Below are 51980 nucleotides of genomic sequence, written 5' to 3' on the forward strand. Positions count from 1 at the left end.
GCTACTAGCGTTGTGGAACCACACCGACTCCATCCCGAACTCGGAGGTGAAACGCAACTGCGGCGAAGATACTCGGTGGGTGACTGCCTGGGAAAATAGCTCAGTGCCAGGTTGATTTTTAGTTAGATTGACTATAATAAAGGGTCGCTCTTCAAGAGCGACCCTTTATTATAGGATTGAGCTAATGTTAGTAAATGCTATTTTGGGGCTACTCTCTCTGAATATTGTCGCTTCCGAGTCTTGAGGTCATGCATCAGTAGCTTTTGCTGCCACTGCGGTTCAAATTTTTGACAAAAGTCATCTATTTGGCAAAACAAAGCATCTCCCCTGAACAATTAACGGGGGGTGCTGAATATTTCTGTAGATTTTTCAGCTTACTTGCCCTCCCTTGCTTGGACGCTTCTCCATCTATTTCTATCCACAATCACCAACTCCTCTCGACTTGCAACTTGTCTTTTCAGCCTACTTCAGGCTTTCTGAGTCAACCTTCCCTCGGAACAGTGAAGTAGGCACTTGTTGTTCTGATACTTAAAAACTTAACTCAGTGGAACCGTTCATTGTAGAAAGTCGAGTCTTAGAGGATTTACTGACTGCCGTTGACTTCACACTTCATGAATTCCTGTTCGTCCAGCAAGACTCGCTACAATGGTTGCTAATTCAGAAGGTTCCACAGGTTTAGGGATGTGCATTTGAAATCCGGCAGCGATCGCTCGCATCCTATCTTCAGCCCTAGCGTATGCTGTTAGAGCAACAGCAGGAGTTCGTCCCCCCTCTTCTACGTTCAATGCCCGTACTCTACGAATCAATGTGTAGCCATCCTCTCCAGGCATCCCGATATCACTCAATAGAACATCTGGTTTAAAAATTTTTATCGCTTCAATCGCTGAATCAGCCGATCCAACGGCACACACAGAAGCTCCGCACTGTTCCAATAGCGTTGTGACAAACACGCGCGAATCAACCTCATCGTCTACGACGAGTATTTGTAAGCCATCTAACGAAGGCGGATTGTTAAATGAAACTCCCCGCCCAACCGTTGGGTGTACCCGCTCTCCCTCACTTGTCTCCATACGGACAGGCATCAGAGGAAGCTTTACGATAAATGTCGCTCCCTGCCCCTCACCTTGACTTTCTGCACGAACTGTGCCACCGTGTAGCTCTACCAAGTGGCGTACAATCGCTAGACCAAGACCAAGCCCGCTGTATGACCGGGTAATAGAACTATCAGCTTGACGAAAGCGGTCGAAGACATAGGGCACAAAGTCAGAGTTAATGCCAAGTCCTGTATCGATTACTGTTATTTCAACATGGGAGTTAATCCGTTCGAGGCGAACCTGAACTCGCCCTTCCTTAGGTGTGAACTTGATTGCATTGGATAATAGATTCCAAATTATCTGCTGTAAGCGGTCTGAGTCACCGGCAACCGGGCCTGCTGCCGGATCGAGTACACTTTGGAGTCGAATAGCCTTAGCATCAGCCGCCGGGCGGACAGTATCAACCGCCGCCTCAACAACCAAAGCAAGCTCAATTGGGCGGACATTTAGGCGTAACTTGCCCTGAATGATGCGGGAAACATCCAGCAAATCCTCCACCAGCTGAGCTTGTGCCCTAGCACTGCGTTCAATGGTCTCCATCGCCCGCGCAGTAGTCGCCTCGTCAAATTTGCGGGTATTGAGTAATTGAACCCACCCTAGCATTGCATTGAGGGGCGATCGCAGTTCGTGAGACAGTGTTGCCAAAAACTCGTCCTTCATCCGGTTTGCTGACTCCGCCGCGGTGCGTGCTTCCTGTTCCGCAACGAGTAGTTGGTTGCGTTCGTCTTCAACTTGCTTCCGTTCAGTGAAGTCACGCATGATTTTAGAAAAGCCTCGTAGCTGCCCAGTCTCATCTCGTAAGGGCGTTACGATGCCACTTGCCCAGAAACGGGTGGCGTCCTTACGCAGGTACCAGCGTTCATTTTCAGCACGACCTTCTATTACTGCCGTTTCCAGTTCTTGCTTGTCTGCACCGAGTTCTAGGTCTTCAGGTATATAGATAATTGAGGCAGATTGACCGAGGATTTCGGCTTCCTGATAACCGAAAATGCGCTCTGCTCCAATGCTCCAACGAATAACACGCCCGTCTGGGTCGATGAAGAAAATCGCGTAGTCCTTTACATTTTCTAATAACAAGCGAAACCGTTCTTCGCTGGTTCGCAGCGCTTCTGATGCCCACTTGCGATCTGTGATGTCAGCTACGATATACACGGCACCCGTAAAAACTCCACTCTCGTCGAACACGGGATCTGTGGTTACAGAAAACCATCGTTCACCACACCGTAGCTCCTCGTTCTCGCGACGACGGGTTTCTTGGACACGAGTTAAGGGAGTGACCTCGACACAGCCCAGGATATCGTGCATTACCTCCTGATAAAAGCAACCCTCGATCTTTCCGAACGGTTTTTTCAGAAGATTCGTCATGGCGCTGTTAGTTCGCAAGATTCTGCCACGGTGATCTAGTAAACAAACACCATCTTTCATGGCATTGAATGTCGTTTGCCACTCTTTCGCCAAAGCCATTGCCGATTCTTCAGCTTCTCGGATGCGGAGCAAAGCTTTCACAGTAGCGAGCAACTCGATTGCCTCCACCGGCTGGGCTAGATAGCCATCTGCACCACTCTCTAACCCTTGTGCCTTGTCTTTACTCTCAACAAAACTAGCAGACAGATGCAGGACAGGAATTGAGGAAGTAGCAGGATTTGCCTTGAGCCGGTGGCAGACCTCAAACCCATTAATATCAGGAAGCTGCACGTCAAGGATAATTAAGTCAGGCGGTTGTTGCGCTACTAATTGTAGACCCGTTTCGCCAGTGGCAGCCTCTTGAACCTTATACCCCTCTTTCCGAAGCATTCGACTGACGACATAGCGGTTCGTTTCATTGTCGTCTACGTGCAAGATCGTGACAAGGGTGCGGTCAGACATGAGCAGCCTCTCCAGGCTCTAGAACTAGCCCAGCTAAAAGAAGTGCTTCTCGGACAAGAGCGATCGCTTCTTCACGGGATGAGTTTTCTTTTGAGAGAATCGCTACTGTGCTTTCAACAAGTATCGAGCGTTCCTCTGGTTCAAGAAGCTTTGAAGTATTAATAATTACCGGAATATTTTTAGTAGCTGGATCGGCTTTCATCTGTTCCAAAACCTCGAACCCGCTCATATCTGGCATAACTAGGTCGAGAAAAATGCAAGAAGGATTTTCTAGGCGGGCGTGACGGATACCTTCGTCCCCTGAAGTTGCCTCAATTATCTTAAAATTAAAACATTTTTCACGAGTGCTGCGACCCGTAAAATCGGCTAAATATTGCTTTAGTAGATAGTGGGATGCTGGGTCATCGTCAATAATCAAAACTTTTTGTAAATGCTCTTGTTTGACTAAAGTATTAAGTTTTTCAAGAAGCGATAATCGTTCTACTGGTTTCACAAAAAAGGCATCTGCACCTAAAGCACGAGCTTTCTTTTCGTTGTCAATAACAGTGATAACAACGATCGGGATATCTCGTGTCGAAGCGTTTCCTTTCATCTCTGAAAGGAAATCCCAAGTATTTTGCTCCTCAAGCAAAATGTCTAATAGCACAGCTCGTGGCTTAAACATTTGAAATGCTTGTTTTACTTGCTTGAGCGATCGCGCTGGGAAAATTTGATAGCTCGACCCCGCAAAATACTTCTCGTAAATGAACAGTGTTTCTGGGTTATCTTCTACAACTAATACTGGATAGCGAGTCGCATCTAACTGCAAAGGAGCATCAGGTTCAGATACCTCCTCTATATCACCCTCACCCCGGTAAATGAGCGGTATGGTGGCGAAAAACGTGGAACCTACCCCTTGTAAGCTTTTGATGGAGACACTCCCTCCCAGTAACTCGGCTAACTTCCGCGAAAGGGGCAGTCCTAGACCTGTTCCTTTAACCCGCTTTTGAAGGTGAGAATTTACCTGAATAAATTCCTCAAAGATCCGTTCAGTATCCTCAGGCGCAATTCCGATACCTGTATCAGCCACCGAGAAGACGACAGTGTTTTTGTCCAGTTCAGCTCTGATGCGAACTTCACCTCTTTCGGTATATTTCAATGCATTAGAAATAAAATTTCTCAAAATTTGGGCAACCTTCCCCTCATCGCTGTAGAGTGGGGGAAAGCCAACAGGTTCTTCAAAAACAAGAGAAATTGAGGAATTATCGCTAAGAAGTGGGCGCAGCATTCCTCGAAGAGTAGCGAATAGCTCGCTAACTTCAAACGCATTTGGATGAACCACAATTTTTCCTGCCTCGACCTTTGCCAAGTCCAAAAGGTCGTTCACTAACTCCGAGAGTCCTTCAGCCGATTGACGGATAAACGTCACTTGCTGTTCTTGATCGGGTGTCAATTCACCATCCATCCGATCTAGCAGCAGTCGAGAGAGAGACATAATCGAGTTGAGCGGCGTGCGAAACTCATGGCTCATATTAGAGAGGAAGCGAGTTTTGAGTTCATTGGCTCGCTGTAAAGAAACTGCTTTTTCGTCTAACTCGGCATATAATGCCACAACACCCCGATTAGTATCCTCTAGCTCGCGATTGACCTGCGCCAATTCGGCTTGACGCTTTTCGAGTTCCGCTAGAGTGCGAAGTAGTTCTTGGTTTTGTTGCTGAATTTCCTCAAAGGGATTTTGAGACCCTCGCATCGCCAACTCATCAGCAATTTGCGCCAAGCGCTTTGCTGTCAAGCTCGGTGCCCGCTTTGGCAAGGTTTTTTCCATCAGCACCTCTGTTCCCTGCCCTGGCGTGGACGCGATATGAAACCGATCCATCAGCCGCTTGGTGCCAATAATGCCTAAACCCATTCCGGTTTTTGATTTATACTGCCCATCCAGAATGCTCTTCAGATTGGCGATGCCCGGCCCTTGGTCACGAATGCATATCACCAAGCTCTGAGGCAATTCGCCTTCCACCCGAAACTCTATTTTTCCCCCACGGGTATATTGGAAGGCGTTGCGGGCAATTTCCGATACAGCAGTGGCAATGCGCGTCTGATCCTGCGAGTCAAACCCCAAAGCTTGAGCAATCTGGCGTGCCTGCTGACGGGTCATCACGACATCTTGCTCAAATCGTATTTCTATCGTAAGAAGATTGGTCATTGGTCAATTGCTAATGGCTAATCGCTTGTTATTTATTGTTCATCGGCCCCTGCTGTACTCCTTTAGCCTTCAGTCTTCTTCGCGAGCAACCAGCACAGTGATGTCATCGCGACCTCGGTAGAAATCCCGGTACAAAACTCCAGCGATCAGGCTAGGATGTCTGGTTATGAGACCAGCATAGCGATCCAATCGCCACTGTGTACTCAACCCATCGGAATGCATCACCAAAAGCCCTCCTTGAGGCCACTGATAGACAAATTCCTGGATTTTACGGACTTCATGCCCCACAGTGCCATTGTGGGAAACCATGCTGTAGCTTCCTGCGGGAGAAAAAACGCTGCCAGCGATATTACCAACTCCAGCAAAACGAACGACAAGAGTTTTAAAGTCTACTTCTGCGATCGCTAAAGCGGCTCCACGAGTACTCCGCAGGGCTACGTGAGCCGCTTCAATAATCTCTGCGGGACTTTTGCGGACATTCTCTCGAAATATCTGAATGGCTTCTAGGGACGCCTGGGCGGCTAGAGGGCCGTGACCCAAACCATCTGCGACTAATAGCAGACTGCGACCGGGCTGTTGGTCGGTTGCCCACCCATCACCCGATACCTCCTCCCCTGCCATCGGGAGGCACACCACGCCAATCTCTAGATTGTTGGTCGATTGGTTTGCCACTTCTGGGCAAGCCCAGAGGTGACTTAATAAAGCTGTACCCACGTTGGGAACAGAATGAATCTCAAAAAAAGCAGAAAGGCGGCTAACTGCCCCCAAACCATTTCCAGGCGTCCCTGCTGTAGAAAAACCGTCGCGCAGACACTCCTGGATATTGCTGATCCCTGGCCCTTTGTCCAAGGCTAGGATTTCTATACCCGTTATCTCGTTTTTGCTTAAAGGCTGTAGCAGCAACAGACCGTCTTTAGCGTGCAGAACCAGGTTATTGGCGATCTCAGTAACGACAATACCAACCTGCCCCCGCTCAGTTTCGTTGAAGCCGAGACGAGTCGCGATCGCGAGGGCTATTCGTCTCGCTTCACCAGCCTGACTAGACTCTAAAATGGGTAAGGCGACCGGAGCATTCATAATTAACTCACTTCCACTTTGTAATAGTGACTTTTGTGCCTTCTCCGACACGGGAAACGATATTGAATTCGTTCACCAGGCGCTTTGACCCACTCAAACCCATCCCCAGCCCGTTTCCGGTTGTGAAGCCATCTTTGAGCGCCAGATCGATATCCGGAATTCCTGGCCCACTGTCTTCAAAAGTTAGCCGCAGACCCCGACGGAGTCCCTCCTCTAGGGCTTCCAGTTGCACCGTCCCGCCGCCGCCATAGTCCAGGGTGTTGCGTGCCAGCTCGCTCGCCGCTGTCACGATTTTAGTCTGGTCTATTAGGCTAAAACCCAGTCCTAGGGCAAACTGACGCACGGCTTGCCGTACTAGCACAACGTCTGCCGAAGACTGGATGCTTATCGTTTCAGACCTCTGCAAGACCATCTATGCTCCCCCTAGGAGAAGCCTCCAACGATTTATGCAGGAGGGACATTCCCTTTTCAACGTTTAAGGCTGTGCGAATGCCGGTTAAGGAGAGTCCTAACTCTACTAAAGTGATGGCGACTGCTGGCTGCATACCTACAACAACCGTTTCAGCATCAAGTACTCGCGACATCTTGGCAATATTTCCCAGTATCCGTCCAATAAAAGAATCAACGATCTCCAGTGCTGAAATATCTATCAGCACACCACGGGCACTTGTTTGGCTAATGCGGTCGGTCAGGTCATCTTGCAAAGCGATCGCTAGGCGATCGTGCATATCGACCTGAATCGTCACTAGCAGGAATTCACCCATTTGTAATATGGGGATACGTTCCATAAAACTCCTTAAGTGCGTGTTTGGGCGCGAGAGATCGTGGCTCCAGTTCGCTTCAGCGCCAAAGCAAATGCGTCGCATAGAGAAGCCTTGGTGATCACATCAGCCAGATCCACGCCCAAGTAGACAATCGTTTGAGCAATCTGGGGCCGAATCCCGCTCAGGATGCAATCAGCGCCCATTAGACGAGCCGCAGTGACTGTCTTAAGTAAGTGCTGAGCGGTGAGAGTATCAACGGTGGGCACTCCCGTAATATCAATGATGGCGACTTCCGAACCCGTCTCTACAATCTTCTGCAAGAGGGACTCCATCATCACTTGGGTGCGGGCGCTATCGAGGGTGCCAATGATGGGTAGGGCTAAAATGCCTTCCCACAGTTTCACGACCGGCGTTGAAAGTTCCATCAGCTCCTCTTGTTGGCGCAGGATCACTTCCTCGCGGGCTTTCTGATAGCTCTCAGTTGTCCAGAGTCCAAGCTTGTCCAACAGAGTCGTAACTGACCAAATCTCTTCCAGAAGGCTTTCGCTATCCTGTGCAAGTTCTAGGCGCAAGCGGCTGAACAAAGGTTGCTTCAAAGAAAAAACAAAAGTTGCGGTTTCTGATGGCGTGAAGCCTTTCTGGCTGCGCGATCGCGAAATCGAGCCAAGCATCTCGCGCACGCTACGCCATTCAGTCGATTTAATGTCGGTGAAGTTACCCTGCTGGACAGATGCCGAGAACAAGTCCAGGAATTCTCTGCATTCTTCACGCAGCTCTATTTCCTTAATTAGGTCTTTGCGGATACCAGCAGTTATTTGCTCTGAGATCCAGTCTGTTAGCAGTTGGGATTGATCGGTTTGGAGAATTTTCGGAATCTTACTTTTGCCGCTCAAGTTCATATTAACGGCCCCTTGTTTTAGCCTGTATTTGGCAAATTATTGTACAAGTCAACGATTTAGGCTTTTCGGCTAACTAGCTCAGTGGAGCCATTGAACAGCTTTCGTTGCGAGAATCCCTAGATGTACTTTTTTATCGTTAAGAAAATCTAGTTGACGAACTAGGCAGTATGAGGTAGTCCCTGAAAGGCTGATTGACCAAGATTAATTATAAGGATAAGGCGGGACAAAATAAGTACGTGTTACCGAAGTTTCACCGTCACGTTCCTACGCTTATGGTTCGCCCTAAAATCTGTAAGCCAGCCTAGAAATCATACCCATCATCTAGGCTAAAGGTTGCTGAGTGCGTCCTGTTGCGTTGCGTAATCAACTGTAATTGAACCAAGGCGATCGCGCGAAGGCACCCTATAAACTGCTCTGTGACAGTTACACAAGTCCTAAGCAAGCATCTTCACGTCTTCGCACTCGCTACAAGCCCTCTATTGAGAACTTTTGTGCTAAAGCAGCAGTGAGAGTCAGGAAGTTTTGAGAATCTCGAATTGCTAATTGCAGAGGATGAGTGGGAAAAATATTAGTAACCCACTTGCTTATCCACTACATTTCGCAGCGGTAAACCAGCTTGATAGCGGCTCAAATTATCCAAAAACAGTTCTAAGGATCGCTGGTAAGTTTGTGGCGAATCTGCCGAACAGTGGGGTGAAATAAAGACGTTAGGCAGAGACCAAAAAGGACTATCTGGCGGTAAGGGTTCTGCGGAAAAAGTGTCTAATGCAGCGCCTGCAATCCAGCCTTCTCGAAGAGCAGTCAGCAATGCAGCTTCATCGACGATTGCACCTCTAGCAATATTAATGAAAAAGGCAGATGGACGCATGGCTTGAAAAACTGCTGCGTCCATCGTGCCTTTCGTCTCCGGTGTCAAAGGTGTGCTAACGACGACATAATCAGCTTCCGGAAGCAGCGATCGCCATTCAGTTGCACTCACGACTTTGTCAAACTCCGGTAGCGGTTCGGGATGGCGACGGCTACCCCAAACTCTCATGCCAAAAGATGACGCACGTTGCGCGATCGCGACGCCAATACTTCCCGCACCAATAATTAGCAAAGTTGCATCTTTCAACTCTTTGAGTTTTATGCCTCTCCCCCAATTACGTTCAGCTTGAAATGCTTGTAGTTGAGGTAAATTTTTCGCATGATAGAGCATAAACATCAGGACAAATTCCGCAATCGGAATTGCATGAACCCCTGCGCCATTCGTGAGCGTAATCCCCCGTCCCAAAAACGTTGGTGTCAGAATGTGATTTACCCCGGCACTAGGGGTGTGCTGCCAACGCAGCGCGGGTGCAGCCGCGAGAACTTTATGCAAAGTAGTTGGTTTTAGCAGAATCCAGTTGAAATAAACTTCAGCATCGCTGGCATCGCCGTCAAGATTGCCCTCACTATCCACACGTACCACCTGTAAATTGGGAGGTAAACGCGGCTCGATATCAGATGCAATTTCGGTAGGGATTATTAGTTTCATATTTGGTCTGATATCGGAATGAATTCGCCATCCATCGCGTGACCGCAGATGGTTTGGTGACTTCTGGACTATGTATGCGGGAAGTGGGGGGAAGTGACGACACGCAAGGGTTTTAGTCTTTAGGCTGTGTTTGATTCAACCGCAGATGGTTTGGTGAGCTTGGGGCGAGAACCGCAAATAGTTTGGTGTAAACTCTCCTCAATATCGGAGGGTTATGTCTTCTGTTGTTGCAGAATTCTGCACGAAATTCGTTCTACTTAGTCTCCAGTAGAGTAGAGTGTGTACGCCAAACCATCTGCGATCGCGATTCAGCAACGCCTAGTTTGAGATGTTAAGCGCTATCTCCAAGAAACTTTGGGCAAAAGTTTCTTAGAATTTCAGGAACTTCCGCGAACATTTGGCAGATTGAATGGACGCACGGGAGGGGCAGCCGCCGCACCATAATTCACTCGGCAGCCAATATTTAATATGTTGGCTCCACACTCAAGTGGTACGACTTCGCCGCCTAGCATGGCGCTACAGCTCACATAACCATCATTGTTCGTGTCCTTAATCATGCACTCAATCGGTGTGGCACGCGCATGGCTAGACCAAGACCTCATACCCATCCCTGCAATCATGTGCTGCCAAAAGAAACCGAGAACAAACAAGCCAAAAACAACAGCAATGACTGCCGTAGCGATAATCCCGACTCTGGTTTTCCAATTGCTGAGAATTCCTCCCGGCTTGAGTTGTGGAGAATTCTGTACGGTGGGAGCAGCATTGGTTTTTTCTGGTACTGGTTGAGTTTCAGACATGGTAATGCTTCTTTACTCAGTAAGCCGCCACTTTGAGTGGCTTACCTAAAGTCTACAAAATGGCGCAAAATAGTGGTGCGATGTATAAAATCGAGTGGCAACAGAAAGAATCAAATTCTCTTGAGGATTTCTAGAGAGCGATCGCATCCCACTCTCACTTCTGCTAAGTGTAGGGAATCTCCATCCGCAGAAGCATCTTTTCTCGTGAGTTCTTTTCCCCGTTAGTCTTGTTGGCAGTCATCACCGGCGAATGCATCGTAACAATGATCATTGGAGCATCCGCCGACAGAAAATTGAAATTTATCAGTTCCACGATGAGCGCTACGTTTTAGTTCAACAGAGCCAATTTTTCCCTAGATTTGGCTTGAATGCCATCTTTAGCGACTGCATTTCTGAGGCAGACTAATTGGGATATAGCGCGATTGATAAATTAAGCGATCGCTATCCTCACCAATGCTGAAATGCGATTGCTGCCTTTGGCGTAGATATTGGACGGAAGTGGGCGTTGGCTTACAAGAGCGTCAACCCAAGCTACGGCGGTAGGCGATCTCACTAAAAGTTTAAGGCAATTGTCATTGCATAGATTTAGGTATTAGTTTTAACTTTACAGCTAGATTTTTGACAGCTGGTTTAGATAAAACTAATTCTTGAATATTTTTTCGATCCCAACGAATAACATGAATATATGAATGAATCTTTTCCCAAGCTGATATTTCATCTCTACAATTATTAGCTAAATGACTTGAAACAGCAATAACAAAAACTGAAGGCTTGAATTTTTCTGCCCAAGTAAATGCATTTGAAAGATGTACCCAGTTTACGCCTTTTTTAAAGTGCTTGGCTTCAATAAAGTAGAGTTCTTCCCTCTCTTCATCCAAGCCACCATTTATTTTGAACTTAGCCTCTATATCTCTGCCCTTACCACCTGTTCCAGTTCTCCAATCGATATAATTTAGATTATAAGACTTGACTAGTTCATACACAATTTCTTCAAATTGCTTGTCATTAATAGCAGTCCAATTAAATCCATTTGCTTTTGATTTTGATTGATTGCTTTGACGAATGTTATGTGTATTAACTTGGTAATCTCTTTTTGCACCGTGTCTATTCCATGCTTGAATTACTTCGGGAGCTTCGTAGCCACATTTCTTGATCCAATTACAGACTGTGCGCTCGCTAACACAACATATAGCAGCAATTTTATAGGTTGACCAGTTCAATTTCTCATCTTCACCCATTGCCTCTAGTAGGGATAGTACCTTCTTAACAGTCCTACCCTTATCGTCATTTTTGCGTGGATAAATATACGGGTTAGAATGAACATCTACTAGGATAGTCTTCTGTCCCGCTAATTCAGCAGCTTTCAAAAGATTAATACCGTAAATAAGTCTGTAATGCTTGCCATCAAAAAAGCATATAACTGATGGATAATCGTCACCATCTCGCATAACTTTGGCAAAATGTTTAATTATACATATATGTTGTTTTTCTTTAGATTCAATATCACTGTCAGTGCGAATCATATCTAATGAGACGGATATTTCTTCTGATTGCGTCATGGTAAGATATTTCTGCAAGGTCAAATCTTGATAGTAATGTGTATGTTAACAAACAGGTAATTTGCCTCTATTTGCTGTTCTACCGTCTTAGTTGTTCTAACTTGAAAGCCTATTTTTACAGCATTTCCTGCCCTAACTCCTCAATAGGGCGTGTTCGACCATGCTCTATACTCTCTATTCCTCGTTTGATGCCTGTACTTGTCTCCATTTGACAGAATGAGGAGCGATCGCACTCTGGTTAATCTTTCTTTTTTTTACCTTTTTCCTTTTCTTTGTCCTTGTGCTTTTTCTTTTTGTCTTTACCTTTACCTTTACCTTCAGTTTGTTCGGCTGCTCGTAAAATCAAATTTCGAGCCACAGTTTGCGTACCCGTATGCTCGTAGTAATTGGTTGACATATCTAGGAATGCAGCTAGATAATCCAACTTACTATCAGCCGTATTCATAAACTGTTGTAAGTGCCCCAAAACATTTTCTTGTGTTAACCCGCGAGATACAACAAAGTTATTCATCCAGCCGTTAACTGAGGCAAAACTCTCACCGATGAAGCCTAATTTTCCAGCCGTAGTACCGCCAGGGATTGCACTGTTGATACTCTGATAGGTCGTATTTCCTTCTAATTGCGAAGGATTGACCTGGCTAAGAATAGATTGAGCTTTGAGGATGAAGTTGGGGCCAAGCGGAATCAATCCATCAACAGCAACTAGCGCAGCCATTCGCATTATGGATTCGTTGTGATAGTTTCCTAAAGAAGTTCTAAATGCTTCAATGCTGGTAGGAATGCCGTGCAACCGACAAAAGGCAATCAACTCGACAACCAGCTTTAGGGACAAATCAATCGCTTGTACGGTATCCGCTTTGGGAGTAAGCTGGTTTAAAAAATTCAGAAAACTGATTTTCTCGCCAACTTTGTTCGCCAGTGCTGCTGCACCGATAGCGCTATCGGCACGATCAATTGTTTGGTAAAGCCATAAGGTTTGTTGATAACTCTGGGTTGGATCGTTGTACAGCGCGATCGCTCTTTCGCCAATCTCCTCAATCAGACCTTTGTCGGTAACACCTGTCACCGCACGGATAGTATTTTCAAATCCCACCAAGTTTTGCCACTCACCGGGAACGACATAATCGAGCGATCGCAGCATATAAACGGTCATGCTGCTACTTGGCAGGTTATCTACTAATCTAGAAATAGATTGATTCATGAATTTAGCTCCTTTTTTCAGTAGATGTCTACTTCTTTTTAGCCTAATTTATAGGAAGAAGTGCTTTTTTTAAGTGACAGAATCAAGGTAAAATCGCTAGTGCTACCGCAACAAAGCCCATAAATTAGGTTGACCATTGAAAACTTAACCGCTGTTTTGTTTAACTGCTGTCTGATTACAAATTACTCGTTGTTACTACTGTTGCTTAATTAATGTTCGGAGTGAAAACCAAGCAATGGCAGCAAGGGGAAGGACAATACCCATACCAATGGCAGCCCCTTTTAAGCGTTGCATCCAGAGTAGAGTCATTTTGATACCAAACACTGTGACCACAGTGTTTGTCCATTCTTCTAGCTGATTAGGAGAACTGGTAGGAACCAGAACCATAATCGAAGTAAACAGTGCCATATAGAAAGCTAATAACGCCGCTCCACCACCAACTAGCCCTAGAATGACTTTTTTGAGTATCTGAAGAACTTCTTCCATAATCTAAATACTCGAAATGAATCGGAAATCCGTCACGTCCCCTACGATAACGAAGATTGTACAAAAGCGATCGCGCTTTCCCAATTAACGGTCTGATGAAGCAGGGAGCGGATAAATAGCTCTTTTATAGTCCGAATTTCTTGTTCTTGGAGGTGCTTCGCCAAATGCGCCGCATAGGAGGGTCTATTCGTTACAGAAGTCGTTGCGAACCAGCGGTCAATTAAGGCTGGTGTAATATGCATAGAGGTTTGCGATCGCTCCTCAGTCACTTCAACCACCAATCCCGCCGACTCGAAAGCTTTTCTCAAATCAAACGCATCCCAGTTAACCATTGGATCTGACGTGTCGCTGTAAATTGCCTCTTCCGCTGCCACTAATCGCTGGTATAAGTCGGCATTGGGTTTCGACTTTTCGAGCAAACGATAAAGCCGTTGCGTGTGGCGTGGCACTGTTTCTGCAAGTACCAAAACGCCCGACTGTTGCAGTAATTGGGCTAACCATTTGGCTGCTGCTGCTTTATCCGGTTCGTGGATAAGTGCATTTCGCCCGATGATGCAGTCAAATCGGATATCAGAGGATTGGGCAGCTAAAACCTTTGGCAATTGGGTTAAGGTAGCACTCAATAGGACGGGACGATTGAGTTCTGGAAGCGCTACCACTTGCTCTTGGAGCGCCTTTGCTTCATCAGCAGTGCGAGTACAGGCATAAACGCCACCTTCTGGCACGCGACGCAAAGCTTCAAAGGTGAGTAAACCACTCCCGGCATTTAAGTCCAAAATGACATGGTGACGCTGAAGTTGTGCAAGGGTGAAAATGCGATCGCGTATCCCTGCAAGTTGCTCGCCAATCTGACTCAACGTGCGCTGCAACCAACGGTCAACTGTGCGGTCAGTCGGGCCTGTTGTTAGCACTTCAACGGGTGAGATAAAAACACCTTCTGCCACTGCTTCCAACTGCGCTTCCCGATGACGCGCCACCTGCGTCTTAATTTCTCCTTCAAATCCCTGTGTTGAAGGTTGATAAAACACCTGTCCCTGCAAACTACTCGGTAAATACTGTTGTGCTACCCAGTGGTCGCGGTAGGCGTGAGGATAAAGATAGCCTGCACCATGTCCCAATCCTTTCTTGTCCCGGTTGGCATCTTTCAGGTGATTGGGTACCTCTGCCTCCCGTTCCTTCTCAACTACCGCTAGCGCATCAAAAAATCCCATCGTGCTGTTAGATTTGGGCGCGTTGGCGAGATAAAGCGTGGCTTGAGCCAAGTGATAGCGTCCTTCTGGCATCCCCACCCACTCAAAAGCACTCGCGCAGGCATTAACGACGACTAAGGCATTGGGGTCAGCGAGTCCCACATCTTCACTAGCCATAATCAACATTCGCCGGAAAATGAAGCGAGGGTCTTCCCCGGCATAAACCATCTTTGCTAGCCAGTATAAAGCTGCATCGGGGTCGGAACCCCGCAAACTTTTGATAAAAGCACTAATCGTATCGAAGTGGGCGTCTCCTTCCTTGTCATACAGCACTGCCCTTTGCTGAATCGATTCCTCCGCGACAGATAGCGTAATGCGAATCGTTCCAGTTTCGTCGGGGGGTGTGGTTTCGACGGCTAATTCCAAGGCATTGAGTAAGGAACGGGCATCACCGTTAGCGACATTGACCAAATGTGCGATCGCATCCGGCTCTAAGATTACAGATAGCTGACCATAACCGCGTTCTAAGTCAGCGAGTGCCTGTTCGAGGACGCGGCGTAAGTCAGCTTCATTGAGGGGCTTCAGCTGAAAGATGCGGGAACGGCTGACAAGAGCTTTGTTAACTTCAAAATAGGGATTTTCTGTGGTTGCACCAATGAGAATCACCGTCCCATTTTCCACCCAAGGAAGCAGGGCGTCCTGTTGAGATTTATTGAAGCGATGAACCTCGTCAACAAAAAGAATTGTGCGCTGAGTGTGTTCTTTTTGGCGTTTTTGAGCGGTAGCGATCGCATCCCGAATTTCTTTTACCCCAGAAAGGACGGCATTAATCGCAATGAAGTGAGCGCGGGTGGTATTGGCGATAATCCGAGCCAGAGTTGTTTTCCCCGTACCCGGTGGACCAAAAAAAATCAGGGAAGAAAGCTGGTCAGCTTGAATCGCACGGCGCAACAAACGCCCGGAGCCAAGGATGTGGTCTTGCCCGATAAACTCATCAAGAGTACGTGGGCGCATCCTCGCAGCCAGGGGTGCATCTTTTTCCACTAATTGTTGGCGATGCTGGTCGAACAAGCCTCTCTTCACCCGCTAGGAATTGCCATCTGTCAGTATAGACTAACCCATTAGACCTCCCCAGAAATTAGATTTCGGCTCAAGTCGCAAAAAGGTTTCTGGCTCTTTGAGAGTCGTCACTTTTCGTCGAAACTGTTGCCGAACACTTGCGTAATTTGCATGAGTTTGGCGCTAAAGGAAGGAACGCTAGCCCGATTCTCGTAGGTATCATCCGCATCCGTATTCCCTCTCTCCAAAGCATCTCTCTTAAGACGGATTCTCCTGACGTAGCGACTCAGATTGAATAGAGAAGACCGTGTATGTATACGGATGGCTGTTCATGAAGCGCGACGGCACAGGCAAGTTTGTTAGCAATTGGAACTCAGAGACGAAACAACGGGTTAGCCTATCTCTCACGGATACAGCATGGCGATCGCTCGATCAAGAGGCTCACAGGCGAGGAATTTCTCGCTCTGAAGTCATTGAACGCTTTGCCCGCACTCTTGAAAGCGAACAGTTGTTCCCTGCCCAAGAAACTGAACACAAGGTTGCAACGATTCTTGAAAGCATTACAGATGCTTTTGTCGCCTTCGATCGCGACTGGCGCTACACCTACGTGAATCGGGCGGCGGCTCAAATCCTGCACAAAACGCCAGAAGAGCTACTGGGCAAGCACGTTTGGAACGAGGTTTTTCCTGAGTTGGTCGATGGAATTGCATATGGGGAACTACATCGGGCAGTGGCACAACAGGTTCCTGTTTCCTGGGAAGAATTTGGGGAACCGATCCAGTGTTGGATAGAGGCGAATGCCTATCCCTCGACGGCAGGGGTAGCCATTTATTTTCGAGATGTTAGCGATCGCAAGCAAGCGGAGGCAGAACGAGAACGGTTGTTGCACGAGCTTGAAATTGAACGCGCCCGATTTGAAGCCGTATTGCGACAAATGCCTGCTGGAGTCATGATTGCTGATGCGGCATCTGGTAAGTTAGCTCTGGCGAACGAACAAACCAAGCAAATTGTTGGGTATGGTTACGAACAGTTGCTTGAGCTTGAGGAATATGCACCCCTGATTCCCTGTGAAATCTTTCGCTTAAATGGTCAGCTCTATGCCCCTCATGAGTATCCATTGGTGCGATCGCTAAAAACAGGTGAGGTCGTCACCAACGAAGGGATAGAAATTCATCGAGATGATGGTAGCCGCGTCTTCATTAACGTCAACTCAGCACCGATTTTAGATAACCAGGGACAGATTATTGCAGCCGTCGTTATCTTCAAAGACGTGACCGATTACAAACAAATTGAACAGGCATTCCGAGAAAGCGATGAACGCCTGCAATTAGCACTGACGGCGGCTCAAACGGTTGTCTGGGATATGGATTTGCAGAGCAATCGAGTGGTGTGTTCTGCTAATGCTCTAGACTTTTGGGGTCTTTATGAAGGGACGGGAGAAGAGTTTGTTGCGCTCATTCATCCAGACGATCGACAACAGGTGATCCAAGCGACGGCAGGGGCAATGGCTGGAGAACAGCCCTACACACCGGAGTATCGAGTAATTTGTCCAGACGGCGTTGTGCGCTGGCTCAACAGTCAGGGGCAAGTCTATCGGGATGAGACGGGACGAGGAGTTCGCATGATTGGCGTTTCGGTTGATATTACAGAACGCAAACAGATCGAAGCAGAACGCGATCGCCTTTTAGATCGAGAACAAACTGCCCGACTCGAAGCAGAAAGCGAACGCCAGCGGTTGCATGAAATCCTGATGCAATTGCCTGCCATGATTGGAATTGTTAAAGGTTCCGATCTTGTGTATGAATTTGCCAATCCAACTTATCTGCAAGTGGCTGGGCGCACTCCAGACATTATCGGTAAATCAATGCGGGACGTTTTCCCGGAGCTAGAGGGGCAAATTTACTTTGAAGCGCTCGATCGTGTTTACCGAACGGGAGAACCGTTCATTGGAAATGAGTCGCTTGCTTACTGGGATCGAAACAGCAATGGTGTGTTGGAAGAAGGATTTTTCAACTGCATCTTTGCGCCTTGGCGGGATGCGGAGGAAACCATTCAGGGCGTGTTGGTTTATAACATGGACGTGACAGCCCAGGTGCGGGCAAGGCAACAGATTGAGTCACTGCTGGCAGAGCTACAGGAAAAAGAACGACAGCAGCAGTTTCTGATTGAACTGAATGATGCGATTCGTGCCATTCAAGACTCGAAGGAAATTATGTGGCGGGTGGTTCGCTCCGCAGGAGAGCACTTCAATGTCACTCGCTGTACCTACGGTGAAATTGATTCCACTCAGGAATACGTCATCGTCGATCGCGACTATTGCAATGGTGTCGTCAGCATCGTCGGTAGCCATCACATGGATTCGTTTGGTCGTGAACTCATTGCTGAATTAAAGCAGGGCAAAACTATCGTCGTAGATGATGTCGATCGCGATCCTCGGACAGCCGGAGTTGGGGCGGCTGCCTTTGATGCAATTCAAACCAAATCTCTCGTGTGTGTTCCCTTAGTGAAAGAAGGGCGATTTGTTGCATTGTTAGTGTTGCACCATGTGGCTCCCCGGCGCTGGACGGAGGAAGATGTGGTGCAGATGGAGCGAATTGCTCAAAAAACCTGGCTAGCCGTAGAGCGATCGCGGGCAGAAGAACAATTGCGAGAAAGTGAAGCTCATCTGCAACTCGCGCTCAAGGTCGGACGCATGGGAACGTGGGACTGGGATATGCAGACCGAGGCATTGCTTTGGTCAGAAGGACACTTCACCGTCCTGGGTCTACAACCGAATGAATGCGAACCCAGCCATGAAGTTTGGGAAAGTCGGGTCCATCCCGATGACCTGGCAGAAGCTAAGGCGAAATTTCAGCAAGCGATAGCCCAAAAGAAAGAGTATCACCATGAATATCGCCTACGTTGGTCAGATGGCTCGGTTCACTGGGTGGAAGCGAGAGGAAAGTTTACTTATGATGTTCAGGGAAATCCCAAGCACTCGATTGGTGTCGTCATAAATATCACAGAACGCAAGCAAGCGGAAGAGGCGTTGCGTCAAGCCCTACAAAAGCTCAACTTCCATGTTGAAAACTCTCCTATGGCAGTCGTTGAATGGAATCGAGACTTTCAAGTCATTCGGTGGTCTGCTGGTGCAGAGCGCATTTTGGGCTGGAAAGCCGAAGAAATGCTGGGTAAATCTTTAACAGAGATACCTTTTGTCTTTGAGGAAGACCTGGAAGCAGTTGCTGAAGTCTGCCAACGGCTGGTCTATGGTGAAGAACCCCATATTTTTTCATACAACCGCAATTACACCGAAGATCGCAACATTGTGCATTGCGAGTGGTATAACTCCAGTCTCAGGGACGAATCGGGACGGATGATTTCGGTGTTATCGCTGGTGCTGGATGTGACGGAGCGCAAGCAAGCAGAACAAGAACGAGAACAACTGTTAGAACGCGAGCGCCTTGCACGCTCTGAAGCAGAAGCCGCACAGCGCCAACTGGAAACCATTTTTGAAACATCACCCATTGGACTTGCTCTGTTAGATGAAAAGCAGCGATTTATTGCCATCAACGAAGCATTAGCAGAAATTAATGGATTAAGCCGCGAGCAACACTTAGGACATTCCATTCCAGAACTTTTTGGGCAATTCGATCCCAAATTAGTTGAAGTCTTTCATCAGATCTACACCACAGGAAATCCCTTTATTTCACCAAACTTTGCGGTGAATGTTCCCGGACGCGGCGATCGCCGTCCCGGTTACTACAACGTTTACTATCTTCCGACTGTTAACTCAAATGGTCAGGTCGAAGGGGTTTTAGTTTATGTGGTAGATGTGACCGAGCGCGTCAGGTTAGAGCTTGCCCAACACTTTCTCTCTGAGGCGAGTGCCGTGCTTGCATCCTCACTCGATTATCAAACGACTCTAGAGCGCGTCGCACAGCTTACGGTGCCGGAATTAGCCGACTGGTGTACGGTTCACATGATAGAAGAGAACGGTGCGATCGCGCAGATTGCGGTTGCTCACATCGACCCTGCCAAGCTGGAATGGGCATATCAGATTAGAGACAAGTATCCGATAAACCCAGATGACCCTCGCGGTGCTGCATACACATTGCGGACTGGACAACCGGATTTAGTGCCCGATATTCCTGATGAAGTGTTGGTGCAGGCAGCGCGTGATTCAGAGCATTTAGAGATTCTACGGCAGGTGGGATTCAAATCGGTAATGACGGTGCCACTACGAACTCAGGCACGAATTCTAGGGGTCATTTCCTTTATCTCCGCCGAATCAGAACGACAGTATACCCCGGCAGATTTGCAACTAGCAGAGGAATTGGCTCGTCGTGCTTCCTTGGCGATTGACAATGCTCAGTTGTACCGGGCGGCTCAAAGCGATCGCGCAAAAGCAGAAACCGCTAACCGGATTAAAGACGAATTTTTAGCGGTGTTGTCCCACGAGTTGCGATCGCCTCTCAACCCGATTCTGGGCTGGACAAAATTGCTCCGAACTGGGCGACTCGATGCCACAAAAACCCAGCAAGCCCTAGAAACGATCGAACGCAACGCCAAGCTGCAAGCCCAATTAATTGAGGACTTATTGGATGTTTCCCGCATTCTGCAAGGAAAAATGACGTTAAACGTCGCTCCCGTAAATCTAGCAGGAACGATTGAAGCCGCCCTAGAAACGGTACGACTAGCAGCCGAAGCCAAACACATTCAAATCCAAACTATATTTAATCCCGTTTCAGGAACGGTTTTAGGCGATACGAATCGCCTGCAACAAGTAGTCTGGAACCTCCTTTCCAATGCCGTGAAGTTCACCCCAAGCGGAGGACGAATCGAAGTGCGACTAGAGCAAGTTGGCACGTATGCTCAGATTCAAGTCAAAGATACTGGAAAAGGCATCAGTCGAGACTTCTTACCCTATGTGTTTGACTACTTCCGTCAAGAAGATGGGACAACGACCCGACAATTCGGCGGATTGGGATTGGGACTAGCGATCGTCCGTCATTTTACCGAACTGCATGGAGGAACCGTTCAAGCAGACAGCTTAGGACAAAACTTAGGGGCTACATTTACCATCCGGCTCCCGTTAAACCTCGTTGAGCCGGAACCCTCTTCCGATCGTAGGCATTCAGAAAGTGCGACAGACTTAGCAGGTGTTCGGGTCTTGGTTGTGGACGACGATGCAGATATGCGGGAGTTGGCAGCATTCACCCTGACGCAATCTGGTGCAGAAGTTACGACAGCCGCTTCGGGTGTACAGGCATTGACCCACCTGAATCAATCTGTCCCCGATCTGCTCTTATGTGACATTGGGATGCCAGAGATGGATGGTTATGCGCTGATTCGGCAAATTAGAAAGTGGTCGCCCCAACAGGGAGGCACGATTCCTGCGATCGCACTTACTGCCTATGCTGGAGAAATCAATCAGCAGCAAGCCTTAGCTGCCGGATTTGGGATGCACATCTCGAAGCCTGTCGAACCGGAAGAATTGGTGCAAGCGATCGCGCGTTTGCTAAGACGCTGAATGATTTGAGGACTAGCCTAATGTTGCTTGGCATTGATTTAGGAACAGGCTCTGCTAAGGCATTGCTCCTAGCGACAGACGGAACCACTATAGGTGAGGCGTCAAGCTCTTATCCTGTTCATGCACCCCACCCTGGATGGGCTGAGTCGGAACCAGAAGATTGGTGGTTAGCTGTTGCCTCGGCTGTGAGGAAGGCTGTAGGAAATCATGCCGATCGAGTACAGGCGATCGCACTTTCAGGGCAAATGCACGGTGTTGTCCTAGCTTCGGAGTCGGGTCAGCCTCTGCGTCCTGCTATCCTCTGGGCAGATACTCGCTCTAGTGCCACGCTTAACACTTATCATTCGCTCGATGCCGCTATTCTAGAGCGCTTGGGCAACCCGATTACGGCTGGAATGGCGGGTCCAACTTTGTTGTGGCTACGAGAACACGAGGCTACTGTCTACACCGAAGCGCGTTGGGCACTCCAGCCAAAAGATTGGCTGCGGTTACGGCTGACTGGAGAAGTCGCAACCGAACCATCTGATGCTAGCGGTACTTTGCTTTACGATGTTGTGTCGGACAACTGGGCTGGGGAAGTAATCGGGGCGCTGAATCTACGTTGCGATTGGTTACCAAAAATTATCCCCTCTAGTGCGATCGCAGGTTATCTAACAACTGTTGCTTCAGAGCATCTTGGCTTACCTGTTGGCTTACCCGTTATCGCTGGTGCTGCGGATACGGCAGCGGCGGCACTTGGTAACGGACTACTACCTGGTTTAGTTCAACTAACCATCGGCACAGGCGCTCAAATCATTACACCTCGATCCCAACCCATTATCGATCCTCATGGTCGTACACATCTCTATCGAGCCGCCGTACCGAACCAGTGGTACACCCTTGCCGCAATGCAAAATGCGGGGTTAGCGCTTGAGTGGGTGCGAGGTATCCTCGGCTTGAGCTGGGAGCAAGTCTATACTCAAGCGTTTTCTGTTCCCCCAGGATGTGAAGGGTTGACATTCTTGCCATATCTCACAGGCGAGCGAACTCCACATCTTGACCCCTATGTACGTGGGGCATGGGTAGGGCTTGGACTTCATCACACACAAGCGCACCTGATGCGGGCGGCTTTAGAGGGAGTTGCTTTTGCCTTGCGACAAGGTTTTGAGGCACTTGAGGCGACAGGTTTTAAAGCGACACAACTGCGTTTAGCAGGCGGTGGAACGGCAGAAATGCTTTGGAAACAATTACTGACCGATGTATTGAGAATACCCCTCTATACAACTACCGTCGCTGCTGCTTCCGCGCGGGGTGCAGCTCTCCTGGCGGGTATCGGAATAGGCGTATATGCGGATGCTAATGACACGCTCAAACTGGCAGCTACACCAACGCTTACTGTAACTCCCCAAGCAGTTAATTCAGCCTTAGAAGAGGCTTGGATGCGATATCAATCCCTTTATCCACGACTTAAAAAAATTTGAGAAAAGTAATGCCTCAAGAAGGTTAATTTAAAATTGGTATAAACTGAAATCTGTCTCTTCAGGTAGCGCCTGACTTCATCCTGAAACCCCTAGAAAAGATGCTGGGGCGACTGCCCAGAAATTGGCTTCTGTCAATGCATAAGTCCTACCATCGGGCAATTTTATGGAACTATACTCTGTAGCTGTTGATACTAACGAAGCCAGCAAATAATGACCAATCGAAACTACGCCAACCGAAACTTGCAAAATTGCTCTTTCAAAGGGCAGGACTTGGCTGGCGCAGACTTCAGTGGCTCTGACTTGCGGGGGTGCAATTTCACTGGGGCGACCCTAATTGGGGCAACGTTTGAGAGGGCCAAAACGGGTCAGAGCCGCCGCCAGGTAAATATTCTAGTTGCTGCCGCTATCGTTGGTCCAGTTGTTTTAGTCGCCTTCAGCGCGATCGCTGCCCAAGTGTCAATGGTATTGTTGGGCGATCGCTCCAATAAGGGACTCAACTTCTTTTTCAGTGCGCTTCCGATATTAGCTCTCGTGTTTGGAAGCTTCATCCGGGATAAGATTGCTTTCCGCTTTCCACAAATCACGAGTTTCTTGAACATTGCAGCCATTGCTGTACTGTTGGCGGTAATGGTGACGCTCACCCTTGGGCTTGTGATTGTTAGCATCCTTGGCTTCGTTGATGGAGCAATCGTTCAAGGATTGTTCCTCCTACTGCTGATGTTCGTTTCCGCGTTCTTGACCTTCCGTATTCTCAAATGGCTAATTCAAGCGATTCAAAGCAATCCCGGAACGTCTTTTAGGAAAGCGAACTTAACCGATGCCAACTTCAGTCATTGTGCGATGCAAAATACAGATTTTTCCTTTGCCGTATTGACGGGAGCTTGTATCTTTGGTTGGGCAATTAAACGCCACACTCAGTTTACGAATATTTATTGTGAATACCTTTATCTGGAACCAGCGCACCAGAATCGGCAACCTGCTGAGGGTAGTTTTCAACCGAATGAGTTGGAACGTGTACTAACTCAATTCATAGACTGAATTTTATTGAAGAATAAATTTTAACTTTTCAATAGCCGCAGGCAAGTAGTATTACAGCTTATAACAATCTTAAATAATGCGTAAATTTCAATAAAAACAAAATACATCGCGTCTCTAAATTAGGAAAAATACCTGTTTACAGCTTTAAAAAGATTGCTATATTACGGCGTTCACACCTATTTTTGAGCTAATTTGCAAGAGATATAATAAACATGACGAACATCATTTTTAGACGAGCATTAGCGGCTGATTATCCTGAAATTCTCGCTTTGCATAGAAAGAATCTCGTGTCTAACTTGTCTGAGCTAGAGAGGCAGAATGGCTTTCTATCAATTGACTTTAAGGATGATTTTCATCTGGCAGCGCTCAACGAAAATTTGGCAGTAATGGTTGCTGAGCAGGAGAACCTAGTGGTTGGATATGTTTGTGCAACAACTCAAGAATCCTCTCAGGAGATTCCTTTGCTCAAATATATAATGAGCTTGTATCCAGAAATAATGTTTAATAGGCAACCTTTAAGCAATTACCGTTCCTTTTGGTATGGTCCGGTTTGTATTGCAACTACTTACCGTGGAAGTGGTATCTTACAAGGTTTATTTCAAGCACTTCTAGCCCAAGTCACCACACGGTTCAATGCTGGCGTTGCTTTCGTAGCCAATGACAATCCGAGAAGTCTTCGGGCGCATACTCAAAAACTTGGTATGGAGATGCTTAGAGAGTTTGAGTTTAACGGCAAATTCTACTTCATACTTGGATTTGCAGTGCCACCTTTGCCACCTTCCTAACCAATTTCTTTAAGAGCGTATCTGTTTGATTAAAGCTGTAAGTTGTGTTTTAGTGCGATCGCCTCGCACACAGTAGCGGCGCGTGTCCAGTGGTTGACAGGTGGGTTAGTTGAGAGCGATCGCGTCCCATCCATAACCTCCCAACTACCCCAGGTATTTACCCGTGGCAAGCTTTATTCTTTAGATAGAAATTTATTTTCTAGTCAACAACTTTATTTTTTGTTTACACTTGTTTTCGATCTTGATAATTAGATTTCCTAGCTATTGCATCTGCCTAATGGCTGTTTGGTTACAGCTCATTTCCTCCTTAACTAGGATTGAGACTGCATAGCTCAAGGTAAAGAGAATGAAAGAAATCACGCGCCGCCAATTTATGGTTACGGCTACCCTGACAACAGGTTTTGCCCTAGCAGTGCAACCCATTTCTGCCAAAACGATTGCGACTGATGCCAAGGGATTAGTCACGGGTGCAGTGAAAATTCCAGTTAAAGATGGCGAAATTCCAGCTTACAGGGCGATGCCAGCAAAAAGTGGAAATTTCCCGATTGTCTTGGTGATTCAGGAAATCTTTGGCGTACACGAGCATATTCAGGATGTTTGCCGTCGCTTTGCCAAATTGGGGTACCTAGCGATCGCACCCCAATTGTTTGTGCGTCAGGGCGATGTTTTAAAGTTAAGCAACGTTGATGAAATTCGCCAAGTAGTCGCCAAAGTACCGGATGCCCAAGTGCTTTCCGATCTGGATGCTACGGTAGACTGGGCGGTAAAGTCAGCCGAGGGGAATGCCGATAAATTGGCGATTACCGGCTTTTGCTGGGGCGGACGCATTACCTGGCTGTACTCAGCGCACAATCCCCAAGTCAAGGCAGGCGTGGCTTGGTACGGGCGTCTGGTGGGCAATGCTACCGAACTGACACCCAAACATCCCGTCGATATAGCCTCGGCGCTGAGTGTCCCGATTCTCGGACTCTATGGTGGCAAGGATACGGGGATTACCCTGGATACAGTAGAGCAGATGCGCGATCGCTTGAAGTCCAGCAGCAGCAAATCTGACATCATTGTCTACCCCAATGCACCCCACGCCTTTTTTGCCGATTATCGCCCCTCTTACCGCGAGAAAGAAGCCAAAGATGGTTGGAAACGCCTTCAGGCATGGTTTAAGCAGCATGGTGTGTAGGAGGAGAAATAATTGAGCGCATGGCAACCACAGCATTGATTATCTTTGAGCTGTCAGTTCGGCGCTGAAAGCGATCGCTAAAACCTAATCTTTGTAATATTCAGGAGACATCATCATGATCGACCTTTACTATTGGACGACGCCAAACGGACACAAAATTACTATGTTTCTAGAGGAAGTTGGGCTACCCTACACCCTCATTCCGATCAACATTGGCACGGGCGATCAGTTTAAACCAGAGTTTCTAAAGATTTCCCCCAACAATCGCATCCCTGCAATCGTGGATCGCGAACCTGCTGAGGGTGGCGAACCGATTTCTGTTTTCGAGTCTGGTGCAATTCTGCTGTATTTAGCAGAAAAAACCGGAAAGTTGATTCCAGCAAATATTCGCGATCGCGCAGAGGTTCTGCAATGGCTATTTTGGCAGATGGGCGGACTCGGACCGATGGCAGGACAAAACCATCATTTCACTCAATACGCCCCTGAAAAAATTCCCTACGCGATTAATCGCTATGTGAATGAAACGGGACGTTTGTATGCAGTGTTGAATAAACGATTAAGCGATCGCGAATTTATTGCCGGTGATTATTCGATCGCCGATATCGCTGCTTATCCCTGGATCGTGCCCTACGAAAAGCAAAACCAAAAGATCGAAGATTTTCCCCACCTGCAACGCTGGTTTGAAGCGATAAAAGCCCGTCCTGCAACCATTCGCGCTTATGAGAAAGCAGAAGCTTTTAAAGATCAAGTAATCAGTCCAGATCAGGCGCGGGATCTGTTGTTCAATCAGTCCGCCGATACGGTCAAGCGCTAAATTTAAGCGGTTCTCACAGAAACAGCCGCTTCGCTATTTGCGTTAGTCTGTTTGGAGACAAGGCATTAGTGCTGCTGCTTTAGGTTGGATTGTTGATACTTTGGTCACGTTCCTTGTTTCATCATCTCTGGTCTTGCAGTGGCACTATTAGCTGTTTGGTTTGCCAGCCAGTTGCAACATCTGAAGCTTTAGGGTTAGCATCGCGTAGCTTGAACTGCTAACGGCACAGTTTAGTGGCAGCAGATTACCTTGCATTAATCCCACCTATTTTAGATATGACTTTGCCCATGCATAACGCTGTGGATCTTTGCTGAGAAGATACTCTACGACTTCTCTGCGTTTATCCTTGTCTTTCGTCATTCTGACAATTCTTTCAATTTCGTCGTCTGTATCATCAGCCCCGCGTTCTGCTGCCATTTCAAACCAGACATCACCCTTTTCGTATTCACGTCTGTCATAGCAAATCGCCCCCCTTAGGGTATAAGGCTGGTGGCTTTCAGGCTGGCATTCTGTTGCCTGTACAGCACAAGTTTCTGCTTCATCCAGTTGCTCAAGGTCGCGGAAGGCAGCACCCCTTGTTACCAACAAAGCGGATTTGAGATCGGCTTCTCGAATTTTAGTCCAATCCACATTTTTTGTAACTTGCAAAGCTTTTTCTGGTTGATCTGCCTTACGCCAATTGCTACTCGCACTGGGTAGGTTCCACTTGTTTCCAGTTCGTTGGTATTCTTTTTCGTAAAATATTGCTTCTAATCTGTAATATGCGATCGCAATTTTACCACGTCTGGCAAGACGACCTTCTTCAATTAATTGAATCACTTGTTTAGGAGCTAGTCGTTCCTCTCGCTCAAGTTTAAGCATAATCTCATAGAACGGCTCGATTGGGAGTTGACCTATGATTTGATATTTAGCTTTCAATGATTTAAAGTAAATTTCTCGGGCAATCTCTGCTGTCTCAGAAAGCCCTTGTTTTGTTAACCAATTAATATCCTCATTACACAGCGATTCTAAATTGTTAGAAAATGTTTCTATGTTCTCACCTAAGTTTGAAAGTTTGATTTGAGCAAATGCAACTTTTATGAGGACTTTAAATAATTGACTTGAAATTTCAAAATCTGGATGCTGAGTAGCCTTATAGTTTGCTTTAAGGTTAATGAAAAGTTTTCTCTCTTTTCGTTCTTCATCAATTTCAATTAGCTTATTTAGCTTTTGCTGTTTCAGCCATTTGCACTCACCAGAGTCTAAATCTTCCTCATTCTCAAGTTTTATTAAGATAGAATATAGTGAACTTGGGACAGAAATGTCTGGATGATAAGCAACCTGATATTTAGACTTTAGTTCTAAGAACTCTAGTTCAGCTTTTTTTTGCTCCTCCTGCTGCCAATAAATTTCTAGCGTTTCCTCAAAATCAAATTCCAAAAGCCAGTCCGCTTCAGAGTCATCTAGCAGCTCTTTTTTGTCAAGCTTCTTCAGTATTGAATAAAGCGGATTTTCAGGAAATTGATTTAGATGCTGAGTAGCTTTGTATTTAACCTTTAGTTTGGAAAAACTTTGTATGTCCTGAAGCAGATTGACGGTCTCTACAAGCCCCTGAGCCTTCAGGAGTTTGAGTTCTGAATCTGCTAGTGTATATCCAGCATCAAGTTTCCAAAGCACTGGATATATAGAACTAGAGAGAGGAAGTTCTACGTTTTCCGGAATTCGGTACTTTTTTCGCAGTTGCCAGAATTCTGCTTCTATCCTCTTATTTTCTTCGGCCTTGTATTGCTGTAAAGAAATGCCCTCAATAGCTCCAAACAGGCGATTCTCCGTTAGCCACTGAATCTCTAAATCTGTAATCTGAATATCTAAATCGGCTTTTCTCAGTATTAGGTATAGAAAACTATCAGATGCAGCACTCCCCTGCTGACCTACTTGATATTTCACTTTGAGAGTGGCGAAGTGCTTTTTCTGTAGTTCACTACCATTCATAACTGATAAAGGTGTTGATAAAAGTGCTATCGCGATCGCGCTAAGCCAATCTTACTCTCTACAAAACTAAGTGGCTACTGGTCGCTCGTGTAAGGAGTGTCAAGAACTATCTAATTATTGATTTATCCGCGACGGACACTTGACCTTTGGTAGAGTTGCCTTCAGCTCAGGCTGACTGATGTGTAGATGCTGTATTTACCAGCACAGGAAGGAATGCGATCGCGTGATTATGCAGTTCATTACCAATCTTGATCGGTGGGTCGAATCAGAATCTCGTTGACATTCACTCGCGGCGGCTGGGTAACGGCATAAGCGATCGCGGCTGCAACGTCCTCGCTTTGCAGGGGTACTATCGATTTACGCCGTTCTTCGGTGCGTTGTTTGGCGATTGGATCGGTAATGTGGCTGTCGATTTCCGTATCCACCATGCCTGGTTCGATGATGGTGACGCGAATGTTGTGCTTGCATACTTCCTGGCGCAACGATTCCGAGAAGCCATTGACTCCCCATTTTGTCGCATTGTAGCCACCGATTCCTACTCGTGCGGTTCGACCTGCAACGGATGAAATGTTAACGATATGTCCCGATCCTTGTGCTTTCAGGATAGGAAGAACCGCATGAGTTGCATACATCAATCCCAGAACGTTGAGATCGATCATGCGTCGCCAGTCAGAGGTATTTGCTCCCTCAATATTACCTGACAAAGCAATGCCCGCATTGTTGACGAGAATATCGACTCGACCAAATTGTGCGTTGGCTTTTTGCACTAGGTTCTGAACTTGAGTTTCATCCGTGATATCTGCCACGATTGGCAATGCTTTTCCACCCGTCGCTGCAATGCCATCTGCGATCGCATTCAGTTGGTCAAAACGTCGTGCTGCAATTACTACGCTAGCGCCTTCCGCTGCTAGTGCGATCGCAGTCGCCTCACCAATTCCCGCCGATGCACCAGTGACGATTGCCACTTTTCCGTCTAATTTTCCTGCCATACATACTCCTTAATTTCTAAGCTGCGTCTGGCTCCTGCGATGAAAACGTTAGAATATTTGCTAGCACAAGGTTAAGCAGAAACGATTTCGTTTTACCTTTATCGATGCAGATTCATATAACTACCGACGCTACTAGGATTCAGGGCTTCTGAGCGAAGTACGTCACGTCATCCGTTGGCAAGACAAAGTTTAAACTTTTTTATATAAAATGGCTCTTTATTGCTCGAATCGTTGTAGCAACCCGAAGATGGCATTAAGCCGCAACTGATGGGATAAAGAGCGATTCTAAAAGGCCTGATAATGAACGCAGCGATCGCAAGGCCCACTGGGATTAATCGTACATCGAAGCAACTCAGAGCGAGCATTGTATGAGCAGGTGATATCTCCGATTACCCAGCGCCCGTCCAACAGACTGCACTCTGTCGGGGTATCGAACTTTTGAACGTAAAGAGCAATTTTGTGAAGCTGATAACGACCCGATTTGAGCAGATAGCGATGCCTACGTTCTAAAACCATATATGTTTGACCCTCGACTTCTAAATAGGCTCCAGGCTCAGGATTCCAGTCTAGATATAGATGACTCAGGGTAGAACGGGGATGGCTCAGAATGACTTCTGTAGGCAAAGGATTCAGCTTCATAACAAATTAATATCGACAGACCGCCAGAAAATTTGCATCAAATTCACGTCTATATACAGCAGTCCTATTTAAGTCATAAGAAAAGTCATAAGAATACGTAGTGCGGGCATCTTGCCTGGGATTCAACGCAAGCAGGATGCTCACACTACGCAGAAATCTCATGACTGATTGAGGATTGCTATCGGTTATTGGCTCCGACAAATCGCTTCATCGGAGCCAATGCCCTAGTGTGCAGCCTGACGCTCTTTGGCTTCCTTGATCACCTCTTCTGCGATGTTACTGGGGCAAGGAGCATAGTGTGAGAACGACATTGAGAACTGTCCGCGCCCAGATGTCATGGTACGCAGATCGCCAATGTATCCAAACATTTCGCTCAAAGGCACATCTGCCTTAATGCGTGCCCCCGTCTGATTTGTCTCCTGAGATTTCATCATCCCTCGGCGGCGGTTAAGATCGCCGATGATATCGCCCATGTAATCATCTGGTGCGAAGACATCAACATTCATAATCGGTTCGAGCAGCTGAGGCGCAGCCTTAGGAACAGACTGCCGATAAGCGGCTTTTGCAGCAATCTCAAACGCCATTGCTGACGAGTCTACCGGGTGGAAACCCCCTTCAAGCAGCGTGAACTTTAAGTCCATGCAGGGGAACCCAGCCAATACACCGCGATCGACGCAGCTTTCAAAGCCTTTTTCCACTGCTGGCCAATACTCTCTCGGCACGGTACCACCTGTCACCTTTGACTCAAATTGGAAGCCGCTGCCTGGTTCACCCGGCTCAATTACATAGCCAATTTTGGCAAACTGACCAGAACCACCAGACTGCTTCTTGTGGACGTAGCTGTCTTCGAGGCGTTTCGTAATCGACTCGCGGTAGGCTACTTGAGGTTTACCCACCTCAACCTCAACCCCGTGGGTGCGCTTCAGAATGTCCACCTTGATGTCGAGATGTAGCTCACCCATCCCCTTGAGAATTGTTTCGCCGCTCTCCTCATCTGTCACCATATGGAAAGACGGGTCTTCTTGCACCATCTTAGTGAGCGCGGCAACCATCTTTTCTTCACCTCCCTTTTGCTTCGGTTTGACCGAAATAGAGATGACGGGTTCTGGAAAGACCATTGGCTCCAGCGTTGCGGGATTCTTGGGATCGCAGATGGTGTGTCCGGTTCGGATGTTCTTCATGCCGACGATCGCCACAATGTCACCCGCCTGAGCTGAGTCGATCTCTTCGCGAGAATTCGCATGCATCTCAACTAAACGGCTGACCCGCTCAGTCTTACCTGTCGCGGTGTTCAGTACGGTATCGCCTTTGGACAATGTTCCGGAGTACAAGCGCGTGAAGGTTAAAGCACCGAAGCGATCGTCCATGATCTTAAACGCGAGTGCCCGCAATGGTTTGTCTGGATCGACAAGCGCAAAGCTGCCTGTTTCATTCCCTTCCAGATCGATCTCTGGCTGCGGTTTGACCTCCATCGGGTTCGGCAGGTAGTCAACCACGGCATCCAGCACCAACTGTACGCCCTTATTCTTAAACGACGAGCCGCAGTAGGTCGGGAAAAACGCCAAGTCGCGAGTACCCTTGCGAATACAACGCTTAATATCCTCCATCGACGGCTCTTCCCCTTCGAGATACTGTTCCATCACAGCATCGTCCTGCTCAACCGCTAGCTCAATCAACTGTTCGCGGTAGGTCTCGACCTGATCGACCATGTCGGTAGGAACATCTTTGATCTTATAGTTCATCGGATCGCCAGAGTTGTCCCACACCCATGCCTTACGGGTCAGCAGATCGACCACGCCGCAAAACTGTTCTTCAATGCCAATTGGCAGCACCATCACCAGTGGCTTGGCTCCAAGCACTTGATCGACTTGCTTGACGACTCGGTAAAAATCAGCGCCCGTGCGATCGAGCTTGTTGATGTAGACGATACGAGCGACTTTGGAGTCGTTGGCGTAGCGCCAGTTGGTTTCAGATTGTGGTTCGACTCCACCTGAACCACAGAAAACACCAATACCACCATCGAGAACCTTCAGAGAACGATAGACCTCAATGGTGAAATCAACGTGTCCTGGGGTATCAATGATGTTCAGTTGGTGATCGTTCCAGAAACAGGTAGTTGCAGCTGACTGGATCGTAATCCCGCGCTCTTGCTCCTGTTCCATGAAGTCCGTCGTCGCCGCGCCTTCGTGTACTTCACCAATTTTGTGGATTTTACCTGTCAGCTTCAGGATTCTTTCAGTTGTGGTGGTCTTGCCAGCATCGACATGAGCGAAGATGCCAATGTTTCGATAACGAGTCAGGTCTTTCATAAATTGGTCTCTAGAGTAAATACAACGAACCGTTGGCGACCACCTGCAAGCATTACAAGCCAGGAAATCAATATTGCCTTTGTAGCCAGTGCAGGCTGGATTTCAATTACGCGGAATACAAAGAAATCCTTTTGCGTTTCTCTGGCGACATTACTAATTGTAAATTGTGGAATGTCAAGGTGACAGTGGTTAGAGAGATTAGACATATTTGCATCAGCGATATCGCCGCCGCAAAAGTGCGATCGCGCCAATTTCACTGTTCTCTACCAAGCCAGAGGTTCGGAGTTCGCTTGCTGGCGGCTCTAGTATTGTGCTTGTGCGGCTCTTGTTGGAGCGGTTAGCAGCTTTGAGAAACCCGAAAGCGATCGCTTTCGCGATTGAATGCATATTCTCAACGAAAACTGAGTAACGGGAAAGCTGGCTCTGTACAAAAAGAACGCTGCTTTTACAAGCCTATGGGTAAGGTTAGAGTGAATGCAGTCTGTCCAGATAATGTCGGGTCAAGCGTCAGATTACCACGATGCGATCGCGCAATTTCCCGCGCCAAGCTCAGTCCTAATCCAATTCCCTCTACTTTGCGGGTTCGGGCTGGATCGCCGCGATAGAAACGGTCAAAAATTCGGTTTCGCTCATCCAGAGGAATCTCTTGAGAGCAATTACTGATGGTAATCAACACAGCTGTACTCTGACGACGAGCCTGAATCCGAATCCAGCCATTCGGGAGATTATATTTAATGGCATTGCTAATCAAGTTTTGCAAGACTTGAATGAGTAAGTCGCGATCGCCCTTTACGCACAAACTATCAGCAATTTCTGTTTGAATCTCCAGATGCGGTGCTAGCAGTTCGATATCCTCCAGCATCTCAGTTAATAAACCAGACAAATCCACCTCAACTCGATGCAGGTTCATTTGTCCGGCATCCGCTAGAGAAAGCAGCAACAGTTTACGCACAATCCCCGTCAGTCGGCGCACTTCATCCAGCAAATTGCTCAAGCTTTGTTGCACCTCGGAGCCGGGATCGGCTTGTTGCAGAGTGCGTTCCAATTCTCCTTGCAATATCGCTAGCGGAGTCTTGAGTTCGTGGGCAGCATCTCCACTGAAGCGGGACGCTTGCTTAAAACTGCGTTCCAGACGTTCCAACATTTTGTTGAAAACCTGAATTAATTCGACAAATTCAACATCCGTTGTCCCGATAGGAACCCGTTGTTCCAAACCGCTAGCGGTGACATTCCCAATACTCGTGGTTAGTCGTCGGATGGAATGCAAGCTGCTTCCAGCAATTGCCCATGCACCCCCGGCTACAAGCAGAAGTACCCCTGGAATTGAAATCAGGAAGATGTTGCGGATGACGACCATCTCAGTTGCGATCGCGTTTAAACTCACTGCGATCGCAATTTGAGCAAAAGGTGTTGTAACGGCACCAATCCGCCATGTTCCGCTTGCGGTGCGCTGAGTAACGAATCGAGGCGTAGGCGGGGGTCGATCCGGCGGCGGTTGCGATCGCTCTGGAAATGGCGGGTTGGCTTCGGAAAAGGGGGCTGTTGGGCGATCGGAAGGGGGTGATGGAAACGGCAGCAATTGGGGGCGCGATGTCCAAAGGTTTTTGGTATCGAGATCGGTAGTCCATTGCTCGGAACGATACAGCACATTGTTATCTGCACCGATTATTAGTAAGGCGATCGCTGTTTTTGTATCGGTTCCAAACGACTTCCCAAGTGAGTCTTCATAAGACTGCCAGCGATCGCGCGGTCGAGGGCGACCTGCCCGCATCAATTGGCTTTCCAATTCTGCATCTAGACGGCTCACCTTTGCCTCATAAATCAGCCACCAGGAAATTAATCCAAACCCTGCTAAGGCGCTACCTGCCAGAACAGCAGACAATAGAGCAATCCGGATACGGAAAGAACGCAGCTTCACTCTTGAGACTCTGATTGACGAAATCGATATCCAACGCCGCGAATGCTTTCAATCCAACCCGCGCCTCCGATAGAGTCAATCTTTTTGCGAATCCGTTGAACGCACACATCGACTACGTTGGTATTGGGATTAAAGTCATAGCCCCAGATGTGTTCCAAGATTTGCGTTCGGGTGAAGACTCGTCCAGGCGATCGCATTAGATATTCCAACAGGTTAAACTCGCGGGTGGTGAGTTCAACGATATGTTGATTGCAAGTGGCTTCTCGCGTGATGCGATCGAGCTTGATGGGGCCGACGCAGACTAGATTTTGGCGATCGCCCGCAGTCCGACGTATCACTGCATGAATCCGGGCAACGAGTTCTTCCACAAAAAATGGTTTCGCGATATAGTCGTCAGCACCCAAATTTAGTCCCTCAATTCGATCATCCAATTCATTACGAGCAGTCAACAAAATGACTGGCACATTCTGTCCTTTCCGGCGCAAGCTCTTGAGGATAGACAAACCATCTTTTCCCGGCACCATGATGTCAAGCACGAGCGCGTCATACTCGTTGTCCAAGGCGCGAGCATATCCCTCGTCTCCGTTGTCACAGTAATCGACAACAAAACCCTGTTCCTTCAATCCGGCTCGGACAAAGTTAGCAATTTTCGCTTCATCTTCAACGAACAGAATATGCATGGGTTTCTCATGCGTCGGGCGGCTTGGGCGTTTATTCAGTTTAACCTGTGGTTATCTGTAAGCGACAGGTTCCAATAATTTTTTCCTGCAAATTCAGAAATTGGCTCTATCGGCTAGGCAATAATTGAATTGACCAATTTTGGTAATTATATGAAGCTAAATCAGTTGATCGCCGTGTTGCAATCTGTTAAAGCAAACGCCAACAAAGGCAAAGCCGAAGTATCGCAACTGGGTCAGAAGAGTACCTTGTTTCAAGGATTAAGCAGAACTTACCAGCCTAGAGAAGAGGATGGATTTGTATATCCTCCTGAATCGCAAAAACTGACGCTGAAGGCTGAGGAGTTGGTCGAAAAGTTTGTACAATCCTGCTCTGAATTTTTAGACCTAGCAGCTACTCAGGACTACGCTAATACTGAGGCTAAAGCATCTGTAACAGTAAATGGACAGACTATTCTTACAGATGTTCCTGTTTCCTATCTATTATTTCTTGAAAAGCAGCTTCAGGATGTGAAGACGTTTATTGCTTCGCTACCCGTGCTTTCGATTGACAAAGACTGGCAGCATGACCCCAATCGAGGATGCTACGTTACCAGTCCCAAAGAAACTGTGAAAACTAAGAAAATTACTGATTTTGTGGTTGCCTATGAAGCAACGGAACATCACCCTGCTCAAATCAAGGAGGTTTCCAAAGATATTGTGGAAGGAACCTGGAGTTTGATTGAGTTCTCAGGGGCACTTCCTCAAGACCGCGTGAATCGAATGCTGCGTAGAGTGGATATATTACAAAAAGCCGTGATTCAAGCTAGAGAAGAAGCCAATAGCAGGGAAGTGCAGCAGCGGCAAGTTGCTAATGCGATTTTTGGCTATTTATTTGCAGATTAAACTACACTAGATTTGGAGTACAAGTTCATTTTTAGCGAGTAGGGATTTGCAGGTTCGATTCCTGCCCCCCAGTTTATCTGGGGGTAGGCAAATGGTAAAGCCGCTCTAGCGCATTAAGCTCAAAATAAAGCTCAAGCTATTGCTCCAATCTCATCTTGAAAAATCGCTCCCTGTATCATTCTCTGTAGAACAAGGCTAGCGAGACACGGGTTCAAATCCCGTCCCCTGCTCTAAGTATGCGGGGGTAGTTTAGTGGAAAAACCTCACAGCATCAGATTGATTCTGCGGAACCGGGAAATCTCTCATATAGGCTCAGCGACTTAAATCTTTCCCGGCATTCAGGATACGAGTGCCGGGATTTTAAATTGGGAACACTTTTGAGGTCATATCAAATTCGTTTAGATAGTCATAGTTTCGGAAAGGAGTTGGACGACCTTGCCCCTATGAGGGTTGTAATATGCAAATGGAACTTTAACTTGTTTAGTGGCATGGCTAACAACTGCGTGTACCGGATTGACTAATGCTTCTTGTGCTGAGTTCAAGCTGATCTGCAATCGATAACGCTAGCCGTTAGACCTTAAAACAAATGTACAATTATCGCGCTAAATACGGAGAAAACTACAAGTATCATCTCACAGCCATACACTGGTCAAATGGGAATCTGAGAGCTAGCCTCACCGCATTCAACGAACAGGAGATAAAGCCTGTTCAAGTAGAATGGGAGCAGTAAGCAGGGCTAATCACATAGCAGGGACAGGAACAGCAGTTTGTGTATTTGAGGTGCTTGACCAGTGTTTGAGCAGCAATTGGACTAGAGACAATGCTTTAAGATTAATCTGTAGGGTAATGGCGATTATCTGAAGCAATTAAGGCTCAAGGGAAAGCAGTATGAACTTAATAACTCTCGCTGCTCAGAACGTTAGCATTCATATCCTTGAAGCCGCTGCACCTGTCACCACTATGGAATGCAAGCTACTGCCAGTAGTGTTTGTGCATGGTATGGCGTGTTCCGCAGACCTCTGGGATGAACAACTTGCTTATGCCGCCCGGACTCGACGTGCGATCGCGATCGATTTGCGGGGACACGGTGCTTCCTCACCGCCTGAGGATGATGACTACTCTCCCGCCTCGTGTGCAGCCGATCTCTTGGCTGTATTAGAAGCCCTTGGACTTGAGCATATCGCGCTCGTTGGGCACAGCTTCGGAGCTTGCGTCGCACTCGCTGCGGCGGCAGCTAAACCTAACGCGATCGCGCAGTTGGTACTGGTAGATCCACCAATCGATTGCACTCAATGCCCCCCAGAGGTATATGAGGCACAAATCGCTCCGATGCAAGCGGCACTCGCAACCGACGGCTGGCGATCGGTACTGGAAGACTCTTTCCGCAACGCACTGGCAGGGGGCACCTCGGCAACGCAAGATCAAATACTCGCCCGCCTTGCTGCCACCCCAAAGGATCGGCTGCTTGGAACGTCTCGCGGTTTGTTCGCCTTTAAAGCACTAGAAGCTCTTGATGAGTACCTCGCTTCGCCGGGAGCACGCGCTCACGCTATTCTTGCTCCGTCGAATAACTCGCCGTTCAGCCTTCACGTCCTCCGTCCAGCACTAACCACAATCACTTTACCCGCTACAGGACACTGGCTCATGCTTGATGCGCCTGAGCCGTTTGCTACGGCACTCGATACCTGCCTAGCAGCCGTCTAACCAAGAACTCCGTTGTCATCTATGCTTGCTTCATCACCCGCGTTGAGGGCAAACATAGTAAGGATAAAAATTCTGCCAGTTCAACAAGTCCTTCTACTTCCTGTCGTTCTGCTTGAGACGGCGTATGATCCTTATCCTGACGATCTAACAAAGATTGCAAGTGTGTTAGAACCGCTTGGGGAAGTTGAAATCGAGTTAGTTTGATAGGAATCTCAACGATTTCGGGTATAGAGCTGTTGGCTGAATTAGGAACTTTGGGATATCCTCGTTGTATTCCACTGTCAGCTGATGAGGATGGGGTGATTCAGAGTCAAGTGTTTCCAGGCTGATGGTTGGCAGTGAACGACCTCTTGACTAGGGATATGGGGGGATCGCTGTGTTGCTCCGAAGGGTTGACTGCACCAGAACATACCGCATTTGTACAGCAACTATCAAAATAACTTCAGTTATGACACGATTCCTATCAACAAACTAAGATAAGCAAGAAGAGAATATGCTTGTTCGACTTTACTGGTCACAGTGCGAGTATCGTAATTTTCAGTGGGGAGCTACACCCGTTGATTCATTTTGGGTAGAAGCGACTTATGAGGAAGCTGAAAAAGCAGTTTTTCCTTTCGTCACACCTGAAGCAATTGAAAAGTCTAAAACCTACGCAAAACGCGGTCAGGAGATTGCAGCACAGATTAGTAACCCACCGAAGCCTTACTGTTTTCTAGTGGTTAAAGACCTCAGTTCCATCGCTCCATTTGATGTCCACTATCCCTTTAGTTCAATGTGGAATGGTTATTCTCCATTTGAGGAGTTTTCAGAGTGTCACATAGAGACATTAGAACAACTAAAAAACCTTGTGCCTTGTAAGAAACTGGAAAAGAAAATGAATTATACTCGGCTGGAATACATCAAAAATGTCAATAATGTTAATGAACCCGACAAGTGGGCATATGAAGACTACCCCCTTGGATCTCATTTCCAATTGAACTTCAAAGAGGGTATGGGTGTAGAGGCTCATGCTTTGAAGCTACCAAAAGGAGCGCTCATTATTCTTTCCCAAAAGCCAGTTGGCTATGAGCGGTGTCTAACGCACATAGTTGAACTGGTCAAGGAAGGAAGTGAAGATCAATCTCAATGGAAACTGGGTGAATGGGGCATTTTCAGATTGGTGAAGATACATTGGGTTGCTGACTTCAGCGATCCTTATCGTATTCCCCTCGATAAAGATGTCATGAGAGCAGATTGGGGGTGGCAAGATACCAAAGCAAAATCGTTAGCCAGTCCAAGTCTAATGTCTCAGTGGAACAACATTGAAAGTTTGAGAACACATTTAAAGGGCGTGTTTAGCTAATAGCTGGACTTGAGTGTTTAGTGATTGTACACGGCGGTCTAAAAATCCAAATGCAGCTTTTTGTCATTCGGCGCGATCGCTCTCATTGGACTCAAAGCCTAATCGGTTCGATTCAGCTATATACAGACTATTCAAAAGAATTATATGTGGATTTATCTAGAGGAAAATATAGTTGAAGCGGGTGCTGTTTAATAGCGAATACGGTACAACTAATAGTTGTGCAGCTTATGTTATGAGTAAGGGTATTATTTGAAGCTTGTCCGCTAGCATCTAATGTGAAATGGGTTTGAATTGGTGGTAAAAATGGAGTCAATATGAATCAGCAGTTGCCTCAGTTCATCCACCGTATTGTTGAACGTTTACAGTCAATTCAGGGAATTGCAGCGATTGCTCTGGGGGGTTCAAGGGCACGAGGCAACCATACACAGAAGTCAGATGTGGATCTAGGAATTTATTACAACCCAGAGAATCCGCTTGATGTGACTGCTCTAAATTACCTCGCCTCTGAACTTGACGACAAGCACCGCGCAAATCTAATCACCCCAATTGGTGGATGGGGAAAATGGATTAATGGCGGTGGTTGGCTAAAGATAGAAGGTGTCTCTGTAGATTTTCTCTATCGTGATGTGGTTCAGGTTAATCGTGTCATTGGTGATTGTCATGCTGGGCAAATTACTATTGATTACCAACCAGGGCATCCACACGGCTTTGTGTCCTCTATTTATATGGGTGAAGTTGCAATTTGTCTGCCACTTCACGATCCATATAACGTTTTAGACGCTTTAAAGGCTAAGACAACTCCCTATCCAATTCAGCTTAAACAAGCAACTATTGATACTTTTGCCTGGGAAATTAGTTTTTCACTGTTCATTGCACAAAAGGCAATTGCACGCGCTGATGTTACCTATGCAGCAGGTTGCTGTTTCCGTAGCGTAGCTTGTATGAATCAGGTATTATTTGCACTCAATGAAGAATACCTATTGAATGAGAAAGGTGCGGTGGCAGTTGCCAATAGCTTTGCGCTCTGTCCACAGAACTATCAACAACGGATTGAGTCAGTGTTTGCTTTGTTAGCGGCTGATGCAAAATCAATGATGGATGCGATCGCAATCCTTGAAGGAATTGAGCATGATTTGAGTCAATGGTATGGCAATCGTCGGTTAGTTATGTAAAGTCTAAGGGGCTAGTATTGAGCATAGTCTCCTGTTGCTTGCCGCGATCGCCTTAGCTCTGGTTCCTGAATCAATCTGACTGACGCAGAGTTCAGGAATGATGAATTTTCAAGTTCTGAGTGTCGCTGGACTGGTCGGTGAAGGCTTTGAACTCGATCGCATCGTGACTGCAAAAGAGGCGCACGTCGTTACTGCGATCGCCTGATCATGCACGTAGCCGATCTTGATCATGGAGCCTCGGCTCGCGATCCACTACTACCAACACCAATGTCCCAAGCATCGGTTAGGTTAATAAAGAAACACTACTAGCTAGATAAATTATGCAATACGTGTTAATTATCCATGAAGTTGAAGACTACGAGTCGTGGAAGAAGGTTTTTGACAATGCATCCGACATAAGAAGGGAAGCTGGAGAGAGGTCGTATCAGGTCTTAAAGTATGAAAGCGATCCCAACAAAGTGGTGCATTTCTCATTGTGGACATCGATAGACGATGCCAAGCGTTTTTTTGAATCTCCTAAACTCATTAGAATCAGAGCTGAAGCCGGAGTAAAGGCTCCTGATTTCATATACTTGGAGCAACTAGAGTCAGGCACTTTGTAGGATCGGGTAGTAAAAATTCCCTACAAGTCTGTCTGCGTGTCTATGACACAAATCCAAATCGCCTCTCCTAAAATTATACTAAGGAAGGACGAGGATTTATGAGTTGATACAGCACGATCGTTCAATGGTAGTAATTGGACATTGCTGACCTCTATTTTTACGCACTGACTACCGTAGCTTGTCCTTTTGCTACTGTAGCTAAAATAGCTAAGACTTCTGGTGCTAATGGCTTCAAATTTGCTAAACGATTGGATGGTGCTGTGAAGACGCGATCGCAACTGTACAAGGATGTATGTCTTGCGTCTATGTCAATCTATTCCTGAACCCAGTACGCTGCAAAAGCATACTTTATCCTAGTATTAACATTTAATTAAGCGATTACTTAAAATGTCGAAACTCCTTGAACGAATCATAGTAAATCATAGACTGTATGGCGGTCGTCTCTGTATTTATGATTAAGCGGATGAAATCTGGAGAAGTAAGAATATGTCTTTAACAGGCCATGTGTATTCAAGCGGTTTTAAGCTTCAGTATATTGTTGAGGGTGACGGTACTCCTACCATCGTGGTTGGAAGTTCACTGTATTACTCTAGAACGTTTTCTAACAATCTTCGTAGCAGTCTAAAGTTGGTCTTTATCGATCATCGAGGTTTCTCACCTCCTTATAATTGTAAAGACACCTCTTTGTTCCAGTTAGACTCACTGGTTGATGATATTGAACTGGTTAGGAAAGAGCTAGGGTTTGGCAAGATTATTGTTATTGGTCATTCAGGTCATGGATTTATGGCGCTGGAGTATGCCAAAAAATATCCTGCCAATGTGTCTCATGTGGTAATGATGTGTGTAGGACCAAATTACTCGCGTGAAGGGCATCTTGCGGCGGAACGATATCTGAATGATTCTGTTTGTCCTGAGCGTAAAGCAGCTCTTGCTAAAAACCTGACCAGGTTGCCTCAAGAAATATCTGCTGCGCCTGAGAAAGCTTTTATTACCTATTGCCTTCTCATGGGACCCAAAAGTTGGTTTGACTACAACTATGACGCGACAAAACTTTGGGAAGGTATAGAAGTCAATATGGCTATGTTTGATTATGTCTGGGGCGAGGTTTTTCGGGATATAGATATTACTGAGAACTTAGATAAGTTGCAAGCACCTGTATTGCTTGCACTTGGTCGCTACGATTACCTCGTTCCACCACCCTATATGTGGGAAGGAGTAAGAGACAAGTTTAGTAATCTTACTATCCGCATATTTGAGAAGAGCAGCCATACGCCTCACTTTGAAGAGCCAGAGCTATTTGACAAAGAGTTACTCGATTGGCTTTTCAATCGCTAACCCTTTTTTGATAGGAAGCCTAACATTCTCTTATCTTCATATAAACCAATCGCAAGTCAACTAAAACCCTAACCTGCGTTCATAGAGCTAGAGATTCCTGAGACTTCTGACGCAGCTTAAATAAGAAGTCAGTTTTGGACTTGACCTCAAACATCAAATCGGGGACTAACTGAGCATAGTCTCCTGTTGTTCGCCGCGATCGCTCTTAATTCCTGCTTCTTCAATCAATCTGATTGACGCTGACTTCATGAATGATGAATTTTCAAGTTCTGAGGGTCGCTGGACTGGTCGGCGAAGGTTTTGAACTCGATCGCATCGTGACTGCAAAAGAGGCGCACGTCGTTACTGCGATCGCGCGATAATGCACGTAGCCGATCTTGATTGTGGAGCCTCGCCTCGCGATCCACCTCCATCATCCATTGGTAGAAACGCATTCCCGGCGTGCAACGTGGTTCGGAGGAGTCCATCTCGTGTCGGTAAAAGTAGGCATCGCCTGCATTCAGGAGCCAACTATCTCCTGTCTGGATGGCAATGCCAGCATGACCCCGCGTGTGACCAGCAAGCGGAACTAGGAGAATTTCTGGCGGTAGTCCGTCGAGATCGCGCACAGCCTGGAAGCCGAACCAAGGTTCGCCACCCGGCGAATAGAACTTCCAGCGTTTTACCTCGTCCCACTGGTCTGAACGATAGCGCTGGCTGGTAATGAAACCGTGCCGATCCTGCGCTGCGTCAATTTCAGTCTGCATTACGTGTACCGTTGCTTCAGGGAAATCCTCCAGCCCACCAGCATGATCGAAATCGAGGTGGGTAAGTACGATATGGCGCACGTCCCGTGCGGAAAATCCTAGTTGCTCGACCTGAGCGATCGCCGTGTACTTGCGATCGAACTGGATACCGTTGAAATGAATAAAAAACGGGCTGAGTCGCTCGTAAGGTGACTTAACATCGCGCAGACCAAAGCCAGTATCGATTAGAACGAGTCCCTGGTTCGTCTCCACGAGCAGACAGTGACAGACGAGGCGAGCCGTTAGACCGCGACTGAAGCCATCGAAGAGCGCCCCACCGACCGGACACATACAGCCACAATTGAGATGATGAATGTGCATAAGTGTTCTGCTTTAAACTACTTTTTGCCTACGGGTATTGATGTCTGCACCTCATTCGACGCTTGCATTTGCTCCGGTCGGTATGAGAATGCCTGCCAAAACGCCTTTATATACAACAGATGATCGGGAAGGCACTGTGTGCGTTACTTGTTAGCCGACTCAGACTCAGTCATCTGACGATGCAGTTCAGCCTTGAGGGTATCAGGCAAAACCTTGCTTACATTGCCCTGAATCTTCGTCAGGAGCGAACCAGCGATGATGTGATCCTTGCCTGCCATTAAGGCATCGAAACCTTGTTTGGCGACTTCAGCCGGGTCATCGTTCTGTTTTTTACCCACCGTGGTGTCGTCCATTCCCGCACGATGGAAGAAGTTGGTATCGGTTGGCCCAGGCATGAGTGAGGTAACGGTGACGCCTGTATCCTTTAACTCGTTGCGTAGTGCTTCCGAGAAGGAGTGTACAAATGCTTTCGAAGCCGCGTAGACTGCTTCAAATGGCCCTGGCATGATGGCAGCAATTGACGAAGTGAAGAGGATTCGACCCTTGCCGCGCTCGACCATATCTTTCACTACCCGTTTGGCGAGATGCACAGATGAAACGACGTTCAGGTTGATGAGATTCAGCTCGTCCTTCAGATCAGTCTCGCGGGCGAAATCACCGCCGACACCGACCCCTGCATTTATCGCGATCGCCTCTACCGATCTGCCAGTCGCCTTAATCTGGTTGTAGAGTGTCTCTACACCGTCATAAGTAGCAAGATCAGCCTGCACCGTCTCGACCTTGGCACCCAGTCCCTCAAAGGTTTGAGCGGCTTCATCGATACTCGATCCGGTGGCTGTGACGAGGAGATCAAAGCCGTTTTGGGCGAACTGTTTGGCAAGCTCGTAACCGATGCCCTTGGAGGCACCTGTCACAACAGCCAGAGGTCGGTTCGACGAACTGTTCATAACCATTTAAACTCCTGTAGGACTTCTCCACGCTAGGAAAGCTGTGGATTGTGCTTCTTTTTCGCTACCAGACAGTCTGCGCGAATGCGATCGCAACTCTTACAATCCTAGGAAGACATCTGTGCGATCGCGTCTTTCCAAGGAAGTATGGCTGTTGTGTGTTTGAGGTTACTTTTCTGGAGTTCACGCGATAGCGCTAGCGCGCTCGCAGAGCTTCGCCTGCGGTTCAGATACCCGGCTTTTTAGAGAAGTCGGGTATCTCGCCTTCACTAGCGCAGATTACAAAACTGTAATTTAGACGAAGGGCAAGCTGTAATTTTGGTTGAGCTTAATTGAATCTATAGACACGTTTCAAGATTCAACCGAAGGAGAAAGCTTGTGATGAATACCCGCCGACTGCTGGCAGCGATCGCAATTCCTGTTCTAGTTGGGACGTTTGGATGTGTGACTCTTAATCAGGCAACGGCTCAATCGCCTAACCGACAAGCCCAAAACTCATCCCAGCCCAATCAACAACAGCAGGGACAGGGACGCAGACGAGGACCAGATTTTGCCGCAGCGGCTCAGAAATTGGGCATTTCAGAAGCTAAGTTGAAAGAAGCACTGGGAGTGCCAGCGAATCCTACACCAGGACAACGCCCACCTCGTCCCGACTTTAAGGCAGCGGCGGCAAAACTCGGCATTACCGAACAACAATTGGTAAATGCGTTGGGAGTTCCGCCCCGTCCGCCCCGTCCCGATTTTGCAGCCGCAGCGCAGAAGCTGGGTGTGTCAGAAGCCAATTTGAAGGCAGCACTGGGAGTACCTGCAAACCCACCAACTACACCGCCCGAACCGGGACAACGCCCACCCCGACCCGATTTTAAGGCGGCGGCAAAACTCGGCGTGACGGAAGAGCAACTGGTAAATGCGCTGGGAGTTCCGCCCCGTCCACCTCAAGATGGCAACCAATCAGACGTACCTCCCCCTCCTCAGCAATAAGCTCAAGCTAATGAGAGCAAGCTGTTCATGGATACGACCTAGTTTTCAGGTCGTGTCTGTGACGCCTTGGGTAATAGTTTCTCAAGTTGATATCTTGCGCCGATAAAGCTCTGGTAATTAGAAATCGCGGCTCAACAAACCCAGTCCGTCAGTGCAGACTTAAGACGATTTTGAAACCCGCGCAGGCGGCTTTTGCCTGTGTAGACGCGGTTTCAACTGCCCAGTTGAGAATGCTGAAGACAAATCAAAGTTTTGAAACCCGCGCACCATCCGGGTTTTGATCCGGGTTTTGGTAGACGTGGTTTCAACCGTCCAGTTGAGAATGCGGCAATCTCTTACTCATGCAGAGTGTGCAGTTGTAGATTGCGATAATTCTATTTGGAGCAGATGAAATGAAAAAAGACCGTGTGAAAAGAATCCCAGTTGTCTCCATGCTGAAGCGGCGAGAGGTGCTTGGCTTTCTAGGGGGAACAGCGGCAGTATCGCTTATAGGATGCTGGCGCGGACAGTCAATCTCAGCAAAGCCAATAGGTACATTAACTCAGACACCGACTCGGAAAGCGAGCGCGCAGACTCCGACCTGCGTGGTGAAACCCCAACAGACGGAAGGGCCATATTTCGTGGATGAGAAGCTTAACCGTTCTGATATCCGCTCAGACCCCTCGAACGGTGCGCTAAAGCCAGGAGTACCGTTGCGTTTGGTGTTTCGTATCTCTGGGATTAATGGTAGATCCTGTACGCCTTTGAGGGGCGCAACTGTAGACGTTTGGCATTGCGACGCGCTGGGCGTGTATTCGGATGTTCGAGACTTCAACGGGGATACGCAAGGGCAAAAATTCCTGCGCGGCTATCAGGTGACGGATGCAAATGGAACCGTGGAGTTCGTAACGATCTATCCTGGTTGGTATCCAGGCAGAACGGTTCACATTCACTTCAAGATTCGCACCGATTCTGCGTCCGGGCGGGGTTCTGAGTTTACCTCGCAGCTTTACTTCAACGATGCCCTCACGGATCGAGTCCACGCACAGCCTCCCTACGCCGCTAAGGGACAGCGCACCCAGAGGAACGATCGAGATGGCATCTTTCAAGATGGCGGCGATCAACTGATGCTCCAGCTAACTCAAGATGCACAAGGCTACGTGGGTACGTTCGATATTGGGCTTCAGACGATTTAAACTATTGCAGATTAATCAACAGCGATCGCATTCTCCATAATTGCAGAGTTGATAGAATGCGATCGCTCAAAATGCCTAACTCACTCGCGACGAAACACAAACAAATTGCCTGTTGCACCTCGTCCTACCCTGATTTCTTCATCTAAGTAGGAGGTTGCCCACTCCGCCTCATTCCGGAGAAATTCCAACACTGGGATTTTCAATTCAGGAAAACTCCAGCTTTCCATACTAAAGAGCTTTGTTGCTTGCATCGAAAAACTATCGAAAGTCACTTTAGCTGTCTTCTCATCCGCGCCCCAAGTCCAAACGCCGTCAGCCTGTAACCGCCATTCCCCTAGCAGGGGTAAGTCAAGAAAAGCGCCGTTACAGGCAAAAATTTTCTTAGTACCTCCTGCAACCAACTTTTGCCACACCCGTTTGATGTTTATTATTCCCCCAAAATCTGGAATTGATGCAAGTTGGCGAGTAACAACCGTTCCTTTTGAGGCGTACACCAATTGCCAGTTACCGAGTAAAGAAGGGAGATAGTTGGGGTGAAGTGGCTGTGGAATGAGATTGATGCTTTCTAGGTGTTGCACAATTGCATCGATTGCCTCCCCTCCTTCCGATGGAAATAGCGCTTGCTGTAGCCCTAACGCTTCTACTCGTTGCAAGAGTTCAGCTTTTAAGGCAAATCTCGTTGCGTCATCTCCTACCATGTCTTGATGTTCCACTTCCATACTTTGGAGAAAGCATACACTGGAGAATTGACCGTACTATCCGGAAGGGGTCAAAGCGCTAGATTGTGTCCTTAAATAAAGGATGCCTATAGCGCTCACATTCCAAAAAGAGAGTACTGAGCGCTTTTTGTAAGGTGGTAATCAATTGACTATTTGTACTATAAGAGTAGTACAAATAGATATTTCTAGAAGATAAATGAGGTGATGCCGACTCAAGAGAACGTAAAAAAACATATCAACAAGCGCATTTTAGTACTGGGTTCGGCTCCACACGCTCGATTAGTTACTGCCTATACCTGGGATAACCTACCGCAATATCTCAATGTTGCTGACTACGATGTAGTTATTCTTAACCTGATACCTTTATTAGATGAGGAATTAGCTCGTGGATTAAAGCTAGAAGCATTACCTTCATGGCAGCAGTTCGTTCATCTGTTGTTTAGTGATAATAGTGAAATTATCGTTATTGGTAATCCAGGAATTAATTTAGGCAGTCATCTGTCCCAACCTGTCAGTTGGTGGTTACCGTTGATTCCAGAAGTCGTTTATGACTCAGGTGAGGAAATCCGCGACATTGATCCAGAGTTTGCCTATTACTTTCAGCAAGTACGCCGATGGTCATTTTATGCAACTACTAAATTTGTAAATGGCTTATATTTGTCTGATGCACTCTTATCCAAGATAGATTCCAAAGCAAATCTTTTAAGAGTTCACATGCGTGCGCTCGCTCAAACACGCTTCCAAAAACCAATTGCTTTTTATTTACAGTTTCAAGCAACACAAGAAAGTAAATCATATCTTTCTTCAGAGTCACTAGTAGACATACTACGGGAGTCAGGATGTGTTATCTGGCTTCCCTCACCTACGGAAATTTCCAACTATGATGCCGTTAATCTAATCCTTCAAAAGCGATATGGTTTGCAACTTGAGCAAGCTCCACCGGATTGGGTAAAAGTCTACAAGCTTCCTGAACAGATACCGATTGTAGAAGAAATATCTCACCATGAGCAAGAAATTCAACGACTAAAAAAGGAATTGGCTACAGCTCAACAATGTTTACAGAACGCATCACGATTTCGTAAGCTGCTCTATGAACAAGGTGTCGAGGGCTTGGAGCCAGTTGTCCGTGATGCGTTGAGAGAGTTAGGTGCAGCAGTGAGCGATCCACCACTGAAGGAAAACCGTGAGGATGGACGGCTTACAGCTCCTGCGGGTCAGATAGGAATGCTGGAAATTAAAGGTCGAACAAAATCATTAAGTCTTGATGATGTGCGCCAGTTAGATCAGTGGGTTAGGGATGCTTTATTCCAGGAAAATTTGGAAAGCAAGGGTATACTCATTGCTAATATGTATTGCGGTCATCCACCGGAGCTACGCAATAATCCCTTCCCGCCTAACTGTGTTGATAGGGCAAAGAGAGCCAACCTTTGCTTGATTACGACTACACAACTTTTCCGTGCTTTATGTTCCTACCAGCGCGAAGAGCTAGATGTAGCAGAATTTTGGAACATTGTTTTTAATACAGATGGTGTATGTCCGCTACCTGAACTAGAACCACTAGGTAGCGAACATCCTTCTGATGGCAGCAGTGTCAAGTGATTAGCTTACTTACTAGTGAGTTGTTAAACCAGCAGTATTGTTTGAACAAGAGCCTCTAAACCTTCATTGCCTCACCAGCGATCGCTCCTACCGTATTTTGTACCGCACCACCAGCTAACCAACAGTTTGGGAGATTCAAAAGCGCGATCGCCGGTAACACAACACCAACCGGCGAATCAACTAAAATCTTCTGGAGGCAAGTAGCACTATCCATGTTTTGCTTATCTAGTTTGGTTCCAGTCTTTCCAGTTATTGACTTAGTTGTATTTTCAGTTCGCGCAGCATCCGACTGGTTCCATCATCAATGGCTTTTTGCACCAGTTGGGGAATCATTTCGGTAATCGGTAAATCGGGAAAGATAGCACTGACAGATGATTCGGCGTAGTCACCGTTTTGTAAAATGTAAATCTTGAGTTGGCGATTCCGATATATCCACACTTCCGGAACGCGCAGCGCTTCGTAGGCGTTCAAGGTAGTCTTTGAAGTGACATCAGACTCAATGGCGAGATCCGGGGGTGGATAAACCGCTAAATCCATATTGGTGCAACCCCGGACACGACTGGCATTCTGGATGTAAAAGCAAGTATCGGGTTCGACTCCGGCAATTTCTGGTTGCTTGAGAGTAGTTGAGCCAAAATCTTCCCAGTCCCGCCCTTGAGCCTCCAAGATTGTTGTGAGGATGTAAGCAATAATGCGATGGGGGCGTTCGTGCAGTGCCAGAGGGGACATGATTTCGAGAGTTCCTCGGTAGTATGCAATGCGGGTGCTGCGCTTTTCTCCCAGTTCCGTAAGAATCTGTTCAAAGTCTTGCCAAGACAAGTTATGAATGCTAATCGTGCTACCGGGAGTGAGTTCAATGGCACGAATAGGAATGCTAACGGTCATTGGTGTTCCTCCATCGATTGCTGGGGTAGCTTCTTCAACCGTAACTCCCCATTCACCCATAATTATCATTGATGACTAACTGACAGCGATTGCCAAATAGCGATCGCTCCTACCGTATTTTGCACCGCACCCCTTGCCAACCATATTGTCAGCCCCTAAAAAGATACCCGACTTTTTTAAAAATTCGGGTATCTCGCCTTAACTAGGCGGCAATCGCTAGAGGCTTAAGCAGTGTGCAGCCTTTTTTGAGCGCGACCTGGTGCGGTGGGCTTTTTGCTGCGGGTGGGTGCAGATGGTGCCTGGGACTTTGCTCGGTTACTGCGCCCTTGATTTGCGCGCTGACCCTTCGCTTGGTCTACCACTTTCTGGACTGGGGCAGTTGGCTCGTAGCCTGGAATCACATCTTTCACAAGGGTTTTATTGAGCAATCGTTCGATGTCTTTGAGGAATGAGTATTCATCTTCGCTGACGAGGGAAACCGCTCTTCCTTCGTTGCCAGCGCGACCTGTGCGACCAATGCGATGCACGTAATCTTCTGGTACGTTAGGGAGTTCAAAGTTGACTACGTGGGGCAGCTGATCAATATCTAGACCCCGTGATGCTACATCGGTGGCAACTAATACTCGCACTTTTCCTTGCTTAAAGTCTTGCAAAGCACGGGTACGGGCTGCCTGACTTTTGTTGCCATGAATTGCAGTGCTTTTCAACCCATCTTGAGCAAGTTGCTCAGCTAGACGGTTGGCTCCGTGTTTCGTCCGGGTGAAGACTAGCACTTGTTGCCAATTGTGGAACCCGATCATATGAGAAAGCAGTTCTCGCTTGCGATTGCGATCGACCGGATGAACTACCTGCTCTACCTGCTGTGCGGCGGTATTCCGGGGAGCTACTTCGATCTGGGTCGGAGACTTTAGTAGGGTGCTGGCAAGCTGCTGAATCGGTTTAGAGAAGGTGGCAGAAAACATCAGCGTTTGCCGGGATGGAGGTAGCACTGCCAAAATTTTGCGGATGTCGCGGATGAAGCCCATGTCTAACATGCGATCGCATTCATCCAGCACCAGTATCTCTATCTTCGAGAGATCGACCGTCTTTTGCCCAACGTGGTCGAGCAACCGACCGGGTGTAGCGACTACAATATCAACTCCCCGATGCAGCGTTTGAACTTGCGGCTTAATTCCCACGCCGCCATAAATTGCTGCCGCTCTCAGCGACAGGTATTTGCCATAAGTTTTGACGCTATCTTTTACCTGATCTGCCAGTTCGCGAGTAGGTGTGAGGATGAGGGCACGAGGTCTGCGATGCACCTGGTTGGCGTTGGCAGTACCCAGGAGTTGCAGTAAAGGCAGGGTAAAGCCAGCAGTCTTGCCCGTTCCAGTTTGGGCGCTAGCGAAAATGTCTTGCCCTTTCAGGATGGCGGGAATTGCTTGCTGCTGAATGGGGGTTGGCTCAGTATAGCCAGAGTCAGCCACAGCACGAAGCAGGTCCGTTGAAAGACCGAGGTTACGAAATGTCATGGATGCGATCGCTCCTAGTAATGCCCCTATCCCAAATCAAGTGCCTGGGGCCAGTCTAAGAGCAGGAAATTTGTAGTTCAGTTGGATGGCTTAAATGAGCTTTTTTCCAATGCGCCAGCAACAGACCGGAATGTACTGGCAGAAACTCATCCTAACAGACATTCGGACAAAATATCTGAAGAAGGATGGGGTAAGCTAAGCTCTTCACAATGCTCTCCCGCTTCTTGGGAGTTTGTTCAATTTTGACAATTTTACTCAAGTCGCCGTACAGTGCGGTCAACAGGGTTAAAGCAGAAACTCTTATTCATCCGTGGCTTTCCCCCGCATTGTCTTCATCTGCTACTTCTTAATCTGCTACTTTTGCTATCAAAACGCTTACTTTGAGAGCTACGTGTGGGTTTGTTGAGTTTGCATCATTTGGGTACCACGATTGCACTTCTAATGATAATGAGTCAGGGCTTGCAATCGGCTCAACACTTCCTCCGTTCAGTTCTTAGCAGCGGTGTTCTTGAGCCTTAATTCAGAACTTGCCCCTCCTTAGTAATGCGCTGGTCGCTCATCAAAAGAAGCCGCTTTTTCTAACGATTGAGTAGCCAGGAAGATCCAATATCAAAGTGGAGGTCAGTCAAGGTCGCCACTTTATTCACCATCTACATACGGATACGAGCGATCGCCTCGCCAATTCCTCCAGCTACAGCAATGTGATTATCCTTAATCATTACAGCATCATCTAGTTCCATCCGGTGGTTCATCGCTCCTCCCATCTACATCGCGTACTTTGACTCGAGCGATCGCCGCGACCGACATCCTCCAACAACCAGGAGTGCAGGAGTGGGTCTAATACGATCAAGGGAGGTAGAACAGCCCTGGGACTCACCACTTCAGTTTTCCCCTAATTTTTCTAAAAGCTTGCCCAACCAACTTAGCCCAAAAGCTGCGCCCTTGGAGCTTTTGAGAGTTTTTCAAAAAAGTTTTTCAAAACAGTTGACAGAAGCGGTTCGTGGTTGCTACATTAATAAAGCGGTCGGGAGAGCAAGC

General features: G+C 47.4%; 44 protein-coding genes, 1 rRNA gene and 1 pseudogene. 18 read left to right on the forward strand and 28 right to left on the reverse strand.

The window, feature by feature from the left end; all coding sequences use genetic code 11:
- A 5S ribosomal RNA gene (rrf, locus tag NDI33_RS23435) occupies positions 1–112 on the forward strand; the annotation flags it as partial.
- A 490-nt stretch (positions 113–602) separates the two neighbouring features.
- Here rrf and NDI33_RS23440 read toward each other — a convergent pair.
- From NDI33_RS23440 to NDI33_RS23475, 8 genes are all read right to left on the reverse strand, one after another.
- Complete coding sequence (locus NDI33_RS23440; protein WP_190679365.1) at positions 603–2960, reverse strand: response regulator; 2358 nt, start codon at positions 2958–2960, stop codon at positions 603–605.
- Positions 2953–5142 (reverse strand): ATP-binding protein, encoded by a 2190-nt coding sequence (locus tag NDI33_RS23445; protein WP_190679367.1) that lies wholly within the window; start codon positions 5140–5142, stop codon positions 2953–2955. Before NDI33_RS23445 ends, NDI33_RS23440 begins: the two co-directional genes overlap by 8 nt.
- A 69-nt stretch (positions 5143–5211) precedes the next feature.
- Positions 5212–6219 carry an ATP-binding SpoIIE family protein phosphatase gene (locus tag NDI33_RS23450; RefSeq protein WP_190415967.1) on the reverse strand — a complete coding sequence of 336 codons (1008 nt, stop codon included), beginning with the start codon at positions 6217–6219 and terminating at the stop codon, positions 5212–5214.
- A gap of 7 nt (positions 6220–6226) precedes the next feature.
- Positions 6227–6631: an anti-sigma regulatory factor gene (locus tag NDI33_RS23455; protein ID WP_190415968.1), complete on the reverse strand. Its 405-nt coding sequence runs from the start codon at positions 6629–6631 to the stop codon at positions 6227–6229.
- On the reverse strand, positions 6612–7007 hold the full coding sequence (locus NDI33_RS23460; RefSeq protein WP_190415969.1) for an STAS domain-containing protein: 396 nt from the start codon (positions 7005–7007) through the stop codon (positions 6612–6614). Before NDI33_RS23460 ends, NDI33_RS23455 begins: the two co-directional genes overlap by 20 nt.
- A gap of 8 nt (positions 7008–7015) precedes the next feature.
- On the reverse strand, positions 7016–7882 hold the full coding sequence (locus NDI33_RS23465) for an STAS domain-containing protein (RefSeq protein ID WP_190434646.1): 867 nt from the start codon (positions 7880–7882) through the stop codon (positions 7016–7018).
- A 568-nt stretch (positions 7883–8450) separates the two neighbouring features.
- Positions 8451–9398, reverse strand: a complete 948-nt coding sequence (locus NDI33_RS23470; RefSeq protein WP_190679369.1) for a D-2-hydroxyacid dehydrogenase — start codon at positions 9396–9398, stop codon at positions 8451–8453.
- 377 nt (positions 9399–9775) lie between these two features.
- On the reverse strand, positions 9776–10195 hold the full coding sequence (locus tag NDI33_RS23475) for a hypothetical protein (protein ID WP_190415972.1): 420 nt from the start codon (positions 10193–10195) through the stop codon (positions 9776–9778).
- Between the two features lie 250 nt (positions 10196–10445).
- Between NDI33_RS23475 and NDI33_RS23480 the strand changes: the two genes are divergently transcribed.
- A complete protein-coding gene (locus NDI33_RS23480; RefSeq protein ID WP_190679371.1) occupies positions 10446–10601 on the forward strand; it encodes a hypothetical protein in 156 nt (51 codons plus the stop codon).
- A 166-nt stretch (positions 10602–10767) separates the two neighbouring features.
- On the opposite strand, the gene NDI33_RS23485 is transcribed toward NDI33_RS23480, so the two are convergent.
- The 4 genes from NDI33_RS23485 to NDI33_RS23500 all read right to left on the reverse strand — a co-directional run bounded on the left by NDI33_RS23485 (position 10768) and on the right by NDI33_RS23500 (position 15702).
- Positions 10768–11754: a restriction endonuclease gene (locus NDI33_RS23485; RefSeq protein ID WP_190679373.1), complete on the reverse strand. Its 987-nt coding sequence runs from the start codon at positions 11752–11754 to the stop codon at positions 10768–10770.
- Between the two features lie 238 nt (positions 11755–11992).
- Positions 11993–12955 (reverse strand): hypothetical protein, encoded by a 963-nt coding sequence (locus tag NDI33_RS23490; protein ID WP_190679375.1) that lies wholly within the window; start codon positions 12953–12955, stop codon positions 11993–11995.
- A 195-nt stretch (positions 12956–13150) separates the two neighbouring features.
- Entirely contained in the window at positions 13151–13441 is a 291-nt protein-coding gene (locus NDI33_RS23495) for a hypothetical protein (protein ID WP_190425325.1), read from the reverse strand.
- Between the two features lie 41 nt (positions 13442–13482).
- Positions 13483–15702 (reverse strand): AAA family ATPase, encoded by a 2220-nt coding sequence (locus NDI33_RS23500; RefSeq protein ID WP_190679377.1) that lies wholly within the window; start codon positions 15700–15702, stop codon positions 13483–13485.
- Between the two features lie 319 nt (positions 15703–16021).
- On the opposite strand from NDI33_RS23500, the gene NDI33_RS23505 reads away from it, so the two are divergent.
- The 4 genes from NDI33_RS23505 (at position 16022) to NDI33_RS23520 (ending at position 24485) form a co-directional block, all read left to right on the forward strand.
- On the forward strand, positions 16022–21202 hold the full coding sequence (locus NDI33_RS23505; protein ID WP_190679418.1) for a PAS domain S-box protein: 5181 nt from the start codon (positions 16022–16024) through the stop codon (positions 21200–21202).
- A 20-nt stretch (positions 21203–21222) separates the two neighbouring features.
- The gene (gene xylB / locus NDI33_RS23510) at positions 21223–22662 is read left to right on the forward strand and encodes a xylulokinase (protein ID WP_190679378.1); all 1440 of its coding nucleotides are present in this window, start codon (positions 21223–21225) and stop codon (positions 22660–22662) included.
- Positions 22663–22872: 210 nt separating this feature from the next.
- Positions 22873–23700: a pentapeptide repeat-containing protein gene (locus NDI33_RS23515; protein ID WP_190679380.1), complete on the forward strand. Its 828-nt coding sequence runs from the start codon at positions 22873–22875 to the stop codon at positions 23698–23700.
- 212 nt (positions 23701–23912) lie between these two features.
- Positions 23913–24485, forward strand: coding sequence for a GNAT family N-acetyltransferase (locus tag NDI33_RS23520; protein ID WP_190679381.1), 573 nt, complete (start codon positions 23913–23915; stop codon positions 24483–24485).
- Positions 24486–24514: 29 nt separating this feature from the next.
- On the opposite strand, the gene NDI33_RS23525 is transcribed toward NDI33_RS23520, so the two are convergent.
- Positions 24515–24655, reverse strand: a complete 141-nt coding sequence (locus NDI33_RS23525; protein WP_190679383.1) for a hypothetical protein — start codon at positions 24653–24655, stop codon at positions 24515–24517.
- A gap of 176 nt (positions 24656–24831) precedes the next feature.
- Here NDI33_RS23525 and NDI33_RS23530 point away from each other — a divergent pair, with 176 nt between their 5' ends.
- Complete coding sequence (locus NDI33_RS23530; protein ID WP_190679385.1) at positions 24832–25662, forward strand: dienelactone hydrolase family protein; 831 nt, start codon at positions 24832–24834, stop codon at positions 25660–25662.
- A gap of 115 nt (positions 25663–25777) precedes the next feature.
- Positions 25778–26476, forward strand: coding sequence for a glutathione binding-like protein (locus NDI33_RS23535; RefSeq protein WP_190679387.1), 699 nt, complete (start codon positions 25778–25780; stop codon positions 26474–26476).
- A gap of 264 nt (positions 26477–26740) precedes the next feature.
- On the opposite strand, the gene NDI33_RS23540 is transcribed toward NDI33_RS23535, so the two are convergent.
- From NDI33_RS23540 to NDI33_RS23570, 7 genes are all read right to left on the reverse strand, one after another.
- Entirely contained in the window at positions 26741–28447 is a 1707-nt protein-coding gene (locus NDI33_RS23540; protein WP_190679389.1) for a hypothetical protein, read from the reverse strand.
- Positions 28448–28686: 239 nt separating this feature from the next.
- Positions 28687–29436, reverse strand: coding sequence for an SDR family oxidoreductase (locus NDI33_RS23545; protein WP_190679391.1), 750 nt, complete (start codon positions 29434–29436; stop codon positions 28687–28689).
- A 285-nt stretch (positions 29437–29721) separates the two neighbouring features.
- Complete coding sequence (locus NDI33_RS23550) at positions 29722–30075, reverse strand: DUF6464 family protein (RefSeq protein ID WP_190679393.1); 354 nt, start codon at positions 30073–30075, stop codon at positions 29722–29724.
- Positions 30076–30299: 224 nt separating this feature from the next.
- Complete coding sequence (gene fusA / locus NDI33_RS23555) at positions 30300–32384, reverse strand: elongation factor G (protein WP_190412929.1); 2085 nt, start codon at positions 32382–32384, stop codon at positions 30300–30302.
- A gap of 213 nt (positions 32385–32597) precedes the next feature.
- Positions 32598–32771, reverse strand: a complete 174-nt coding sequence (locus tag NDI33_RS23560) for a hypothetical protein (protein ID WP_190679394.1) — start codon at positions 32769–32771, stop codon at positions 32598–32600.
- A gap of 58 nt (positions 32772–32829) precedes the next feature.
- Positions 32830–34302 (reverse strand): ATP-binding protein, encoded by a 1473-nt coding sequence (locus NDI33_RS23565; protein ID WP_190679396.1) that lies wholly within the window; start codon positions 34300–34302, stop codon positions 32830–32832.
- Complete coding sequence (locus NDI33_RS23570) at positions 34299–34982, reverse strand: response regulator transcription factor (RefSeq protein ID WP_190679398.1); 684 nt, start codon at positions 34980–34982, stop codon at positions 34299–34301. Before NDI33_RS23570 ends, NDI33_RS23565 begins: the two co-directional genes overlap by 4 nt.
- Positions 34983–35132: 150 nt before the next feature.
- Between NDI33_RS23570 and NDI33_RS23575 the strand changes: the two genes are divergently transcribed.
- Both NDI33_RS23575 and NDI33_RS23580 read left to right on the forward strand, forming a co-directional pair.
- On the forward strand, positions 35133–35864 hold the full coding sequence (locus tag NDI33_RS23575; protein WP_190679400.1) for a hypothetical protein: 732 nt from the start codon (positions 35133–35135) through the stop codon (positions 35862–35864).
- An 888-nt stretch (positions 35865–36752) separates the two neighbouring features.
- Positions 36753–37568, forward strand: coding sequence for an alpha/beta hydrolase (locus NDI33_RS23580; protein WP_190679402.1), 816 nt, complete (start codon positions 36753–36755; stop codon positions 37566–37568).
- Between the two features lie 19 nt (positions 37569–37587).
- On the opposite strand, the gene NDI33_RS23585 is transcribed toward NDI33_RS23580, so the two are convergent.
- Positions 37588–37797 carry a hypothetical protein gene (locus NDI33_RS23585; protein ID WP_190679420.1) on the reverse strand — a complete coding sequence of 70 codons (210 nt, stop codon included), beginning with the start codon at positions 37795–37797 and terminating at the stop codon, positions 37588–37590.
- A 264-nt stretch (positions 37798–38061) separates the two neighbouring features.
- Here NDI33_RS23585 and NDI33_RS23590 point away from each other — a divergent pair, with 264 nt between their 5' ends.
- The 5 genes from NDI33_RS23590 to NDI33_RS23610 all read left to right on the forward strand — a co-directional run bounded on the left by NDI33_RS23590 (position 38062) and on the right by NDI33_RS23610 (position 42019).
- Positions 38062–38910, forward strand: a complete 849-nt coding sequence (locus tag NDI33_RS23590) for a hypothetical protein (protein WP_199302639.1) — start codon at positions 38062–38064, stop codon at positions 38908–38910.
- 50 nt (positions 38911–38960) lie between these two features.
- Positions 38961–39086 (forward strand): hypothetical protein, encoded by a 126-nt coding sequence (locus tag NDI33_RS23595; RefSeq protein WP_277878961.1) that lies wholly within the window; start codon positions 38961–38963, stop codon positions 39084–39086.
- Positions 39087–39224: 138 nt separating this feature from the next.
- Entirely contained in the window at positions 39225–40082 is an 858-nt protein-coding gene (locus NDI33_RS23600) for a nucleotidyltransferase domain-containing protein (protein ID WP_190679404.1), read from the forward strand.
- 320 nt (positions 40083–40402) lie between these two features.
- A complete protein-coding gene (locus tag NDI33_RS23605) occupies positions 40403–40684 on the forward strand; it encodes an antibiotic biosynthesis monooxygenase (protein WP_190412920.1) in 282 nt (93 codons plus the stop codon).
- A 486-nt stretch (positions 40685–41170) separates the two neighbouring features.
- A complete protein-coding gene (locus tag NDI33_RS23610; protein ID WP_190679406.1) occupies positions 41171–42019 on the forward strand; it encodes an alpha/beta hydrolase in 849 nt (282 codons plus the stop codon).
- Between the two features lie 245 nt (positions 42020–42264).
- On the opposite strand, the gene NDI33_RS23615 is transcribed toward NDI33_RS23610, so the two are convergent.
- A complete protein-coding gene (locus tag NDI33_RS23615; RefSeq protein WP_190679408.1) occupies positions 42265–43125 on the reverse strand; it encodes an MBL fold metallo-hydrolase in 861 nt (286 codons plus the stop codon).
- 143 nt (positions 43126–43268) lie between these two features.
- A complete protein-coding gene (locus tag NDI33_RS23620) occupies positions 43269–44072 on the reverse strand; it encodes an SDR family NAD(P)-dependent oxidoreductase (protein ID WP_190679410.1) in 804 nt (267 codons plus the stop codon).
- 381 nt (positions 44073–44453) lie between these two features.
- Between NDI33_RS23620 and NDI33_RS23625 the strand changes: the two genes are divergently transcribed.
- Positions 44454–45053 (forward strand): hypothetical protein, encoded by a 600-nt coding sequence (locus NDI33_RS23625; protein ID WP_190679421.1) that lies wholly within the window; start codon positions 44454–44456, stop codon positions 45051–45053.
- Positions 45054–45445: 392 nt separating this feature from the next.
- On the forward strand, positions 45446–46228 hold the full coding sequence (locus tag NDI33_RS23630; RefSeq protein WP_190679412.1) for an intradiol ring-cleavage dioxygenase: 783 nt from the start codon (positions 45446–45448) through the stop codon (positions 46226–46228).
- A gap of 80 nt (positions 46229–46308) precedes the next feature.
- On the opposite strand, the gene NDI33_RS23635 is transcribed toward NDI33_RS23630, so the two are convergent.
- Positions 46309–46947: a PAP/fibrillin family protein gene (locus NDI33_RS23635; RefSeq protein WP_347275960.1), complete on the reverse strand. Its 639-nt coding sequence runs from the start codon at positions 46945–46947 to the stop codon at positions 46309–46311.
- A gap of 204 nt (positions 46948–47151) precedes the next feature.
- Here NDI33_RS23635 and NDI33_RS23640 point away from each other — a divergent pair, with 204 nt between their 5' ends.
- A complete protein-coding gene (locus NDI33_RS23640) occupies positions 47152–48546 on the forward strand; it encodes a hypothetical protein (RefSeq protein ID WP_190679414.1) in 1395 nt (464 codons plus the stop codon).
- A 55-nt stretch (positions 48547–48601) separates the two neighbouring features.
- On the opposite strand, the gene NDI33_RS23645 is transcribed toward NDI33_RS23640, so the two are convergent.
- The 4 genes and pseudogenes from NDI33_RS23645 to NDI33_RS23660 form a co-directional block, all read right to left on the reverse strand.
- Entirely contained in the window at positions 48602–48760 is a 159-nt protein-coding gene (locus NDI33_RS23645; protein ID WP_190679427.1) for a hypothetical protein, read from the reverse strand.
- Between the two features lie 35 nt (positions 48761–48795).
- Positions 48796–49431, reverse strand: a complete 636-nt coding sequence (locus NDI33_RS23650; RefSeq protein ID WP_190679425.1) for a Uma2 family endonuclease — start codon at positions 49429–49431, stop codon at positions 48796–48798.
- 224 nt (positions 49432–49655) lie between these two features.
- A complete protein-coding gene (locus NDI33_RS23655; protein ID WP_190679416.1) occupies positions 49656–50942 on the reverse strand; it encodes a DEAD/DEAH box helicase in 1287 nt (428 codons plus the stop codon).
- A 656-nt stretch (positions 50943–51598) separates the two neighbouring features.
- Positions 51599–51721: pseudogene (locus tag NDI33_RS23660) on the reverse strand (nicotinate-nucleotide diphosphorylase (carboxylating)); the annotation flags it as partial.
- Positions 51722–51980: the final 259 nt, after the last annotated feature.

Origin of the sequence: Trichocoleus sp. DQ-A1 (assembly GCF_039961955.1) — a bacterium.
GTDB lineage: Bacteria > Cyanobacteriota > Cyanobacteriia > Cyanobacteriales > FACHB-T130 > FACHB-T130.

Coding starts and splice junctions, on each gene's coding strand:
- NDI33_RS23440 (WP_190679365.1), bottom strand. CDS start 2,960: ATGTCTGACCGCACCCTTGTCACGATCTTGCACGTAGACGACAATGAA.
- NDI33_RS23445 (WP_190679367.1), bottom strand. CDS start 5,142: ATGACCAATCTTCTTACGATAGAAATACGATTTGAGCAAGATGTCGTG.
- NDI33_RS23450 (WP_190415967.1), bottom strand. CDS start 6,219: ATGAATGCTCCGGTCGCCTTACCCATTTTAGAGTCTAGTCAGGCTGGT.
- NDI33_RS23455 (WP_190415968.1), bottom strand. CDS start 6,631: ATGGTCTTGCAGAGGTCTGAAACGATAAGCATCCAGTCTTCGGCAGAC.
- NDI33_RS23460 (WP_190415969.1), bottom strand. CDS start 7,007: ATGGAACGTATCCCCATATTACAAATGGGTGAATTCCTGCTAGTGACG.
- NDI33_RS23465 (WP_190434646.1), bottom strand. CDS start 7,882: ATGAACTTGAGCGGCAAAAGTAAGATTCCGAAAATTCTCCAAACCGAT.
- NDI33_RS23470 (WP_190679369.1), bottom strand. CDS start 9,398: ATGAAACTAATAATCCCTACCGAAATTGCATCTGATATCGAGCCGCGT.
- NDI33_RS23475 (WP_190415972.1), bottom strand. CDS start 10,195: ATGTCTGAAACTCAACCAGTACCAGAAAAAACCAATGCTGCTCCCACC.
- NDI33_RS23480 (WP_190679371.1), top strand. CDS start 10,446: ATGCATCGTAACAATGATCATTGGAGCATCCGCCGACAGAAAATTGAA.
- NDI33_RS23485 (WP_190679373.1), bottom strand. CDS start 11,754: ATGACGCAATCAGAAGAAATATCCGTCTCATTAGATATGATTCGCACT.
- NDI33_RS23490 (WP_190679375.1), bottom strand. CDS start 12,955: ATGAATCAATCTATTTCTAGATTAGTAGATAACCTGCCAAGTAGCAGC.
- NDI33_RS23495 (WP_190425325.1), bottom strand. CDS start 13,441: ATGGAAGAAGTTCTTCAGATACTCAAAAAAGTCATTCTAGGGCTAGTT.
- NDI33_RS23505 (WP_190679418.1), top strand. CDS start 16,022: ATGAAGCGCGACGGCACAGGCAAGTTTGTTAGCAATTGGAACTCAGAG.
- xylB (WP_190679378.1), top strand. CDS start 21,223: ATGTTGCTTGGCATTGATTTAGGAACAGGCTCTGCTAAGGCATTGCTC.
- NDI33_RS23515 (WP_190679380.1), top strand. CDS start 22,873: ATGACCAATCGAAACTACGCCAACCGAAACTTGCAAAATTGCTCTTTC.
- NDI33_RS23520 (WP_190679381.1), top strand. CDS start 23,913: ATGACGAACATCATTTTTAGACGAGCATTAGCGGCTGATTATCCTGAA.
- NDI33_RS23530 (WP_190679385.1), top strand. CDS start 24,832: ATGAAAGAAATCACGCGCCGCCAATTTATGGTTACGGCTACCCTGACA.
- NDI33_RS23535 (WP_190679387.1), top strand. CDS start 25,778: ATGATCGACCTTTACTATTGGACGACGCCAAACGGACACAAAATTACT.
- NDI33_RS23540 (WP_190679389.1), bottom strand. CDS start 28,447: ATGAATGGTAGTGAACTACAGAAAAAGCACTTCGCCACTCTCAAAGTG.
- NDI33_RS23545 (WP_190679391.1), bottom strand. CDS start 29,436: ATGGCAGGAAAATTAGACGGAAAAGTGGCAATCGTCACTGGTGCATCG.
- NDI33_RS23550 (WP_190679393.1), bottom strand. CDS start 30,075: ATGAAGCTGAATCCTTTGCCTACAGAAGTCATTCTGAGCCATCCCCGT.
- fusA (WP_190412929.1), bottom strand. CDS start 32,384: ATGAAAGACCTGACTCGTTATCGAAACATTGGCATCTTCGCTCATGTC.
- NDI33_RS23560 (WP_190679394.1), bottom strand. CDS start 32,771: ATGCATTCAATCGCGAAAGCGATCGCTTTCGGGTTTCTCAAAGCTGCT.
- NDI33_RS23570 (WP_190679398.1), bottom strand. CDS start 34,982: ATGCATATTCTGTTCGTTGAAGATGAAGCGAAAATTGCTAACTTTGTC.
- NDI33_RS23575 (WP_190679400.1), top strand. CDS start 35,133: ATGAAGCTAAATCAGTTGATCGCCGTGTTGCAATCTGTTAAAGCAAAC.
- NDI33_RS23580 (WP_190679402.1), top strand. CDS start 36,753: ATGAACTTAATAACTCTCGCTGCTCAGAACGTTAGCATTCATATCCTT.
- NDI33_RS23590 (WP_199302639.1), top strand. CDS start 38,062: ATGCTTGTTCGACTTTACTGGTCACAGTGCGAGTATCGTAATTTTCAG.
- NDI33_RS23595 (WP_277878961.1), top strand. CDS start 38,961: ATGCAGCTTTTTGTCATTCGGCGCGATCGCTCTCATTGGACTCAAAGC.
- NDI33_RS23600 (WP_190679404.1), top strand. CDS start 39,225: ATGAATCAGCAGTTGCCTCAGTTCATCCACCGTATTGTTGAACGTTTA.
- NDI33_RS23605 (WP_190412920.1), top strand. CDS start 40,403: ATGCAATACGTGTTAATTATCCATGAAGTTGAAGACTACGAGTCGTGG.
- NDI33_RS23610 (WP_190679406.1), top strand. CDS start 41,171: ATGTCTTTAACAGGCCATGTGTATTCAAGCGGTTTTAAGCTTCAGTAT.
- NDI33_RS23615 (WP_190679408.1), bottom strand. CDS start 43,125: ATGCACATTCATCATCTCAATTGTGGCTGTATGTGTCCGGTCGGTGGG.
- NDI33_RS23620 (WP_190679410.1), bottom strand. CDS start 44,072: ATGAACAGTTCGTCGAACCGACCTCTGGCTGTTGTGACAGGTGCCTCC.
- NDI33_RS23625 (WP_190679421.1), top strand. CDS start 44,454: ATGAATACCCGCCGACTGCTGGCAGCGATCGCAATTCCTGTTCTAGTT.
- NDI33_RS23630 (WP_190679412.1), top strand. CDS start 45,446: ATGAAAAAAGACCGTGTGAAAAGAATCCCAGTTGTCTCCATGCTGAAG.
- NDI33_RS23635 (WP_347275960.1), bottom strand. CDS start 46,947: ATGGAAGTGGAACATCAAGACATGGTAGGAGATGACGCAACGAGATTT.
- NDI33_RS23640 (WP_190679414.1), top strand. CDS start 47,152: ATGCCGACTCAAGAGAACGTAAAAAAACATATCAACAAGCGCATTTTA.
- NDI33_RS23645 (WP_190679427.1), bottom strand. CDS start 48,760: ATGGATAGTGCTACTTGCCTCCAGAAGATTTTAGTTGATTCGCCGGTT.
- NDI33_RS23650 (WP_190679425.1), bottom strand. CDS start 49,431: ATGACCGTTAGCATTCCTATTCGTGCCATTGAACTCACTCCCGGTAGC.
- NDI33_RS23655 (WP_190679416.1), bottom strand. CDS start 50,942: ATGACATTTCGTAACCTCGGTCTTTCAACGGACCTGCTTCGTGCTGTG.